Below are 57,671 nucleotides of genomic sequence, written 5' to 3'. Positions count from 1 at the left end.
TCCGCGCAGCCGCCGCGACCTGTGGCGGGTGATCCGGGGGCTGGTCGCCGACGGCGTGACCATCTTCCTCACCACCCAGTATCTGGAGGAGGCCGATCAATTGGCCGACCGCATCGCCGTTCTCGACGGCGGCCGCATCGTCGCCGAGGGCCGGCCCGACGAGTTGAAGCGCCTCGTGCCCGGCGGTCACCTGCGCCTGGGCTTCGCCGACGAGCACGGGCTGGCGGCCGCCGCGCGCGCACTGCCGGTGGCCGAGATCGACGGCGAGGCGCTGGCGCTGCGGGTGCCCTCCGACGGCAGCGTCGGCGATATCCGCACCCTGCTCGACCATTTCGACGATCACGCCGTGGCCATCGACCAGCTCTCCATTCACACTCCCGACCTCGACGACGTCTTCTTCGCACTCACCGGCAATTCCGTGAAAGGCGCTGCGTAATGCGTACTCTCGTGCACTCCGCCCAGGACTCCGCCACCATGGTCGGGCGCAATCTGCGCCATACCCTGCGCAGTCCGGACACCATGATCATGACCATCGCCGTGCCGGTCAGCATTCTGCTGATGTTCGTGTACGTATTCGGCGGCGCGATGAATGTCGGCGGCTCCTATATCGACTACGTCGTGCCCGGAATCATTCTGCTGTGCGCGGGTTTCGGATCGGGCGCGACGGCGGTGGCGGTGGCCACCGATGCCTCCAGCGGTATCGTTGATCGCTTCCGGGCCATGGCCGTCTCGCGCGGTGCGGTGCTGACCGGGCACGTGCTGGAGAGTGTGTTGCGCAATCTGCTCACCAGTTCGGTGGTGGTGCTGGTGGCGGTGGCGATCGGCTTCCGGCCCGCGGCCGACCCGGTGCGCTGGCTCGCGCTGGCGGGCGTGCTGGCGTGCTTCGTGGTGGCGCTGTCGTGGGTGGCGGCCGCGCTCGGCCTGCTGGTGTCCAATCCCGAAGCGGCCAACGGCTTCATGTTCTTCTTCATGTTCCTGCCGTACGTGAGCAGCGCTTTTGTGCCGACCCACACGTTGCCGAGCTGGCTGCGCGGGTTCGCCGCGCATCAGCCGGTCACCTCGGTCACCGAGACTGTGCGGGGTCTGCTGATGGGTACGCCGGTGGGGGATTCCGCGCCGACGGCACTGGCCTGGTGCGCGGGTCTGGCGCTGGCCGGCTACCTGGCCGCTGCGGCGTTGTCGCGCCGCACGGCATCTAGCTGAGATACCTCTACGCTGATATGCGCATCAACGCATGAGATTTCGGCCGAGTCATCCTAAGTCGGGAGCGGTGTGCGAGACCGGGGCACGGAGATGAATGTTGGGTTTCGCACACTTCCTAACAAGCAAACGCTTGGGTTGATAACGTCGATAGTGCAGGAGGACGGTGACGGGCATCTGTCGCAACGCAGCGACGTCCGTACGCTGAACCGGACCGCGCATGCGCGGCCGTCGGAGCTAATCAATGGGGATCTGACCCGGGGGCAATTCAATTCGGCTCGACGTTGTTTCGAAAGCGTCGTGCGATGTCGTTGCGTGCTGCCCGTCCCCGGCAAAGCAATCGACAGGAATGGCGCATGACCGAGAACAAGGTAATCCCCGATCCGAACCACCCGCTGCTGCCGCTCGCGCGGGCCTACACCGACTACTTCACTCCCACCGTCGTCGGTCTGGAGAATCTGCCGGTGTCGGGGCCGGCGTTGGTGATCGGCAATCACTCGTCCATCTACTGGGCCCCGGAGGTGTGGATCACCTTCATGGCCATGCTGGAGCACCGGCCCGACGAGCCCAGCTACGGTGTCGCCCACGACATCCTCTTGCGCGCACCGGTTCTCGGTGAGAGCCTGCGCCAGTTCGGCGTCATCGCGGCCTCGCGCGAATCCGCGGCCAAGGGCCTCAAGGACGGCGGCGCGGTCATGGTGTACCCCGGCGGCGACTGGGAGGCGTGCCGCCCGTGGACCGATCGCGGCAAGATCGACTTCGCCGACCGCAAGGGCTTCATCCGCCTGGCACTGGAACTGGGGGTTCCGGTGATTCCCGCGGTGGCCAACGGCGGCCACGACTCGATCTTCGTGCTCAGCCGCGGCGAACGCACCGCGAAGTTGCTGCAGCTCGATAAACTGGTGCGCGCCAAGGTGTTTCCGTACACCCTGGGCCTGCCGTTCGGTGTGGCCCCGATCCTGCCGCAGATCCCGCTGCCCGCGTCGGTGACGGTGAGCTTCCTGCCCGCCCTGGACTGGTCCACCGAGCCCGGCGACCCGGACGACGCGAAGCTGATCGACGGCTACTACACCCGCACCGTCGAGACCATGCAGACCGAGCTCGACCGGCTGCGCGCCGAGACCCCCAACCCGGTGGTCGCCGGCCTCAAGAAGCACGCGGCCGGCCTGCCCGGACCGCTGAAGGGCCTGGCGGATCTGCTGTGAGCCGACGCTTCCGCTGTAGGGGGACAGCGGTTTTCGCCGGATGAGCCATCGAGGATGTCGTACGCGGGCCGGACCCGCGCACGGCATCCTCGCTCGGTTTCGGGCCCCGAATTCGTTCCGGCGCTGCTGACACGTTCTCGCCCGCCGATGTGGTTAACTCGCGGCAAGCGCCAGGCGGGCGACTGCCGGGCCCGGAGCCGGGCGTCCGGAACGCATCCACCGTCCCCGGACGTTGCCTCAGGGAGCCGAGAGGGTGGAAGACATGGTGCGCCTGGTGCATTCGGTGGCCCCCGCGCTGGCGGCGGTAGGGGCGCTCGCGGTCGCGCTGGTGGCGCCGGCCCTGCTGTCCGCCGCGGTGCCCGCCCGCCTGACCGACGTGCCGGCGGGCACGAGCATCACACTGACCGCCACCGGCATCGGGGCCGTGCACGGCGGCGCGGACCCGGCCAATGCGATCGTGTTCCTGGTGCCCGAGCCGATGCGGCGGCAGGCCACCGGCGACGAATCGGTCGCGGTCCTGAAATCCGGCGACGGCGAACAGCGGGTGTCGGTGTCGGTGACCGACGGCATCACCGATTTCGCCACGGCCGCACCCCGCATGCTGCTGCCCCTGCGCGCGGCGGGTGTCGCCGCGCGCTTCGACGGCGGCGTCGTGGACGCCGGCGAATTCCACGGCCTCACCTGCGAATTGCCCGACACCGCCGGCGGGGTGTGCGCGGTGGCCGCCAGCGGTGACGTCGGCGTCACCATCCTGGTCACCGGTCCTACCCGCGAGGCCGGACTTCACCTGATCGCCGAAGTCCTGAACTCGACCAAGGCGGTGGAGGCGTGAGCGAACCAGCTCCGGGGCAGCACGGCACCAGCATTGCGGCGCCTACCGGACGGGAGGGCCTGAGCTGGTTCCAGCCACGTTCGGCGCTGTTCTGGGTGTATTGCCTGGCGGTCCTGATGGGGCCGTTGCTGTTTCTGATGCAGGCCGCGGGCCAGGTGTGGTTCGCGGGTGCGGCGGCGCTGGCCGCATTGCCGATCACGGCGGTCACGCTGGTGGTGATCGGGCGAATCCTGTTCGCGCTGGACCCTTTCCGGGCGCGCCGGCATCTGGTGGCGCCGATGGTGATGGGCGCGATCTGGGGTGCGACGGTGTGGACCGGGCTGGCGATGTGGGCCAATGACCATCTCAGCCGGGCCGTCACGAATCTGTTCGGGGACCGGTTCGCGGTCAGCTGGAGTGCGGCGATCACCGCGCCCATCGACGAGGAGTACATCAAGGCGATCGGAATCGCGGTGGTGGCCATGCTGTTCCGGGCGCGGCTGACGCGGCCGATGCACGGCCTGCTGCTCGGGGCCTCGGTCGGGCTGGGCGCGCAGATCGCGGAGGACTGCCTGTACAGCACCCAGACCGCGTTGTCGTCGCCGCAGACGCCGGTGGCGGATGTGCTGCTGGTGGCGGTGCTGCGGCTGGTCACCGCGCTCACCTCGCATTGGGCGATGTCGGCGCTGGCGGGTGTCGGCATCGTGGTCGCCTTGATTCGTACCGACCGGTCGTGGCCTTGGCGGCTGGGCGTCTTCGCGCTGTTCTACGCGCTGGCCTTCACCATGCACGTGCTCTTCGACGCTCCGCGCCCGCCCGGTCCCGCCCTGCTGTCGACCTATCTGCCGATTCTGCTCGACTTGGTCATCTTCGCGCTCGCCTACGCCTGGGTGCTGGCGACCGAGCGACGCTGGTTCCGCGCCCTCATCGCCCGCCCGGCCGCGCGCGGCATCGGATCGGAGCTCGGGTTGACCCCGCTGCTCACCTACCACCGCCGGCGCGAGGCCCGGGCCGCCCTGCGGCGTTCGACGGGCTGGACCCGCAAGCAAGCGCTGGCCTACGAGCGCGGTCTGCTGGACCGGATCACCGCTTTGGATACTCCTGGGCTATCGTCGCTGCCGGGTGATGGCGGTCCCAGTTCGGGTGTCCTGCCGGACGGCTCCGTAGTCCGATATCGCTGGTAGATGAATTGTCGCGTGCCGGTTACCAGCGCTGAGATAACTGGACGCTAGCGTAGGTCTCTATGAGTGAGGGTCAGACGCCCCCCGCCGAGCCCGCGCGTCAGCCGGTGGACGAATTGCTGGAGCGCCGTCAGCAAGCGCTGTGCAACTATCTCGACGCGAGCGCCGACATCGCCGGCAGTCGCATTCGCGCGAATCTGGCCGGCTGGCAGCGATGGCTGGGCCGGCTGCCGGGTTCCCCGGTCGCGCGCGCCACCGCCCGCCGCGACGCCCTGGTGCGCGATCTGGCGGTGCACGGCGTCGGCGCCGACGATCACCGCTGGGGCGTGCTGTCGGGCGCGTACGTGCGCAGCCTCGGCGCCCCGCTGTGCCTGGAGGACACCCTCGCCGAGCTGACGCAGCGCTACAGCGCCGAGCATCCGCACTGGACCCGCCGCCTGGAGGCGCTGGCCCGGGCGACCGGGGAGGCTCGTCCGATGGCCGCGGTCGGTGACCGCGCGGTCGTCGCCGACCTCACCGAGGAGCTGCTGGCCATCACCCGCAGCGCCCCCGATGAGGCCGCGCGCCAACGTCTTTCGGACCATCTGCCCGGCGTGCTGCGCCCGGTGCCCTCCGATATCGAGGCCCTGCGCCGCGACGATGCGCTGGCCGAGGTGGTGTTCGACATCTACGCCGACACCATCAAACTCGACAACATCACGGTGAATCCGGAACTGCGCGGCACCGGCCTGGGCACCGCGGTCCTGCAGCATTTGTGCCGCGCCGCCGACGCCCATCACCTCTACATCGTCGGCCAGCTGGTCCCGACCTACCGCGACGACGATTCGGCCGTTCCGAAACTGGCCAATTGGTGCCGCCACCACGGCTTCTCGGTCAACGAGCGGCTCGGCGGCCGGATCGTGCGCACCCCGTCGAGCGTCCCGGGCTCCGCGGCGATGTAGTCCGAGGCCCCGAAACGCCGAGCGCCGCATACCGACCTGCGGTATGCGGCGCTGTCGAGCGGAACGGGATCAGGCGGGCAGGCCCATGCCCGCGGCCAGCATCGGCCACGAGTTGTGCAGCGCGCTCTCCCAGTACGGCCAGTAGTGGGTGCCGACCGGGTCGAACTGGAAGGTGGCGGGGATGTTCAGCGAGTTCAGCTTGTCCTGCAGGTTGTGCGTGCAGGCGTTCACCCCGCCCTCGATGATCATGCCCAGCGCCAGGTTCACGTCACCCTGGATGCCCGGGGCGGACTTGGTGTAGAACTCGACGTCGCGCTGCAGCGGGATGCCGCTGCCGCTGGAGACGTAGAGCTGGGTGCCGCGCAGCTTCTCGGCATTGACGACCGGGTCGTGGGCGGCCCACAGCGGGCTGTCGGCCGGACCGTACATATTGAGGGTGTTGCCGCCGGCCCAGGTCTCCACGGCCAGCTTCACGAACTGCTTGCCCATCGGGTCGGCGATCTGCGCGCAACCGCTGTAGGCGGCCACCGACTTCCACAGGCCCGGCTTGGACTCGGCCAGCTGCAGCACCGAGGTGCCGGAGGTGGACAGGCCCGCGAGCGAGTTCAGTCCGGTGGAGCCGAGGGTGGCGTCCAGCAGCGGCGGCAGCTCCTCGGTGAAGAAGGTCGTCCACTTGTTCAGGCCCAGGTTCGGGTCGGCCTGGATCCAGTCGGCGTAGTAGCTGCCGCGGCCGCCGATGGGCTGGATGACATTGACCTGCTTGTCGGCCAGGAAGCCGAGCGCGTTGGTCTGGGCGGCCCAGCTGGCGGTGCCCTCGCCGGCGTCGAGGCCGTTGAGCATGTACAGGTTGGGCGCGGGCTGGGATTCGTCGACCGGACGCTGCACGTCGACGGTGATGTCCCTGCCCATGGCCGCCGAGTAGACCTTCAGATGCCAGGTGCGGCCTTCCTTGGTCACCGAGGTGACCGACGGCGCCTTGTCCTGGTCGGCCGAACCGGTGCCGCCGGACAGGGAGACCGACAGGGCGGCGGTCAGGACGACCGCGGCGGTGCGCAGGACGGTCCTATTACGTAGTGCAGAGAGCTTCATCGAAGAGCTGATCCCGGTTCTCGGGCCACGCTGGGCCGCATATAGATCGGTGCCGGGTCCCGGATGTCCCGGATTCCCCGCACGCTATGTCTTGTGTCAACCCAAAACTGTTACCTGACAAATCGCCGGAAGGGTAGTCCCCAATCGCCCGGGCAGGTCGTCACGACGGCGTCGGCGCAGCGTGCGACCATCGGAGGGTGACGAGCAAACCCGGCGAGGAACAGCGCCTGCGGGATCTGGCGCGGTTGCGGCGGGTCCGGGACCGCATCGATCGGGAGTACGCGCAGCCGCTGGATGTGGAGGCGCTGGCGCGCGACGCGCATATCTCCGCCGGGCATCTGAGCCGTCAATTCCGGGCCGCCTACGGCGAATCGGTGTACGCGTATCTGATGACGCGGCGTATCGAGCGGGCCATGGCGTTGCTGCGGCGCGGGGATCTGAGCGTCACCGAGATCTGTTTCGCGGTGGGCTGTTCCTCGCTGGGCACCTTCAGTACCCGGTTCACCGAACTGGTCGGGGTGCCGCCGAGTGTCTACAAGCAGCAGATGGCCGACGCGCCCGAGGGCATGCCGTCGTGCGTCGAGAAACAGGTGACCAGACCGATCAGGAATCGAGAAGCCCAGGCAAGCGCCTCGCAATTAGCCTGATCGACATGGACATCACCATTCTCTCGAGCTTCCTCCCGCACACCGACGCGGACGCGGCGCTCGCGTTCTACCGCGACGCGCTCGGCTTCGAGCTGCGCAAGGATGTCGGCTACAACGGTTTGCGCTGGCTCACCGTCGGCCCGCCGGATCAGCCCGGCACCTCCATCGTGCTGCACCCGCCGGCCGTCGACCCGGGCATCACCGAGGAGGAGCGCAAGCTCATCGTCGAGATGATGGCCAAGGGCACCTACGGCAGCATCCTGCTGGCAACCAAGGATGTGGATGCCGTCTTCGAGCAGCTGCAGGCCGGTGACGCCGTCGAGATCGTCCAGGAGCCGACCGACCAGCCCTACGGCGTGCGCGACTGCGCCGTGCGCGACCCCGCGGGCAATATGGTTCGTATCCAACAGGTCTCCTGACCTGACCCGCGCCCTCTGCCCGACCGGTCCGCCCCTGTAGATGGAGACACGCATGGCCTCGCGCAAGTCCACGAACAACGCCCTGCCCGCCGCCGATGCCCACGACCTGATCCGGGTGGTCGGGGCGCGGGTGAACAATCTGAAGGACGTGTCCGTCGACCTCCCCAAGCGGCGGCTCACCGTGTTCACGGGCGTGTCCGGTTCGGGCAAGAGCTCGCTGGTCTTCGACACCATCGCCGCGGAGTCGCAGCGGCTGATCAACGAGACCTACAGCGCCTTCGTGCAGGGCTTCATGCCGACCCAGGCGCGCCCGGACGTGGACGTGCTCGAGGGCCTGACCACCGCGATCAGCGTGGATCAGCAGCGCATGGGCGGTGATCCGCGCTCCACGGTCGGCACCGCCACCGACGCCATGGCCATGCTGCGCATCCTGTTCAGCCGCCTGGGCAAGCCGCATATCGGTTCGCCGCAGGCGTTCTCGTTCAATGTGGCCTCGATCAGCGGCGCGGGCGCGGTCACCGTGGAGAAGGGCGGCAAGCAGGTCAAGGAGCGCCGCAGCTTCCAGGTGATCGGCGGCATGTGCCCGCGCTGTGAGGGGCGCGGTTCGGTCAACGACATCGACCTGACCCAGCTCTACGACGACACCAAGTCGCTGCGCGAGGGCCCGTTCACGATTCCGGGCTACAGCATGGACGGCTGGTTCGGGCGCATCTTCATCGGCAGCGGCTTCTTCGATCCGGACAAGCCGATCAAGAAGTACAACAAGCGCGAACTCGCCGATCTGCTCTACAAGGAACCGACCAAGATCAAGGTCGAAGGCATCAACCTGACCTACGAGGGCCTGATCCCCAAGATCCGGAAGTCGATGCTGTCCAAGGACATCGAGTCCCTGCAGCCCCACATCCGCGCCTTCGTCGAGCGCGCGGTCACCTTCCAGATCTGCCCGGAATGCGACGGCACCCGGCTCAGCGAGCTGGCCCGCTCCTCGAAGATCAACAAGATCAGCATCGCCGACGCGTGCGCCATGCAGGTCAGCGATCTGGCCGACTGGGTGCGCGGGGTACGCGATCCGTCGGTCGCGCCGCTGCTGGAAGCGTTGCAGGCGGTGCTGGACTCGCTGGTCGAGATCGGGCTCGGCTACCTGAGCCTGGACCGCGCCTCGGGCACGCTCTCGGGTGGAGAAGCCCAGCGCGTCAAGATGATCCGCCACCTCGGTTCGGCGCTCACCGACGTCACCTACGTCTTCGACGAGCCGACCGTGGGCCTGCACCCGCACGACATCCAGCGCATGAACGATCTGCTGCTGCGGTTGCGCGACAAGGGCAATACCGTGCTGGTGGTCGAGCACAAGCCGGAGACCATCGCCATCGCCGACCACATCGTCGACATCGGCCCGGCCGCCGGGTCGGGCGGCGGCACCATCTGTTTCGAGGGCACCGTCGAGGGCCTGCGCGCCAGCGGCACCATCACCGGCCGCCACTTCGACGACCGGGCCGCGCTCAAGGATGCGGTGCGCAAGTCCAAGGGGGCGTTGGAGATTCGCGGCGCGACCGCCAACAATCTGCAGAAGGTCGACGTCGACATCCCGCTGGGTGTGCTGGTCGTCATCACCGGTGTCGCGGGCTCGGGCAAGAGCTCGCTGGTGCACGGTTCGATTCCGGCCGGCGAGGGCGTGGTGTCGGTCGATCAGGGCGCGATCAAGGGGTCGCGGCGCAGCAATCCGGCCACCTACACCGGCCTGCTCGAACCGATCCGCAAGGCCTTCGCCAAGGCCAACGGCGTGAAACCGGCGCTGTTCAGCGCGAATTCGGAGGGCGCGTGCCCGACCTGCAACGGCGCCGGCGTGATCTACAGCGACCTGGCCATCATGGCCGGTGTCGCCACCGTGTGCGAGGAGTGCGAGGGCAAGCGTTTCCAGGCCGCGGTGCTCGAGTACAAGCTGGGCGGGCGGGACATCAGCGAGGTGCTGGCCATGCCGGTCGCCGAGGCGCTGGAGTTCTTCGCCGCCGGGGAGGCGAAGATCCCTGCGGCGCACAAGATCCTGGAGCATCTGAAAGAGGTGGGTCTCGGCTACGTGAACATCGGTCAGCCGTTGACCACGTTGTCCGGCGGTGAGCGGCAGCGGTTGAAGCTGGCCACGCACATGGGGGAGAAGGGTGGCGTCTATGTCCTGGACGAGCCGACCACCGGTCTGCACCTGGCCGATGTCGAGAATCTGCTCGGATTGCTGGACCGCCTGGTGGATTCCGGCAAGACGGTCATCGTGATCGAGCACCATCAGGCCGTGATGGCGCACGCCGACTGGATCATCGACCTGGGTCCGGGCGCCGGCCACGACGGCGGCCGGATCGTCTTCGAGGGCACCCCCGCCGACCTGGTGGCCGCGCGCTCCACGCTGACCGGCGAGCACCTGGCCGGGTATATCGGTTCCTGACCGAGGCTCCCGGGAATATCCGCTTCCGATCGCTGTTGACCGTGGCTGCGACGGAAGGGAGTGGTTGTGGTGAACGGGTTTTCGGCCGAAGGTCTGGACAAGGTGGGCGAGGTGCTCGGCGCGTACGCCGAGCGGGGTGAGGTGGCCGGCGCGGTCGCCGCGATCTACCGGCACGGGCGGCTGGTGCGGGTGGAGACCGCCGGTGTCGCGGATCGGGCGACCGGACGGCCCATGCGGCGCGACACCCTGTTCCGCATCGCCTCCATGACCAAGCCGATCACCACGGTGGCCGCGCTGACCCTGGTGGACGAGGGCCGCCTCGGCCTCGACGACCCGGTCGAGCGCTGGCTGCCGGAACTCGCCGACCGCGTCGTCCTGCGTGACCTGGACGGCGCACTCGACGACGTGGTGCCCGCGGAGCGCCCGATCACCGTCGAGGATCTGCTCACCTACCGCTCGGGCCTCGGGTGGGGGCGCTCCAGCCTCGCGCCCCGGTTGTTCGCTCTCACCGCCGATCCCATCGCGAGCGCGATCGGCGTCGCGAACGCCGAACGCCTGACGCCCGACGAATGGTTGCGCGCGGTAGGGGAGCTGCCGCTCATCGCGCAGCCCGGCACGGTGTGGCGGTATCACACCGCCTCCGACATTCTCGGCATCCTGATCAGCCGGGTGACCGGGCAGCCGCTGGAAACCGCACTGCGCGAACGGGTGCTGGAACCGCTGGGCATGACCGACACCGGATTCACCGTGCCCGAATCGAAGCGGGACCGTCTCAGCGTGCTCTACGGACCGGACGGCTCCGAACTCGATCGGCCCGAGACCACGGCGTGGGGCGAGGAACCGCTGTTCCCGTCCGGCGGTGCGGGTCTGGTGTCCACCGTCGACGATTACGCCCGCTTCGCCCGCATGCTGATCGGTGGCGGCGAACTCGACGGCGTCCGGATCCTGCGGCCCGAGACCGCCGCCGCGCTGGCCGCCGACCACCTCACCCCCGAACAGCACGCGGCCGCGCCGTTCAATCCGCCACTGGGCCAGGCCCTCTGGGCCGATCAGGGCTTCGGTTACGGCGTGAAGATGCAGACCACCCCGGGCATTCCCAGCGTCGGCACCTTGTCCTGGCCGGGCGGCCTGGGCACCGCCTGGTACGCGGATCCCGAAAAGGATCTGGTGGCCCTGCTTTTCGTGCAGTCGGCCAATATCATCATCGCCGCCGAGTGGCGCAGCCCGCTCGGCGACGACTTCCTGCACGGTGTGTACGGAGCCCTCGAGGATTGACCACGGGCCGCTAGTACACCGTCCCCATCGCCGAGCGCACCTCGTCCAGGGCGGGGCTTGGAACTGCATGGTCGAATCGCTTCGGCCACTGCCGGATACCCTTCGTGCTGAGCCCGCTCGATGCCTCCTCGAGCAGCGCGGCCACCAGTTCTATATCTCCTGGCTCGGCTCGCCGAATACGCAAATGACCGTCAGACATGGGCGGGATTCCTTCCGAGGCTCGGCGACCGCTGGAATGTTCCGGTCCTCGAGTAGGCCCGGCCTGGGCCGGGGTGAGCGCAACCGGCCATTCTTCGAACGTATTTTCGATTGCATGCGATGGGGCGGGTCACGGCGCCAGCGCGGAGAGGGAAGCTCCGCACTGGCGCTGATCGCCTTCTAGCTGGCCTTTTGCGCCGCTGCTCGCCGGTAGGGGCTGAGCGCGAGCGCCACGTTGACCAGCGACAGTGTCAGTGGGTGGTGGATATACTTTCGGGGGGAAGGTGGACGCGCCTCGTTCGACGCGCCCACCGGGTGTTGCTTCCTCCTAGCTCGGTCGGCAGCCGCTCACACAGCGGCCCCACCTTCGATGGAGAGGAATTGATATGCGCGCCATCCAGATTGAACAGTTCGGCGATCCTGCGCAGGTGCTCCGCGTCGTCGACATCGAGGAGCCGCCGCCACCAGGTCCGCATGAGGTTCTGTTGAGCGTTGAGGTCTCGCCGTTGAACAAACACGACCTATTGGTTGTCACCGGCATGCTGGCGCGACCACCCCTGCCCCACATACCAGGCGCAGAGGGGGTCGCCCGCGTGCTTGCCGCCGGCGCCGAGGTCGATGGACTTCAAGTCGGCGATCTGGTCGTGCTACCCCTGTATGCCGGTGCGTGGCGTGAGCGGCTCGTCGTGCCCGCCGACAGCCTGTTCGCACTCCCCGTCGGCGGCAGCATCGAGCAGTACTCGATGCTGGGCAGCAACCCCCCGACGGCAGGGTTGATGCTCAGTGAGGTCACCCCGATGCAGCCCGGTGACTGGGTGGTTCAGAACGCCGCGAACTCCGGTGTGGGACGGTCATTGATCGCGCTAGCCAAACTTCGTGGACTGAAGACGATCAACCTGGCCCGTGACGACGCAACGTTCGCCGAGCTCACCGCAGCCGGGGCCGACGTGGTCCACGTCGACGACCCCGATGCGGTCGGCGATGTTCGAGCGGTGATCGGCGACGCGCGAGTGGCGCTGGCAGTGGAAGCCGTCGGTGGTCCGGGGGTGGCACGGCTGCTCGAATTGCTGTCCGACGGTGGATGGTTGGTCAGCTACTCCTGGGCCAGGAACGAACCCATGTGGGTCGACACCTCGACACTGGTCGGCAAGCACCTCACCGTCCGCGGATTCTTTATCGGCGACTTCGACTACCACGACAAGGTAGTGCCTGTCATTCGTGAGGCGGCACCGCTGGTGGCCGACGGCGCCCTCGCAGTCCCCGTGGCGGCCATGTACCCCCTCGAGCACATCCAGGGCGCGACGCAACATCTCCTCCGTGGCGGCAAAATCCTGCTGCAAGTCGCGGGGCGATGAATGCGACGAGCACGCGACCTCGGCACGGTGCGTTGACAAGATGTTTACGTGACCAACCGATTTGACACCCGGCATCGCCCGTCTTTCACATCGGGAACGATAGCCGGCGACACCGACACGGCTCGGCTTCCGATCCTCGTTCTTCGGTCTGCCTACTGTTGTTCGACGGGTTCGGCCGGCGGCCGGCGACCGAAGCCCAGCTCCGGATGCTTAGTTGTTGATATTGCGGAAGGCGACCGGACTGCTCGTCCTCGTCGACGGTGTGGCGGCTTCCACAGCCGCGGCCACAGGTTCAGTTCGCTTGCGCGGGTGAGGATTCAGGACCGTCGATATGTTGTCATACGCGAGCTACCCGCCAACCGCGCCGGCGTGATCCGGCCGGTGGCCCAGGGAAACTGCCAGGGGGAAACACAGGTGCGAGTGGACCGGGTGGGGCAGATTCTGGATCAGGTAGCAATCCGTACGAGAGGAGCAACGGCGATGGAGAGTCGATCCAACCGGTCCGAGACCTGCAACCAGCAGCAGGGTCGGCGTGACGACGAGATGGGAGCGGAAGCGTGAAGGACTACGACGTGATCGTCCTCGGCGGCGGCTCTCCCGGCGAGCACTGTGCGGGCGAACTGGCCGACGGCGGACTGCGGGTTGCCGTGGTCGAACGCGATCTGGTCGGCGGCGAATGCTCCTACTGGGCCTGCATCCCGTCCAAGACGTTGTTGCGTCCCGGCGAGGCTGTTCAGCAGGCGCGGGAAGCCCAGGCGCGTGCGGAGATCGACGTGGCGGCTTCGCTGGCCTGGCGAGATTTCATGGTGTCGGACTACTCCGACACGAGTGCCGCGGGCTGGCTGTCGAGCAAGGGCATTGATTTGATCCGCGGCGCGGGGCGGCTTGCCGGACGCGGTGTCGTCGAGGTCGCGGGTGCTCGCTACACAGCCGATCACGTTGTCATCGCGACCGGTTCGGAACCGATCCTGCCGGCGCTTCCCGGGCTGGCCGGATTGCCGGACGTGTGGACCAACCGCGAGGCGACGAGCCTGACTGCCATTCCACGAAGGCTGATCGTCCTCGGTGGCGGGCCCGTCGGCGTCGAAATGGCGCAGGCGATCCGCAGGCTGGGCTCGGAGGTCGTGCTGGTCGGCGGCAGCACCCACCTGTTGCCGCGCGAACCCGCACCGCTCGGTGAGGGTCTCGCCGAGGTGCTGAACCGCGACGGCATCGAGGTGGTGCTCGGTGTGCGCGCCACCGCGGTGCGTCGCGACGGGGCGGACTTCGTGCTCAGCCTCGGCGACGGCACCGAACGGCGCGGTGATCGGCTGCTCGTGGCCACCGGCCGCAAACCCCGCGTCGACGGAATCGGGCTGGAGACAGTCGGAATCACGGCCGAGGCGACCGGCATCCCCGTCGATGGCAGTCTGCGCGCCGCGGACGGCGTGTGGGCGATCGGCGATGTCAACGGGGTGCGCCTGCTGACCCATGTCGGCAAGTACCAGGGCGAGGTCGTCGCGTCCAATCTTCTGGGCGAACCCCGCGAAGCCGACTACCGGGCCATCCCGAACGTCGTATACACCGATCCGCAGGCAGCGTCGGTCGGCGTGGTCCAGGACAGATTCAGCGCGACGGTCCGGCTCGCCGATGTGGCCAAGACCGCCACCTTCACCAGGTCCTACGCCGAGACTCCCTGGTTTCTGACACTGCTGAGCGACGGCGAACGGCTGACCGGCGCCTACGCGCTCGCACCCGAGGCCGGCGAATGGCTGCAACAGGCCACCCTGGCCATCCGGGCACAAGTTCCGCTCCGGGTCCTGCGTGATGTGGTGCAGCCCTTCCCGACCTTCTCCGAGGCGTACGTGGCAGGGCTGAAGGAACTGCGTACCAAAATCATCGAAGCCCGGGTTCCGAGCCTGATCAATCGCCAACCTCGGCGATAGCTGAAGCATCGCCGGGAGCCTGCTGCCAGGCCGTCTGGCTGACGACGGCCGGGGGACCGAGCGTTTGTTTTCGTTCGCGAGATCGTGCGACTATCGAATCCCTTTCCGGCGGAGAATGGTTCGAGGTCGATGGTTGCTCCGGAGCTAGGTCGCTCGACGAGCCTGGTCGGTCGCGCCGCCGAGCTCGAGACATGCGGTGACCTGCTCGAAGCCGTACGCGCCGGGGAAAGCCGCGTATTGGTGCTCAGCGGTGATCCCGGGGTGGGCAAGTCGGCATTGCTCGACCAGCTCACGAGCCGGGCGACCGATTGCCAGGTGTTTCGTGTCGTCGGTGTGCAGTCGGAAATGGAACTGGTCTTCGCGGGCCTGCATCAGCTCTGCGCGCCGATGCTCGACCGCGTGGAGACGCTGCCTGATCCCCAGCGCGACGCGCTCAGGGCCGCGTTCGGGCTCTGCGAAGGGTCCGCACCGAAGCCGTTCCTGATCGGACTCGCGGTGCTCGGACTGCTCGCGGAGACGTCCGCGGAACGACCGGTGCTGTGTGTGGTCGACGACTTCCAGTGGCTGGACCGGGCATCGGCCCAGACGCTGGGTTTCGTCGCCCGCAGGCTCGCCGCCGAATCGGTCGGGTTGATCTTCGGGGCCAGGGACATCACCGTCGAGCTGGTCGGAATCCCGGAGTTGCCGGTCCGCCCATTGCCGTACGAATTCGCGAGCGAGCTGCTGAACTCCGCGCTGACCGGATCGATGGACGTCCGGGTGCGGGACCAGATCGTGACCGAAACCGGCGGCAATCCACTCGCACTGCTGGAATGGGTGCGAAGCGCCGCTCCGCATCGGCTGGCCGGCGGATTCGGTCTGCCGACGGTATCGGCGCTGTCGAGTCGGATCGAAGAGGGCTTCGGCCTGCAGCTGACGGCGATGCCGGTGCAAACGCAGCGGTTGTTGCGGCTGGCGGCGGCCGATCCGTCCGGAGACGCCGCGCTGGTGTGGCGAGCCGCCACCACCATGGGAATCCCGTTCCACGCCGCAACCCCCGCGGTGGAGGCGGGGCTCGCGGAGTTCGGTGCGCGGGTGTGGTTTCGGCATCCGTTGTTGAGGTCGGCGGTCTACCGGTCCGCGTCGGTTCCGGATCGACACGACATCCACGTGGCCCTGGCCGAAGCGACTGATGCCCAGCGGGATCCCGATCGCCGGGCATGGCATCGAGCTCAGGCCGCGTCTGCACCCGATGAGGACGTCGCGGCGGATCTCGAGCGATCGGCCGCTCGCGCGCAGGCCCGCGGCGGACCCGCCGCGGCTGCCGCATTCCTGGAACGGGCCGGGTTGCTCTCGGAGGATGAGGGCAGGCGGGGCGCCCGCCTGCTGTCGGCCGGACAGGCCAATCTGCAAGCCGGCAACTACGACGCGGCCCTGAGGCTGCTGGCGAATGTCGAAGCCGGGCCATTGGATCCGTTGCAGCATGCCACCGCCGATCTGCTGCACGGCCAGGTGGCGTTCGCGTCGGGGATGGGGAGTGACGCGCCGCCGTTGCTGCTCCGTGCGGCGAAACGGCTGCAGCCGTTCGATATCGACCAGGCTCGGGAGATCTACCTGGCGGCATGGATGGCTTCGTTCTTCGCCGGCAACCCGGTGTCCGGGGGTGGTCTGCCCGAGGTGGCGAAAGCTGTTCGGGATCTGCTGCCTCGCTCGGATCGGCCGGGCAAACCCGAGCTGGTGCTGGACGCACTGTCGTCGATGATCGTGGCGGGGCCCGCGGCTGCCGCGCCCGCCATGCGGGTGGCAGTGGAACTTTTCGCTCACGCCGGCAATACGACAGATGAGGTGCTGCGATGGAGTTGGTTCGCGCATCCCGTGGCCATCGCGCTGTGGGATCACGACGCGTGGCGCGCCATCCTCGTGCGCTACGTCGAAAGTATCAGGGCGGCAGGGGCTCTCGACATGATGCCCGTCGCGCTATCGAGCCTAGCCACGGTCACGGCTTGGTCGGGTGACTTTGCGGCGACCAAGGCGATGATGGCCGAATCGGATGCGATCTGTCAGGCCACCGGGGCCTCCGCATCCGCGCTCCCACCGATCCTGCTCGCCTGTTTCCGTGGTGATCGAGTCGCCGCCGAACGGCTCGCGCGACCGGTGATCGACGATGCCGCAGCGACCGGCAACGGCTGCGCGCTGATCTGGGCGCAATGGGTCATGGCGGTGCTGTACAACGGTCTCGGCCAGTACCGGCAAGCGCTGGACGTGGCACGGTCGGCCGTAGGACCCACAGGCCATTACATCTTGGCGCACTGGCCGTTACCGGAGGTTGTCGAGGCCGCCAGCCGCATCGGTGACACCGGCCTCGCGGACGAGGCGCTGCTGCGGCTCGAGGAATCCGTGCGCCCCGGGAGCACGGACACCGGGCTGGGCCTGCTGGCCCGGTCCCGAGCGCTCACGAGTGATGGCGAGGCCGCCGAAGTGCTGTATCGCGAAGCCGTCGACCGGCTCGGCCGAACCTGTCTGCGACCCGAACTCGCTCGCGCACACCTGCTCTACGGGGAATGGCTGCGCCGAGCGGGCCGTCGCGTAGCCGCCCGGGCCGAGCTGCGAATCGCTCACGAGATGCTCGCCGCTATGGATATGGGCGCCTTCGCCGAACGCGCCCGCCGTGAGTTGCTGGCCACCGGTGAGCGGGTCGGCCAAATCGGCACCGAGCACGCCAACCCGCTCACCGCGCAGGAGGCACTCATCGCGCGGCTCGCTCGTGACGGCAGGACCAATCCCGAGATCGGTGCACAGCTGTTCCTCAGTGCGCGCACGGTCGAATGGCATTTGCACAAGGTCTTCGCGAAACTCGGGATCGCCTCCCGCCGTGAGCTCGCCGATGCCCTCGCTGGGGCCGACTGAAGTCGTAATCGAGCTATGGGCCTTCGCCCAAGAGGGCGCGCAGCGCCGAGTTGGCGACCTGCCGCAGTTCGTCGTGGCTGCGCCCGGCTGCGGCCTGGACGGCGATGCCGTCCGAGATGGTGTGAACCAGTGCGGCCAGATCGGCCGGTTCCTGGCGGGACGGCAGGTCGGTGGCCTGCTCCAGCCGCCGACGGAGTGCCGCCTCGCCAGCTTTGCGTACCCCGGCGGTGTCCTGACGGACGGTGTGCGAGTCGGGTCCGCAGGCTTGAACGGCCTTGACGCACAGGCAACCAGGGGGCGTGTCCTGCCCGGCGGTCAGGTCGACGGCCCCGTGGATCAGCCGCTCGACGACCTCGCGGCCGGTGGACGCGTTCAGTGCGTCGGCGGCGTAGGCGCCGGGGCCGTCGAGGTATCGGGCCAAAACCTTGCCGAACAGTTGCTCCTTATTGCCGAAGGCGGCATAAAGGCTGGGCTTGTTGATGCCCATCGCGGCGGTCAGGTCGGCAAGCGTCGTACCCTCATAGCCGTTCTGCCAGAACACCTCCAGCGCGCGGTCGAGTGCGGTGTCTGTGTCGAACGAGCGCGGGCGTCCGCCAGGCATGCCGTCCTCCATGCTCTTTCCTGTGTTTTTTACCTATCGGTACATTACCTCTTGCGGACGAGCGTTGCGCCACTTAGTTTCTTACCGATAGGTACAGAACTAAGGAGTGGCACACATGATCCGAGTCGGAGTTGTCGGAGCGAGCGGGTGGGCGGACAGCTCGCACCTGCCGGCGCTCACTGCTCTCGAGGAGTTCGAGGTGACCGCGGTCGCGACCACCAACCAGGCCAGCGCAGACCGCGTTGCGGCCGCCCACGGCGTACGGCACGCCTTCGCCGACGCGGGCGAACTCATCGCGCACCCTGAAGTCGACTTGGTCGTCGTATCGGTGAAGGCTTCCGGGCATGCGGCCGTGATCAGGGCGGCGCTCACCGCTGGCAAGCACGTCGTGTCCGAGTGGCCGCTGGGCGTCGACGCCGACGAAGCGGGTGAGCTGACCGAGGCTGCCGCCGCTGCCGGCGTCGTTCACGCGGTCGTCCTCCAGGGCCACCACTCGCCGAGCGCTCGCTTCGCTGCGGACCTGCTGGCCGACGGCCGGATCGGCATGCTCGAATCGGTCGCACTGGTCGCGGAGGGCGCTCCATGGGGCGGTAGTCGAATTTGGCCGAACCTGGAATTCGGCCTGGACCCTTCGGCGGGAACCAACATCCTGACCATCATGGCCGGTCACTTCCTGGCCGCCCTCGAACGTGTCGCGGGCTCACTGACCGAAGTCTCCGCACGGCTGCCCCGCACGCACGACCATGTGCTCGTCGCGGGGACTCAGCGGACCGTGCCCAACGCCACGCCCAGCCACGTGCTCCTGCATGGAAAGCTGGCAGGCGGCGCCACCGCCTCTGTCGCCGTGCACGGCGGCAACGGCCCCGCCCGCTACGGCTTCCGCCTCGAGTTCGTCGGCAGCGACGCAACATTGACCGCCACCCCGGCCCAGCCCGGGACATTCATCCACTGGGGCGACTGGGACATCCGTATCGGCGACGAGCCCCTGACCGTGCCCGACACCTACCGCACGGTCCCCGACGGCATCCAGTCCGGCCCACCGGCCAACATCGCAGCCCTCTACCAGGAGGTCGCTCGGGCCATCGCCGAAGCCCGACAATCACATCCCAGCTTCGAGACCGCCCTGCGCCACCACCGACTCCTCGCCGCCATCGAACAGTCCGCGTCCGATGGAATCGTCCGGTACATCTCGTAGCCGGCATACACCGCGACAGGGTTGCCGAGCCCATCTTCAGTGGCCTGGTCAACTGGTGTCGTGCGCAAGGCCGGGACGCCCGCGGGTGCCATCCTCGGCTCGACCCCGGCCGGACTCCGATGCGCCCGTTCGGTCGCGCACCGCGACCGAACGGCTCACGGCGACCCCACCTGGGTGAGTAGTTCGGTCATGGGCATGTCAGTTCAGCCGTTCGATGATCATGGCGTTGGCCAATCCGCCTGCCTGGCACATGGTTTGCAGGCCGTAGCGGCCGCCGGTCTGTTCCAGTACCGACAGCAGGGTGGTGGCGATGCGGGCGCCGCTGGCTCCGAGCGGGTGGCCGATCGCGGTCGCGCCGCCATTGATGTTGACCTTGGCGGGATCGGCGCCGGTCTCGGCCAGCCAGGCCAGCACGACGCTGGCGAACGCCTCGTTCACTTCGAAAGCGTCGATATCGGCGAGTTGCAGGCCGGCGCGCGCCAGCACCTTCGCCGTGGCCGGGATGATGCCGGTCAGCATGTAGAGCGGATCGTCGCCGACGACCGCGAGGCTGTGCAGCCGAGCCCGGGGCCACAGCCCGAGCCGGCGGGCGGTGTCGCTGCTCGCGATGAGAACCGCTGCGGCGCCGTCGTTCACGGGCGAGGAGTTCCCGGCCGTCACGTTCCAGCAGATTTGCGGGAACCGTGCGGCCAGGGCGTCGCTGTGAAACGCGGGCGGCAAGCCTGCCAGGACCTCCACAGTGGTAGTGGGCCGGATGCTCTCGTCGATCAGCAGGTCCGTCGAGGTTCCGTCGGGGCGGGTCAACTGGCCGCTGGTGATTTCATCGTCGAAGCGGCCCTCCTTCCACGCCACCGCCGCACGCCGATGACTCTCGGCTGCGAAGCTGTCGAGGCTTTCACGGCTCAGCCTCCAGCGAGCGGCGATCAGTTCCGCGCTGACACCTTGGGGTACAAGCCCTTCCGGGTATCGCCGCGCGATGCCCATGCCGAACGGATCGCGGCCGACGGTCTGCGACCCGATCGTGATAGTGCTCATCGATTCCACGCCGGAGGCGATGACGAGGTCGTAGTCGCCGCTGCGGACGGCTTGGGCGGCGAAATGGATGGCCTGCTGGCTGCTTCCGCACTGACGGTCGATCGTCACCGCCGCCACGGATTCGGGCAGGCCCGCGGACAGGGCCGCCCAGCGGGTCGTGTTGAGGCTCTGCTCGCCGACCTGGCCCACCGCGCCGCCGATCACATCGTCGATCAGCTCCGGCGCGATCCCGGTGCGGCGCAACAACTCCGCGAGCGCGTGCGCGTGCAGGTCGACCGGATGGACGCCGGCGAGCCCGCCGTTCGCCTTTCCCTTGCCAACGGGTGTTCGAACCGCGTCGATGATGACTGCGTCCATGAGATCCCTCCAAGGCTGTTCGGAACCTGTGACTGTCCGTCACCGGTGTGATCAGCATTGGCGTGGAACACCTGTGGAAGCACCCGGTGCGAGCCCTGGTCCATGCCCTGGCGTGCTGTCGACGGTGACCGACAAGGGATCATCGGCGCCCGGGGCGGAGCCGCGGAACCGAGTAGTCGGTATATGTCGGTAAGGCCCCATCGCAGGCTTCCAAGTCGCCTGTTGGCGGAGTATTCGTCACATCAGTCGGGCGGTAGAAGGTTCAGGATTGGAAACCGGCGGTGGATATTGCGAATCTGCTGTCGAATCTGATCGAGTTCGGCTTCGATGGCTTGATTCGGTTCCCCGCTGGGCCATTGGCTGCGCCGTCGCACCAGGGAGCCCATATGGCGTTCGAGCTCGGCGAGGAACATTCGGGCCTGCGCCTCCTCTGGGTCCGCATCGGTCACCGGAGCCCCGAATCAGCAAACAGTGGAGACCAGCTTCTGTGTCGCCATCCGCTCGACGAGCAGCGGTACGAAGTCGCGCACCGGTCGCCCCTCGAAACCGCGGTATACGTCGGCAACGATTCCGGCGATGACCCTCGCGCCGACTCCGGGAAAATTGTCGGTAAGCCGCCCGGCGAGTTATTTGATCTGTTGATCCTCATTATTTGCTGCCATGGTTCATGGTCGCCCGCACCCCTGCGCACGGTCAAACGCCGTGAATTCGATTGGGGCAGTATGCCACGATCGGTGCTATCCCGGCAGCGTCTATGTTGCACGCGTGCAAAGCAATTCGATGACAGGCCCTCATACGGGCGACTGCGCGCTGGATCCGGTTCGGCGCTCACGGTCCACATATCACCGAATGTGGGGCCGTCAGCGCATGAAGCGCGGGTATGTGAACGCCATGAAAACTGTCGACAAATTCATTGCCGAGAGATTGCTGGTTGACATATTGTCGAAGAACGTCGATCGCGACGCTGCCATTTCCAGTGGAGCGCCGGTTTCCATTCAGCTTCACAACGCTGCGGATCCGACGGTCGGGGACCCGTCAGCGTAGGACCCACCATGAGTCAATTACCCTATTCTGCAATAGAATTCACGTCGCCGCCGATCGCTGCGGGTCAGCCCAGCAAGGTCCTTGTCGTCGAGAGCAACCCGGCGGCCGCGGAGATTGCGGTACTTGTGCTGGCCAACGCCGGCTATGAGGTGATTTCGGCCGGTAACGCGCAGCGTGCTTTGACCCTCGCTCAGCGATGGAATCCGGACTTGGTCCTGCTCGAGCTGGCCCTGCCGGACCGGCCGGGCTCGTATGTGTGCCGGCAGCTGCGGAAGCGGTCACCGATTCCGATCATCGTGACCTCCCTCGACGGCGATCCCGATGCCATCGACGACGCCTACGCGGCCGGTGCCTGCGACTATCTACCCAAACCGCTGAGAAGCGGTCGACTGCTCGACCGCATCCGAGTCGATCTCGCGGCACCGCCGGCGGTTCGAGGCGATTCGGCCGCCTAGAGACCAAGCCCGGTTGCGGCTTCGTCTCGGCCGCTGGCCGTGCAATACCCCGCGGCGGAAACGCCGGGGCAGGTAGACCCAGCGCGACCCTCGGTGTGACTCGCAGTCGTAGCTGGTGCTGTTTGAGTACGGTCGGGGTGTGGAGGGTGAGGGTGCCGCCGCTGTGCACGGTGGAGACGAGGCGGCGTTCGCGGAGTTGTCCCAGCGGTATCGCTGGGAGTTGCGGGTGCACTGCTATCGGATGCTGGGCTCGTTCGACGAGGCCGAAGATCTGGTGCAGGAGACGTTGCTGCGGGCATGGCGCTATCGCGGAAGTTTCCAGGGGCGCTCCACCTTTCGGGCGTGGCTGTATCGGATCGCGACGAACGTGTGCCTGGACTTCCTCGACCGTCGGCCGCGGCCCCCGATGCCGGATAAGGTCGGTGGACCGGCGGAGGTGAGTTGGCTGCAGCCGTTTCCGGATCGGTTGCTGGAGCCGGTGGCCGAGCGGGCGGCCGAGCCGGAGACCGTGCTGGTCGCCCGGGAGACCATCGAATTGGCGTTCTTGGTGGCCATCCAGCGCCTGCCTGCTCGACAGCGTGCGGTGCTGATCCTGCGAGACGTGCTCGGCTGGTCGGCGTCCGAGACCGGTGAGCTGCTGGAGATGAGCGTGGCCGCGGTGAAGAGCGCGTTGCAGCGGGCCCGGCCGGTGCTGCGGGCGCACCTGTCGCAACACCACCTCGGGCAGGCCCCGGCCCCGGTCACGGCCCCGACCGGTCAGGAACGGGAGTTGCTGCGGCGTTTCATGGCCGCCCACGAACGCGCCGATATCGCGGCCTTCGCGGAACTGTTGAGCGAGGATGTGCGACTTTCCATGCCGCCGTTGCCCTACCTTTTCGCCGGCCGGACCGACGTCGCCGCCTTCGCTGAGAACGCGATGGGCCCCGGATCGGCCTTGCACCGGGGGCGGTGGCGGGGCGTGCCGGTCCAGGCGAACCGGCAGCCGGCCATGGCCGGGTACCTGCGCCGACCGGGTGAGCCCGTCTACCGGGCACAGGTGCTCGACGTCCTGCGGGTCGAGGACGGGAAGATCGTCGAGATCACCGCGTTCGGGCCCGAGATGTTCGCCGCGTTCGGCCTGCCCGCCACCCTGCCCTGATTCGGCTCCGATTCCTTTTCCGCGCTGCGCCGGTCTCACAGGGCACGACCGCGACCGGCGCGGTCGATGACCGCAAGGAGACAGGTGTGCACACACTGACACACGAGGAACTGGCGGCACTGCCGCAGGGCGACGTCCGCCTGCTGGACTGCGATATCGCGCAGAATCTGCTGACCTCGACCGAGTTGGCACGCGTGGCGTATGTGGCCGCGGACGCCACCCCACGCGTGTTTGCGATGCTGTTCCACTGGACCGGGCACGAGGTGGTTCTGTCCACATTCGTCCCCGCCGGCAAGATCGCGGCGCTGCGGGCCAGGCCCGAGGCGGCGATCACGATCGATCGGGCCGCAGCCCAGCCACAGGCGCTGCTGCTGCGTGGCCGTGCCCAGGTCACCGAGATGGACGGGATCGTGCCGGAGTACGTGCTGGCCCTGCACCGTTACGGAGGCGCCGAGCAGGCCGCAGCCCAGGTCGCGGCCGTCGATGTCCCCGGAGTACGGATGGCCAGGATCGCGGTGCAGCCGAGCTGGGTGGGAGTCCTGGACTTCCAGACCCGATTCCCCGGCGGCTCCACGGCGGACGAGTTCGCGCGGAGGGGGCAAGCGTGACCGAGTACGTGTTCATCCCGGGCGCCGGGTCCGATTCCTGGTACTGGCACCTGCTCGCCGGCGAGCTGAGCTCCCGCGGCCACCGCGTGGCCACTCCCGACCTGCCCTGCGACGACGATGCGGCCGGGCTGCCCGAGTACGCCGACACCGTGGCCGCAGCCATCGGTGATCACGCCGACACCGTGCTCGTCGCCCACTCCTTCGGAGGGTTCACCGCACCGCTGGTCTGCCAGCGCGTCTCGATCCAACGGTTGGTGCTGTTGGCCGCGATGATCCCGCGGCCGGGCGAGGCCCCCGCCGACTGGTGGACCAATACCGGTTACCAGCAAGCCCGCCGCGAGCAGGACGAGCACGACCGCCGACGCCCCGACGACGAGGATGCCCTGTTCTTCCATGATGTTCCGCCCGCTATGGCGGCCCAGGCGCGTCAGCACAGCCGTCGGCAGTCCATCACCCCGTTCACCGAGCCATGGCCCCTGTCCGCATGGCCGACAACCTCGACGACCGTCCTGCTCTGCCGACACGACCGCTTTCTGCCCGCCACCTTCATGCGCCGTGTCGTCTCCGAACGCCTCGGCGTGGTTCCCGACGAGATCGATGGTGGCCACATGGTCGCCCTTACCCGACCTCGACAGCTCGCCGACCGACTGGAGGCCCATGCCACCACGAGCGCACCACCCCGCTCGAACATCTCGGATGTCGTTTGGGAGTAGGTTCAGCGATGCGGACGACGTAATCCGTCCAGCGTCGAGTCCAGTAGCCGTTCAGCTTGCTCGCGCTGCTCAGGCTCGCCCGAGGCCAGGGTGATTCCAGTGCGGGCGGCGAACGGTCGCACTGACGTCGGGCCGGATGGCACCCGTCCGCATCGCGGTCTCGATCAGTGCGCTCCAGCGACGCGTCGAGTTTCATCACCGGTGTCGCGTTGTTCGTCGACGGCGGCATGGCCCGGGTGTGATCCGCTCCAACTCCAGGCCTGAGCTCCAGGCGAGGAAGCCTAGGTGGTCGTCAGCAGGCCGCCGTCGATCACAAAGTCTGAGCCCGTGATGTTCGCGGCACGCTCGCTGGCGAGAAAGGCTGCGAGGTCAGCGATTTCGTCGGGGCGAGTGAAGCGACCGGTGACGGATGCCGCAGCGGCGGACTGTGCGACGGCGTCGGCATCCCCGCCGGTGGCGTGGGCGATCGCGTGGGCGACACCGGTGTCGCCCAGCCACAGGTCGGTGGCGACGGGTCCGGGGCTGATGGTGTTGACCCGGATGCCGTTGGGACCGAGCTGTTTCGACAGCGACTTCGCGGTATTGGTGAGGGCGGCTTTCGCGGCGCTGTAATCGATCACCGCCGGGTCGGCGAGCGTGGAATTGACCGAACTGATCATGACGATGCTGCCCTGGCCCGCGCCGAGCATGGCGGGCAGCACGGCGCGGGTGGTGCGAATCGCGGCCAGCAGATCCAGTGTGAGGGTGCCCAGCCAGTCGTCGTCGGTGACATCGAGGAACCCGGTCAGGCGGGGCGTGACCTTGCCGACGTTGTTGACCAGAATTCTTGTGTCACCGAGCTTCTCGGCGGCGGCAGCCAAATCGGTCGCGCCCGCCTGGGTGGACAGATCGACCTCGACCGGATGTACCCGGCCGCCGTCGGCGAGTGCGCGCAATTCGTCGCCGGCGTGGCGGGCGCCGGCGACCACGATCGCGCCTTCCTCGACGAGGGTCCGGGTGATGGCCAGGCCGATACCCCGGCTCGCGCCGGTGACGACCGCGAGCACATCGGTGAGTCCGAGATCCATGGCGGCGCTCCTTCGTCCGGTGGGTTGCTTACAGGCCCTGGTCGGCCAGCCAGCTGAGCACGGCGTCGGCGACGTCCTTCCAGCCGCTGTCCACGGTGAGCGAATGGCCACGGCCTTCGAATTGCTTCAGCTCGGTCACCGCGGTGGAGTCGCGGTACTGCTTCAGCGTGGACCGTGTGACCACATCGGGCACCGTGTGGTCCTCGAGACCCGAGATGAGCAGCAGCGGACCCCGATCCGCGTTGCCGGTGTTCACCTTCGCCTGCGAATGCAGCACGAAGTTGGCGGCGGCGGCTTGGAACAGCGGTCGAGCCGGTGAGGGGATGGTCCAGCGCTCGAACAATTCGTCGGATTCCTGCTCGGACACCGCATTTCCGAATCCGAACCGGAATTCCTTGCCGGTCAGGGAGACCGCCTTGTGCAGGTTGGCCGGGTTGCCCAGCGCCGGCAGGCCCGCGCGCAGCTGTGCCAGGGGCAGCGGCAGCACTCCCTTGATCTGCGCGGGATCGATCGCCACTCCGGCGATGCCGCGGCCTTCGCCCAGGAGCTTCTCGGTGATCAAGCCACCGAAGGAATGGCCGACAATGATCGGCGCGGCGGGCAGAGCGTCGATGATCTCGGCGAAATGCGCTGTGGCATCGTCGATTCCGATGTTGGCGACCGCCTCCGGATGCTCGCGCGCCGCGGCGACCGTATCGGGCTCACCCGGCCAGCCGGGCGCGATCGGGGCGTATCCGGCAGCACGGAAGTGATCGACCCAAGGTCCCCAACTGGTGGCGTGCAGCCACAAGCCATGAATGAAGACCACCGGGGTAGCAGACTGCGGCATCTCGAGCCCTCTCTGAGCGAACCTTCGGATCGGCCGTACCAGCGGATCGGCCGCGCATAGGCCGGCGCTCGAGGCCCCATCGAGTCCAACACCGCGCCAGTGCGGATGTCCAAGTCGCATCGGGCCCGGATTGATAACCAAAACGGCATACTTGCAGGCGATCATGCATTCGAGGTTGGGACGAGCGGAGAATGAGGCGGATTGTGGACTTGGACCTGCGCCTACTGCGGTACTTCGTGACCGTCGCCGACGAGCTGCACTTCGGGCGTGCCGCGGCCAAGCTCTACATCAGCCAACCGGCCCTGTCGAAGCAGATCCGCAAACTCGAGGATCAGCTCGGACGTCGATTGCTGGAACGAGACAGCCGCCATGTGACGCTGACCGACCACGGGCACCGTGTGCTCGCCGACGCCCGGGAGATGATCGCCCTGGCCACGCGCATCGGCGATCACTCCTCGGAGTCCGGAACGGTGCGCATCGCCCACGTCTTCGAGCTGCAGACCAGCCGGATCATCGCGGACGCCTTCGCCGCGGCCTACCCCGACGTCCCGCTCGTCGAACGCTCGCTCGACAGCCTGCGGCAATTGGACGCCCTGCTGGACAACCGGCTCGACGTCGCGATATTGCGGGTCACGGCCGCGATGGCGGCCCGGAATCCGACCGGTTGGCGATTTCACCGCCTGCGTCTCGAGCCGATGTTTCTGGTCGGCCGCCCGGGTGATCCGCCGAAGGCCTCGGTATCGCTGTTCGAACGCCCCGTGGAGGTCTTCGCCGACGCTCCCGCGTCCGGGCTGTACAACGCGCACGGAGACTACCTCACGACCTTCGAACGCCATGCCGGGATGTCGATGCGATGGCTGGGTAACCCCGGTACCTTCGGGCACTGCGTTGCTGCCGTGCGGCGTGCCACCGATTCGGGCTATATCCTCGAATTCGAAAGCTACGCAGTACGATACGGTGCCGCCGGCATACCGATTCACCGCCCTGCCGAACTGCAGCCGTACTACCCCTGGTGTATCGCCTGGCGCGACGAACCACACAACGCAGCCGTCGCGAACTTCCTCGGAATCGCCGAACACACTGCCCGACAGCGCAACTGGCACCTCCCGCCCCACCATCCTGTGCAGCCCTGGATCCCACCCGACGACCCGACCGATTCCTCCCAAGCCGCGGCCGCAACCACCGCGCCGCGGCCGCGGCAGTGAGCCTCAGCTGATCCTGACGTTGTCCAGGTCGATCGAGACCAGAACCGGATCCTCGATGCGGTGCCCGGTCGCGTCGCGGCCGTAGACGAGCCGGCTGGTGGGTACGACGATGCCGTCGACCGTCTGAAAGTCGCTCGAGTAGTGGGCGGCAGGCGAATTCGCCGAGATCTCGACGGCGTAGTCGCGCCTGCGGATCAGGCCTTCGGCATCGATGTAGAGCACCTGGTCCGCGCTGTGAGTGGCGATGGTGTCCGGATACTGCACACCCAGTCGCCGCCAGGTCTCGCCCTGCTCGTGCCAGTCGCCCAGCTGTTCGGTGTACACGCCGGGCAGGGTGAGCGAATAGGGCTCGGACAGGTACGTCCACATCGCGTATCCCGAGAAATAAGCCAATTGCAATGTCGACCACGGGGTTTCCAGCACGTGCCCGGCGAACGAGTTGCGAGGCGCGGTCAATTCCTCGACCGTCCGGGGGGTCGGGTCGTCGGTTTCGATCGCCACGCGGTCGGGGCTGAACGACATCCGCAACTCGGGTGTCGGCGCCGGTCGGAGCCGGCTGCGCTGCTCGTGCAGCCGGATCTCGACGGTCGAATCGTTGATGATTCCATCGACGCCCTTGAGCGCCCACAACACCCCACCGACACGCTGATGCACCGTGATGGCGTCGATCCGCCGCCAGCGCTCGACACCGCCGTACGCGCCGATCACATCGTCGAGTAGATCCATGGCCACCGCTCCTTGTCTCGCCCCGCGGGAACTTCCCGCGGTATGAACCACGGTCCGTCACAGGGGGCGTGCTTCGCGCCCGTGTTCAACCCTGGCCCTGGTACTGGGCGGCCGGCCAGGGAGTGGGCCAGTGACCACGCAGGGGCGAGCGTGTGGCGGCGCTACCAGCATGAATTCATGGCAGGCCTGGATTCAGGGTCTGTGTCAGCCAACGGTTTGCGAAACCCGTTCGCGACCGAAACGAGGAGTTCGGAATGAGTTCGTTCAATCCTCGTCGACGCGTCGCGCCACCCATTCCCGGATCGCGGCGATGATCTGCTCGGGCGCGTCCTCCTGGATGTAGTGGCCCGCACCCTCCAGGATGACGGTGCGATGGTTGGGAAAGGTGCGCTCCCAGCGGCGACGTTCGGCGTCGCGGAATGCCACATCCTTCGTCGGCCACACCAGCAAGGCAGGCCTGTCGCCCAGGGCAGGCAGCCCCTGCTCGATCTCGGCGAGAAACGGTCGGCTGCCCAGGATTTCGCGAGGGAACACGTGCATCGGATGCCTCGACTCGGGCGTCGGGAACGGCCCACGGTAGGCGTCCATCACCGGCGTCGACAGCTTGCGGCGCCGGACTCCGAGCGGAATGAGCCTCTCGACGAAGAAGTTTCGCCGCAGTATCAGGTAGCGGCCGATCGGACCGCCCAGCGTCCGCGAGAACACCTGTGTTCCCGGATCCGACTTCGGCCAAGCCCAGGTATTGCCGATCACGAATGCGGAGAACCGATCCGGATGCCGCGTCGCGACCGCGAACCCGATCGGTCCGCCCCAATCCTGCACCATGAGCGTGACGCCCGACAGGTCCAGTTCGATGACGAATCGCTCGACGACCGCCGCATGCTCGGCCGGCGTGAAGCCGTACCCGGGGCCCGGACGTGAGAGGCCGAATCCGGGGTAGTCCACAGCGATGCAGCGAAATTGGCCGCGGAGATGGGTGATCAACTCGCGGTAGAGAAACGACCAGGTGGGGTTGCCGTGCAGCAGTAGCAGGGGCGGCCCGACGCCTTCGTCGACGTAATGGACGCGAGCCCCGACCAGGTCGAGATAGCGGTGCTCGAAGGGGTATGAGTCTCGGGGCACCCAGGACGGAACTTCCGGGATGTCGTCGGACATGTCGACCTCCTTGGGCTCGAATCGGCACACTGGCCAATCGGTCAGCGCGTATGGGTCTTTCGAGGATTTGCGTCAACGTGGCCGGTCCAGGTCATGGGCAAAGTGGCCACGGAGACCTCGGCGATCTGGTGTAGGCGGCCGATGGGGGAATGGAGGGACCAGAACTGCTCGATCGCAACGTCGAGCAGGTTCGATTCGTCGAACTGCCTCGGCCGTCCCATGGGCGCCACCGTACCAATCTACGTGCGGCGATGCGCACAAGCCTCATTCTGGAGGTGTGACTCCAGAATGCTTGATGACATGTCCTCATTCGCGGGTGCTCAGCGCAGGCGCATCGGGCGTATGGACCATCGCCACGATCGTGCATGAGGTCCACCATGGGTTCGATGGTCGGCCGGTGCGGGAGTATGTGCCGTTGCTGGTCGAGCGGGTCGCCGCACGACAGCTCGTGTCGGCTATCCGCTGAAACCACCACTGCGGCGCCATCGATCCGGCGTGTCGTAGTCGCTGATCTAAATCTGAACGGTTGGCAAACTCTGGATTGACGGTCCATGGTTCAATGGCTGCCCCCGGGTGCCGCTCCCGCCGATGTGTGCAACCCCCGTCGATACGAGAACAATGTCCGAGGACCCCGAACTTGCCCAGGCCCGCGCCTTCGTACGTGAGCTCACGCAGCATGCGCAGACGCTCCTACGCCACCGCGAAGCCCTTCTCAACGAGGGTTCCACGTCGCGGCACGACGCGGAGCTAGCTGATGTGCGCCACGAGATCGCTCGGCTTCACAAGCGCTTTCCCGCCTTGCGTGTCGGGGTGACGGGCTCACCTGTCTGACCCACGTCCAACCTGTGGCCTCGCCGCCGGTCGGCAGCGCACCACATGCACCGGATCGCACATCGATTTAGCATTGCCATGGGGCAGCTCAGGGGTGCTCGCCCACAGCTGCCCTTGGCCACGCCGATTTGAGCAAGTAGTCGTCGTCGCTGATGCCGCCGGAACCCCCTCTACCGGTGGCATCCCCAATCGGCCTGGTACGGAACATGATTGCCGTGCCAGTGAGCCGCGGCCATGCCGCCGAGCAGCGCTCCTGTCTGCCGCCGAGAGCAATTCCAGGAACTGCGGTCACCGTCATGCTCGGCTCGAGTTCGTGGCCGAAAATGAGGTATTCGTGGCGCGCACAGCGGGGCGCGACTCTCCTGGCACCACGCACACTGATTCGGCGCCGATCATTCCGAAGCGTTGTCGCCCAACCAGTTCCAGTTGTCTCAACAGGACGTTGGGCTGCATCGAGTACTCGATCACGAGGAGTCCCACATGCCTATCGTCACCACACCGGACGGCGTCGACATCTACTACAAGGACTGGGGCAGCGGGCAGCCCATCGTCTTCAGTCACGGCTGGCCCTTGTCCTCGGACGACTGGGACGCGCAGCTGATGTTCTTCGTGTCCCACGGTTTTCGAGTGGTTGCTCACGACCGGCGTGGCCATGGCCGTTCCGCTCAGGTCGCCGAGGGGCACGATATGGACCACTACGCCGATGACCTGGCTGCCGTCGTCAACCATCTCGATTTGTCGGACGCGGTTCATGTCGGCCATTCCACCGGTGGCGGGGAGGTCGTGCGCTACCTGACCCGGCACGGACAGGATCGGGCGGCCAAGGCTGTTCTGATCAGTGCGGTGCCGCCGATCATGGTGAGGACCGCGGACAATCCGGGTGGATTGGACAAGTCGGTCTTCGACGGCATTCAGGAGCAGGTCGCCACCCGCCGGTCGGACTTCTTCCGCTCGTTCGCCGAAGGACCGTTCTATGGCTACAACCGGCCCGGAGCGAACCCCTCCGAAGGAGTGATCGCCAACTGGTGGCGGCAGGGTATGGCCGGTGGCGCCAAGGCGCACTACGACGGCGTTGTCGCCTTCTCCCAGACCGACTTCACCGACGACCTCGCGAAGATCACCATCCCCACCCTTGTCATGCACGGGGAAGACGACCAGGTGGTCCCCATCGAAAACACCGGCATCCGCTCGGCCGAACTGCTGCCCAACAGCACGCTGAAAACCTATCCGGGCTTCCCGCACGGCATGCCGACCACGGAGGCCGCAACCATCAACGCCGACCTGCTCGCGTTCATTCGATCCTGAACAGCGCCTACGCCTCGAATCCTGAGGCGGTACAGACCTTCCGAACCCATCGACGAGGACCAATGCCGAAAACACGCCCCGAGCCCATCCGTGACCCGGAAATCGATCACCTGCTCACACCGCAGAACTGCGCGATCGTCCTCATCGACTTCCAACCGGGCCAGTACGCCACGGTCGGATCAACGACGGCCGAGGAGATCGACCTCGGCGCGGTAACCCTCGCCAAGCTCGCACACGCCTACGCCATCCCGACAATCGTCACGACCGTCGCGGTGGACATGGGCGTCAACGAGCCGACCAACCCTGCGCTACTCGACGAACTCCCCGGTATCACCGAGATCGACCGTACCGGGGTAAACGCCTGGGAGGACGCCGACTTCCGGGCAGCAGTCGAGGGCACCGGCCGGCGAAAGATCATCATGGCCGGACTGTGGACCGAAGTGTGCCTGGCGTTTCCGACACTCGACATGCTGCGCGAAGGCTATGAGGTCTACCCCGTCGTCGACGCTGTCGGTGGCGTATCGGTAGTGACGCACGACGTGGCGATCACTCGCATGGTGCAGGCGGGTGCCCAGCCGATCACCTCGCTGGCCCTCGGCTGCGAGCTGATGCGCAACTGGGCACGCTCCGACTCGGACCTGTATCGAGTGATCATCAACGACTACTTCCGACGCAAACGGGTTATCGGAACCAACAGCGAGAATCCACTGCATCGCGTGGTCGGATAGTTCACTGCCCACCTGGTTCGGATCGTCGGCCGGCGCTGCTGTGGCGGATATCCTCGGAATCGAGGCAAGATCGGAAGCGGCGACGACGGCTCGCTCGTTCGGACCCCGAAGACACTGTCGAAGGAGATCGTGATGGCGGAAGCGTTTGTGCTCGGTGGTGTTCGGACCCCCTTCGCCCGATACGGTGGTTCGCTGTCGCACCTGCGAGCCGACGACCTGCTGGGGATGACCATGAAGGGCGCGTGCGAGCGCGTCGGCGTGGGTCTGGATCAGATCGAGGACATTGTCGCGGGCTGCGTCAATCCGGCCCACGAAGGGATGGGTGACGTCGCGCGGTGGGCGGCGCTGGCGGCGGGATTCCCCGACACGGTGGCCGGGGCGACGATCAACCGGTTCTGCGGGTCGTCGCTGAGTGCAACCATCAATGTCGCGCATGCGATCAAAGCGGGGGACCTGGGCGTCGGAATCGCCTGCGGCGTCGAGTCGATGTCGCGCTCGGGCTGGGCGTACATGAAGAGCGACTCGCCGTTCGGGCCCCGCGGCCCGGTCATCCTGCTCGACACCATGTGGGCGGGCGCGGGCGGTCCGGCCAATCCGGCGCTGCTGGCGCGCAATGCTTACATCGGGATGATCGAGACAGCACAGAACGTCGCCGACCGCTACGGGCTGACCCGGGAGGAAATCGACGCGTTCGCGCTCCGGACGCAGCGAAATGCCAAGGCGGCCAGGGATTCCGGGCGGCTGGCCAAGGAGATCATGCCGGTGGAGATCGCCGCGACGAGGAAGACTCCCGCCCGCCTGTTCGAGCACGACGAATTCATCCGCGACGACACCACCGCCGAAAGGCTGGCGGCGCTGCCCCCGCAGCCGGGGACGACGCAAATGACCGCGGGGAACTCGACACCCCTGACGGACGGGGCCAGCGCACTGGTGCTGGCGTCGGGCGAACGAGCGGCCGAACTCGGAGTGGAACCGCTGGCGCGGGTGGTGTCCTCGGCGGTGTACGGAATCGATCCGCTCTACATGGGTCTGGCTCCGGCATGGGCGCTGCCACTGGCGATCCAACGCGCGGGCCTGACACCCGAGCAGATCGACGTCTGGGAAGTACACGAGGCATTCAGCGCCCAAGCCTTGGGCGTGCTCCGTGAATTGCCCAACCAGCTCGACGGTTTCGTCATCCCCGACGAGAAGCTGACACCGAACGGCGGCGCCGTGGCGATCGGTCATCCGTTCGGCGCCACCGGCGCCCGCTACGTCCTGACCTTGGCCACCGAACTGCGGGAACGCAATGCGCGCTACGGCGCGATCGGAGTCTGCATCGGATCCGGTCAAGGCGTCGCGATCGTCCTCGAAAACCCCTCCGCCGCCTGAGAAATCTCACCGAAGGAACGACGTACGGAGTTCCCCGGAGGTCAGCAGACGAATCGACGCCTGCCTTCGGAGACGCGTCCGCCCCGCCCGCAGATACGGGCGGGGCGAAACATGCTGGGGCGGTTATCGACCGGTGTGCTTGGCGGCGTCGAGGATGAGGTCGGTCACGGCGTTGGTCTGGGAGAACATGGGGACGTGCGAGCTGTCGACTTCCACGGTCTTGCTGTGTGCGCGATCGGCCTCGAACCGCTCGAGGTCGGCGCCCAGCGCCAGGTCCTGGCGGGCGATCAGTGACCAGGACGGGATGGTGTGCCAGGCCGCGGCGGTCGGGACCGAGGAGAACACCGCGGCATCGGTCGGCCGCTGCGAGGCCGCGATCACGCGGGTGAGGTCGGCCGGGATGTCGGCGGCGAACACATCGTGGAACTTGTCGGGGTTGACCGTGAGCTGGGTGCCGGTGCTGCCATCGGCATTGGTGTAGTTCGCCGGAACCAGCGTGGGACCGAGCTGGGACGTAGTGGATTTCGCCGCCAGCGCGCTGATCTGCTCGCCGACGTCGGGAATCAGCGCGGTGATGAACACCAGCGCCTTCACCTTCGGATTGCCTTCCGCGGCCTGCGAGATGACGGCTCCACCGTAGGAGTGCCCGACCAGCACGATCGGCCCCTCGATGGGAGCGATAGTGGAACTCAGCCGCGCGGCGTCCTGGGCCAGGCCCTCGAGCGGATTGGCGGTCGCGATGACCGGGTACCCGGCCCGCTGCAGCGAGTCGGTGACCTTCTGCCAGCTCGACGCATCGGCGAAAGCGCCGTGCACCAACACGATCGTCGGTTTCGGCTTACCCGGACCGTCCGGGGAGTCGAGGCGTCCGCCCGCGGGCTGGACGACGGACGGGCCGGCGGCCTCGGAGACAGGTCCCGAAGCCCAGATCGGTGTCGCGGTGAAAGTGGCGACCAGCGCGGCCATGAAGCCGATTGCGTAGCGGGGGTTGCTGAACATTGTGGTTCTCCAGTTCGAAGCCGAAGCCAGGGCCCGGTGCGGCCGTGACTCGATCAGCGTCGCGCTGCCGGGTCCCTGCTCGCGCCCGGGAAAGCCCCTGGGTGCCACCCTGGCCAGAGCCTCCGACCAGTCGGTGCCAGGGGGTGCCGGGCATCCCCGAATCAGGGCGCGCGGTGCACTGGGCGGTGCCGGAAATGCTGTCGCGCAGGGTGATTCACCCGCTACACGGAAGGGATAGATGGACGGATGAGGCCTGTTGTGGGTCGAATCTGGCCGGCCCCGGGCAGTCTCATCCGTCGGTGGCTGTCGATCAGTCGGAATTATCGGGTTCGCTGAGCAAGAGCGTTCGTGAGTTCGCGGCGGGAACCGATGTCGAGCTTCGTGAACACCTTGCGCAGATGCCATTCGACGGTGCGTGCACTGAGGAACAATTGAGCACCGATTTCGGGGTTTGTGCGGCCGTCGCATGCGAGTCTGGCGATCAGCGCCTCCTGATCGGTGAGCGCATCTGTCTGATCGACCCGGCGGCGGCGAACACGTTTGCCAGTGGCCAGCAGTTCACGCCGAGCGCGCTCGGCGAATGCTGCGGTTCCTATGTCGGCGAACATGTCGTGTGCTGTGCGTAGCTGCTCGCGTGCATCCTCACTCAACCCTTCGCGATGCAGCCATTCACCGAAAAGCAGATGTGCGCGTGCCAGTTCGGGGCGAAGTTCGGTACGTGCGAGCCGGGCGATCGCCTCCTGGAAGAACTGCGCGGCCTCCTCGCCTGTTGAAATCAGCGCCCGGGAGCGGGCCACCAGTCCGAGGCCCTCCTCGGTGCCACCCGGCATCGCGACCTGCTCCAGCTGCGACACGGCCGACTCCGCGAGCTCGATGCGGCCGGTTCGTACGGCCGCCTCGACCAGTTCGGGCAACGCCCAGTTGGCGATGAAGATGTCCGGTGAGGTATCCCGAGCGCGCGTCGCCTGTTCGACGGCTTCTTCATGATTGCCAAGTCCGTTGTGCAGGACGGCCATAGCCCAACCACAGAAGGTCATCGCGCCTCCGTTTCCGGTAACGGTCGCTACCTCGAGCGTCGCGCGGACGAGGGCTTCGGAGCCGGCCCGGTCCCCGCGCAGGCAGGCCAGGATGATCGGAGCGAAGGACCATGCACTCGCGTCGGTCGCCTGGCATACCGCCTCCAGCTCGGCGACGATGGCAGCCGTTTCGGCGAAGTCGCCGGTCCACGCGGTAACTGCCCCAAGGGTTGACAGTACGACCGGCAGCAGGTCGGCGGCGGCGGCACAGCGGATGACTTCCGCGTTGCGTAACAGAATCCGCCGCCACGCAGCGTGATCCCAGAGGGCGACGGCGGCGGCGTGTGCGAGCCAGCTCCAACGCAGCACGTCCTCGGGTGATTCGGTGGTGCTGTCGAAGGCATCGACCACGGCGCGCAGCGCGGGTGCCGCGGGCGCCGGTCCGGCGGTGATGGCCAATGACAGCGCGTGCAGGATCTGCTCGGGCTTGCCGGGGCTCGTCGACCGTGGCAAACGTTGTGCGGCCCTGGACACTTCGGCCAGATCGCCGTCGGAGGCGAGTCCGCCCGCGAAGACGGCCGCGATCCAGGCGGCCAGAAACGTCTCGCGGGCCTGGTCCAGATCAAGGGCCGACAATCGAATCGCCGCGCGCAGCAGTCGCGCCGGCGCGTCGTTGCCCGAGCCCGAGGCGAAGGCGATCTGTCCGCGCAGCAGATCCGCGCGCGCACGCTGGGGCGGGTCGAGCGGATCGACTTCCATGGTCGCGAGTAGTCCGAGCGCCGAATCATAGGATCCTGCTTGCAGATTCGCCTGCGCGGCCGCGAGTAGTCGTTCGATGCGCTGCCGGGGATCCGAGGACAGCAACCCCGCCCGCTCCAGGAACGCCGCCGCGGCTGCTGGGCCGCCGCGCGCTTGGGCGCGGGCTGCTGACCGCTCCAGATCTGCGGCGGCGTCGTCGTCCGGACCGACGCTCGCTCGGGCCCGGTGCCAGGCCCGCCGATCAGGGTCCAGGGTCGGATCAGTCGCTTCCGACAGCGCCCGATGGATGCGCTGCCGATCCGACTCGCTCGCCGCTCGGTAGGCGACAGACCGAAGCAGCGGATGCCGGAACCAGACTCGCGTGCTGAATTCCGCTACTCCCGCTTCCACCGCAGGGGTCGCGGCCGACAGTCCGAGACCCAGCGCCGACGCCGCTTTCCACACCAGCGCGGCGTCGCCCGATGGGTCGGCGGCGGCGAGTTGCAGCAGGCGGCGAGTGTCACCGGGCATCGCGGCGAGTTGCCTGCGAAATCCGTCTTCGATCCGGCTCGACACGGTGACCGCCTCGGGCAGTCCGAACCCACCGGCGAGGCGGTTCCAGGTCGTTCCACGTGCCCACTCCAACAGCGCCAAGGGATTACCGCCGGTCTCGGTCACGATCTGATCCCTCACACGCGCATCCATGGACCCCGACATCGCGGCGTTGAGCAGCGTGTGCGCGTCCCGGTCCGACAACCCGGTCACGGGCAGTTCCGGAATGCCGGCCAATTCCATTGCTGCGACCCGGGTTCCGAAGACCAGACCGACACGCTCCGCGGCCAGTCGCCTGGCCACGAATCCGAGGACCTGGGCGGAGGCTCGGTCGACCCAGTGGTGGTCGTCGACGATGCACAGCAACGGCTGATCCTCAGCCGCCTCCGACAGCAGACCGAGTAGCGCCAGCCCCACCATGAACGGCTTCGGTGCCGGCCCCTCGCTCAGCCCGAATGCGGTGCGCAGCGCTTCTTCCTGGGGTGCGGGCAGCTTGTCCACTCGATCGAGCAGCGGGCCGCACAGCTGATGCAAAGCCGCGAAGACCAGTTCCATTTCCGATTGCATGCCGATCACACGCAGAACCCGGAGACCGGTCGCCCGGCCGGTGAGATTGTCGAGCAGGGCCGACTTACCCACACCGGCGTCACCTCTGAGCACGAGTACCTGGCTCTCCCCGGCGCGCACGGCATCGAGCAGTCGAGTAAATGCCTCGCGTTCGCTGTCGCGACCGACAAGACCGCCGGCGCGGCCCAGCCACCTGGAACTCATTGCGAGAACACCCCTTCGAACTGTGCAGCCCGATGTCGGACCACGTCACAGCCTGTACGGGAAGCCCTGAAAATCGCGCCCGTGTTGTCCCCGGTGGACACCCGGGTCTTCGCGATTCCGCGCCCGCCGACGGCAACGATGCGGAATGCGGAGCCGGGGTCAGGTGGCGCGCGCGACCTCGCGGTCGGGCAGCGCGTCGCGCAACTCGCGTCGAGAGCTGATCCCGAGCTTGCCGAACACCTTGCGCAGATGCCATTCCACGGTGCGGGCACTGATGTACAGCTCGCTGCCGATTTCCTGGTTGGTGCGACCGTCGCGCGCCATACGGGCGATCTGGCCTTCCTGCGGGGTCAGCTCGTTGCGCGTGTCGGCGGTCCGCTTCCGGACCTTCTCCCCGGTGGCGAGCAGCTCATGTCGGGCGCGTTCGGCGAAGCCATCGGCTCCCATCGCGACGAACTCCTCGAAGGCGGCCTTCAAATGGCCGCGAGCGTCACTGCGGCGGCGTTCCCGGCGCAGCCACTCGCCGAACAGCAGCCGCGACCGTGCGAGCTCGAACCGCAGGCGCGTGCGGCCGAGACGTTCGACCGCCTCGGCGTAGGAACGCTCGGCCGAGTCGCCGACACCGACCAGCGCCCGCGAGCGCGCCAGCAGCCCTGCCGCCCAATCCGATTCGGGAACCGCCGCATAGACGGTCAACCTGTCCAGCGCTCTCATCGCGGCTTCGGTCGCCCCGCTGCGAACGGCAGCCTCCACCAGATCCGGCAGCGCCTGCGCTGTGAAGGGGCCGAGGTTTCCCTCGGCCGCCCGGACCGCGGCGTCGAACGCCAGGTCGTAGTGGCCGAGACCGAGGTGGAGCAGGGCGGTCGCGCGATCGGCGATCTGCAGGCCGAGTCCTTCGCCGCGAGCCGTCGCCTCCGCGGCAACGGTCGCGATCAGCGGCGCAGCCTGGGCAGCGTTTCCTTGATAGGCCAGCAGGAACAGGTCGCCGTACGACGCTCTCTGCGTTCCGGTCACCTCCTTGACCAGTTGCTCCTCGAGACCGAGGTCGCGCGCGTGCTCGACGTCGCCGCGCCACAACGCGACCACTCGATGTGCGTTGAGCGCGTTGGCCAGTGGCGCGAGCGCTCCGGCTCCGCGCGCCAACGCCACGTGCCGGCTACTGGCCGCGTCCCACGCTTCGAAGTCCCACAGGGACAGTGCTGCATTCGCGACCAGAATGCCGCGACGCAAGAAGACGTCAGGGGCGACGTCGGCGTCGAGGAAGGACGTCACTGCCGCTCGAAGGGCAGGTGCCGCAGTGACCGTTCCGTCCGTTATCAAGGTGGCCAATCCCAGTCCCAGCGAATCGCCGGGGCTCGGGGAACCCGACGACGGCGCCGAGCTGGCGGCTCGCGAGACCAGCGTCAGGTCACCGTCCGGATGTGCCAAGCCCCCCGCGACGAGTGCCGCGCCCCAGGCGTCCAGGTACGTGTCGCGGGCCAACCTCGGGTCGAGGGATTCCAGCCGTCGAGCTGCCTGCACGAGTGCAACGGGAGCGTCGCTGCCCGATCTCGCCGCGCGTCCGGTGAGCCCGCGCATGAGATCCGCGCGGGCGCGTTGCAGGTCATCAACCGCAGTTGCTTCGGCTGCGGCGGCCAGACCGAGCGCTTTGTCGTAGTGGCCCGCGTCGAGGTGGGCTTGGGCTGCTTCCAGGGTTCGTTCGGTGCGCTTCCGCGCGTCGGCCGTGAGCTCCGCGGCTCGCTGGAGGAACGACGCGGCGGCCGCGACTCCTCCGCGTGCCCTGGCACGGCCTGCGGCGTTGTGCAGCGCGGCCGCGACCTCCTCGTCGGTTCCGATGGTCGCAGCAGCAAGGTGCCAGAGCCTGCGTTCGGGCTCGGCCTCGGCATCGAGAGCATCGGCCAGCGCCGCGTTCACCGCGCGACGCTCCTCTGGCGTACCGGCCGTGTAAGCGGCGCTGCGGATCAGCGGGTGGCTGAACCGCACTTGTTCCCCGACCTCGAAAAGCTGCTCCTCCTCGGCGGGCGCGGCAGCATCCGGCCCCAGGCCCAGCGACTGGGCGGCCCGCCATAGCGCAGTCGCATCCCCGGTTGGTTCCACGGCAGCGAGCAGCAGCAGCCTGCGGGTCGGATCGGGCAGCTCTCGGATCCGCCGCACGTAGAGGTCGTGGAGATTTCCGGCCCCGATCGCGGGGAACGCGAACCCGCCCATCAGCTCGGCCTTCCCACGCTGCGCCAGTTCCAGCAGAGCCAAGGGGTTCCCGTGTGTCTCGGCGACAATCCGGTCGCGGACCCGGCGGTCGAGCTGTCCTGGGAGCGTCGCTGCGAGGAGTGCGACCGCATCGTCGTGGCCGAGACCGGAGACGGCATGCACCGGGATGCCTGCGAGTAGTTGCTCGCCCGTCGGCTCGCGGACCGCGAACACCATGAGCACCGACTCCGCTGCCAGCCGCCTGGCCACGAAGCCGAGGACTTGGACCGACGCGTCGTCGAGCCATTGGGCGTCGTCGACCAGGCACACGACCGGCTGGTTGGTCGCCGCTTCCGAGAGCAGACCGAGGACCGCGAGCCCGACGACGAACTTGTCAGGTGCATCTCCCGCCACATGTCCGAAAACCACCCGCAGGGCATGGGCCTGCGGATCGGGGAGAGCGGGGATCAGGTCGAACATCGGCAGACACAGCTGGTGCAGGGCCGCGAACGGGAGCTCGAGCTCCGACTCGACGCCGGTCACCTGGACGATGCGGCAACCGGTCGCCTGATCGGAGAGGTAATTCAGCAGTGTCGTCTTGCCGATTCCTGCTTCGCCTCGCAGCACCAGCGCACTGCTCTCACCAGCGCGAGCACGGTGCAGCGCGTTGTCGAGAAGGTGGCGTTCCTCCGTGCGACCGCGAAAGGCGGTGGTCCGTGCGGCCATTCCGCCACACTAGCCACCGCCATCGCGTTGTGCCGCACCGCTTCTAGTCGGCCGAACCGGTGAGGAACTCGTCGACCAGCGTCGCGAACTGGCCGGGGTACTGGAAGAGGAACCCGTGGGCCGCGTCGCTGAAGATGCGCAACCGCGCGTTCGGCAGGTGGTCGACGAGGAGCTGCGAGTTCACCGTCGGGATCATCAGATCGTTGTCCCCGTTGGCCACGAGCGTCGGCTGGGTGATCCCGGCGAGACGCGCCAGGCGGCTCGGGTCCGGGATTCCCCACTCGACGACCGCGTCGTACTGGGCTCGCGCGACCTCGGGTCCGGTCGGCCGGTCGGCGTTCTCGGTGCGGCTGAAAATGCGCTGCACATAATCGATTCCGAGTGCACGGCTGCTCTCGGTGACCCCGAAGAAGATGTGCAGCAGGTCCTCGAGGCCGTTGTCGGCCTGGTTCGCCGTGCGCTCGATGTCGAAGGTCCAGCCGTGCATCTGGCGGCCGCCGCGCGGCCCGGTGCCGGCCAGTACCAGCCGGCGCACGACGCGCGGGCGCAGCAGCGCGATCTCCTGGGCGACCATGCCGCCGAGCGAGAACCCGAGCAGGTCGACTTCGCCGAAGTCGAGTGCGTCCAGGAACGCGATCGCATCGCGCGCCATCTCGGTCACCGTCACCGGGACCGTACCGGTGGACAGGCCGACCCCGGTGTTGTCGAGCAGGACGACCTCGCGGTGCTCGGCGAGGCCGTCGACCAGGATCGGGTCCCAGTTGTCGAGATTGCCCCGGAAGTGCTGGAGGAACACCAGCGGCGGCTGGTCGGCCGCGGCGTTGCCGAAGCGGCGGTAGGCGTAGGTGACGCCGTTCGCGGCGTCGATGGTCTGGATCCGGGCGGTCATCTGCGACTGCCCGGCGATCTGGGTGGAGGTCATCTGCTTCTTCCTCTGCTTCAGGCCCGGGCTGCGGGGACGATGAGGACCTTGCCGTTGCGCTCGGTCTGCTGGGCGTGCTGGATCGCCTTGGCGAACTCGTCGAGCGGGTAGGTCGCGGTGACCTCCGCGCCGATCACTCCTTCGGCCACCAAGCTTGCGAGTTCGGCGTACATCCGCTGGACCTTCTCGCGTGGTGCGTTCTGCAGCCAGCCGACGATGTAGACCGACCGCAACGCGATACCGCGGTAGATCAGGTCCCCGAGCGGGATCGCGGGGGTCTGGCCCGTCGCCGACGCGAACGCCACGACCGTTCCTCCGTCTGCCACCGCCGTCACCAGTCGGGCCACCTGGTCCGGGTCACCGGTGCCCTCGAAGAGCACCCGAAGGCGTGCGCCCGCAAGCGCTTCGCCCATCCGGAACGAAAGATCCTCGCCGTCGACCAGGACGATGTCGGCCCCCAACGCCTTCACCTCGTCGACGACCGCCTCACGGCGGACGACGGCGAGTGTGTTGAGTCCGGCGCGCTTCGCCAGCGGGATCAGGTAGTGGGCGACGGCGGAGTTGGCCAAGTCCAGACCGACCCAGTCACCAGGCCGCAGGTCGACGTACTCGTGCAGCAGCACGTGGGCCGTGGCCGGGTTGACGGCGAGCATCGCGAGTTGCTGCGGGTCCACATCCTCGGGGACAGGCACCACGTTTGTTGCCGGCACGACCGTCTCGGTGGCCCACGTGCCGAACCGGAATGTCGGGATCATGATCACGCGCCGCCCGATCAGGGCCGGGTCCACGCCTGCCCCGGCCGCGACGACCCGGCCCACGCCTTCGGCGCCCATCGCCGCGGGCACGTTGGGGTAGACCCCGAACCAGCCCATGGCGAACAGTGCGTCGGCTCCGTTGACGGGCGCGGCTTCGATCTCGACCACGACTTCGCCGTCACCTGCCGTGACGTTCTCTTCGGATACGAGGGCGATGTTGTTCCCGAGATCGGTGCCCACCGCGGTCAGGATCACCTTGTCGACGGTCATGCCCGCACTTCCTTGCGAGCCTCGATCGCGGATACCGAGTTGCGGAACGCCTTGGTCAGCACGCTCCTGCCGACGGTGGCGAGCACAGCGCCGAGGAACCAGCCGCGAAGGTTCTTGCCCTCGCGCACCACGACGTAGTCGACATCGGTGGTGCCGTCGGCACGCCGGGACAGGTCGTAGGTGTGCCCCGACGCGCGGCCCCACACATTAGAGGCCGTGGTGGTCAGCACCACGTGCTGCGGGTTGCTCCAGTCGTAATCGAGCCGCTCCCAGACCCCGTCGGATCCTTCGGTGACGTCGGCATGGTCGTCATCGCGGGTGTGCACGAAGAGGTATGTGCCATCGCTGTTGCCGAACAACGTCGAACGGTCCGGACCGAAGTCGGTGAGAGCCGCCACGAATTCCTCTGGCGTCACACGCGTGTTCGCGTGCATGCGGATGGTGGTCATCGTTCTTTCTCCTTGCTGGATATCTCGGGTGATCTCGTTGTGGTCTGTTACTCGGGCAGCTGCTCGCCGTGGTGCTCGGCGACCATGTAGGCCGCGTACCACTCGGGCCAGGCCGCGTCGTACCGGCCGCCGTTGCGGGCCTCGTGTTCGCCGTGGGCGGCAGCGGCGCGCTTCAGTGCGTCGACCAGGTCGCCGGTGGTGGCGTACGAGGTCTCGGTGGTGTCGATGCGACCCGGGATACGGGTGGTGACCTCTTGGAGCAGGAAGGCATTGCCGTCCGGGTCCGTGAAGGTCGCGAAGGACCCGTAGCTCGCCCGCTCGTCCGCCGGCCCCGCTACGCGCCCGTCACCGGACATGGGCTGGAACTGCGCCCCCGGAGCACCGGGGTGGAAGACCTCGCTGATCTCCGCGCCATCGGCCACGAGCGCCTCGCGTGCCTGTTGGACGTCGGAGACCACCAGGTACAGGCCTTGCGCCGTGCCGGGCTCCGCGGTGGTGATGTTGGTGCCGAACTGGATCGACGTGGGCGAGCCCGGCGGGGTGAACTGCACGACCCGGAAGCCGTTGTCGAATTCGAAGTCGGCGTCCAGGCGCCAGCCCAGACCTTCGTAGAACTTCTTCGACCGGTCCACGTCGGCGACCGGGATGACTACCGCTTCGAGCTTCAGCGCGGGAACCCCTGTGGTGTTCATTGCCTGCACTCCTTGTTCTGTTGCCAGCGGTTGCTTACAACTCCAAGAGTGCGATCGGACCGGCTGCGTCGAACCAGTGCCGAACCCTGGTCGGTACCCGGGCACAGCCCCCGGGTGCTGCCTGCGGCCCGCCGTGCCAGGTCAGATTGATGGCGCATTCAGCGGTTTTGAAATACGGCACCGATCAGCGAGTGCTCGGCCGGGTGTCGGTCCAGTCGGTCATGAGGGAGCGCGACCCGTCGGTGTTGTCCTGTTGACTGCACCAAGCGGGGGTCCCTCGCTCGAGGCACAAATCAGCCGCCGGTCTCAGGCCGACGTCCCGCTCTGGAAACCCCGGGCGTCCAGGCTCGGTGGTGCGCCGAATTGACGCCGATACTCGCGACTGAACTGGGAAGGGCTGGTATAGCCGACCTTGCGTCCCACACCCGTGACGTCACTGGGATCGGCAATCAATAGCAGCCGAGCCTCGTTCAGGCGAATGCGTTTCTGGAACTGCACGGGGCTCATCGCGGTGACGGTCTGGAAGCTGCGATGGAATGCGGATACGCTCATCGCCGCTCGGTTCGCGAGATCCTCCACCCGGAATGGCAACTGATAATGCCTCCTGATCCAGTGAATCGCGGCGGCGATATGATTGAGATTGCTTTCGGGCGTGCCGAATTGGCGGATCATCGCGCCCTGTTCGCCGGTGATGAGCCGCCACAGGATCTCCCGTTTGATCAGCGGTGCGAGGACGGCGATATCGCCGGGCCGGTCGAGCAATCGCAGCAGGCGCAGGACCGCGTCGATCAATTCGATCTCGGCCTCGCTCACCGCCAGTCCCGGTGGTGTCAGCGTGCTTATGTCGGGCAGAGCGGCCGGAGCGAGCAGGAGCATTCGCACGATCTCGGCCGGGTCCAGCGTCAGGCCCACGCCGAGCCCGGGGCGACCGGGTGCGGCCTCGATGAAATGCGCTACCACCGGAAGATCCAACGATGCGACGAGATACTCACCGGCCCGGTGTTCGTACATGCGCTCGCCGAGCGCGAACCGTTTGGTGCCCTGCCCTACGAGAGCGAAGACCCTGCCGTAGGTCACCGGCCGGGGCGGTTGGGGCGCTAAGGCTTTGAAAATCTTGACTTCGTCGATCGCGGTGGTCAGGTCCGAACGAGCATGGCGATCCATCAGTTCGCACAGTTCGTCGAGCAGCGATTCCCGGTCAAGCCGAGGCGATCCGGCGACAGTGGATGGGGCGGGTGCCGTGGCGAAGTGGCCCGCCCGCGCGCCCGTTTCCTGCGGCGACCAGCTCTCCGACGATGGAAAGGGCTGTTTCGGCAAGGGTGATCCCTCCTAGATCCAGGCCCACCGGCCCGGTAAGTCGTTCCAACCCAACGGTTCCGGCGAGCCGCCGGATGCGCTGCGCATGTGTTGCCCGGCTGCCGAGCGCTGCCACGAAGCTCGCCTCGCCCGCGAGCGCCGCTCGCAACGCGCCATCGTCTATACGCGGGTCGTGGCTCACCGCGATGAGCGCATCGTAACGACGCAGCGGGTTGGCGGTCAGCCATTCACCCGGCCATCCGCGAATCAGTCTCGCCGAGTGGCAGAACGCACCCGATTCCAGATGTGCCGGTCGCGGGTCCACGATCACCACGCGGAATTGCAGGGATTCCGCGAATGTGGCCACCAGCGCCGCGAGATCGGTGGCCCCGGCCAGCACGAGCGTGCGGCGGCGGGTCACCGCCTCGGTGTGCGCCGGACCCGAGGCGGTCAGCGCGCCGGAATCGGTTGCGGCACTCCAGCTATATGGCGGCCGCAACTCGACTCGAATCGTGAGATCCGTATCCTGCTCCAACGCGGTGGTGATCGCGGCGTGCACCGGATCGGATGGTGCGGGGGTGATCAATACTCGAAGCTCGCCGGCGCAGGCCGGTCCCGCTTCCCACGGCAGCAACTCGTCGCCCGGAATCAACGACAGCATGCGCCCGAGGCCACCGGCGAGCACTTCGCGGGCCGCCTCGAGCACGACGCCCTCGACGCAGCCGCCCGATATCGAGCCGCACCAGGTGCCGTCGGCGGCCACGGCCATCGCGGCTCCTAGCGGCCGGGCGCCTGGACCGTCCCGATCGACGAGCCGTGCCAACACGACGGGCCTGCCGTGACGACGGTGCGCGTCGACGAAGGGCCAGACCTCTCGCAGCATGCACGGGTGCCAGGCCTGCCCCGCGTTCATCCGGCCGGGGTTTCGAGAAGTCGATCGAGACGCAGCGGCAGCGTGCGCTGTCGCACACCGGTCGCATGCCATACCGCATTGGCGATGGCGGCGGCGGTGCCGACATTGCCGATCTCCCCGGCCCCCTTGACGCCCCAGGGGATTCCGGGCTCATAATCCGGGACGAAGTCGGCCTCGATATCGGGGACGTCAGCGTGAGCGGCGATGTGATAGCCCGCGAAATCCGCGTTGACCAGTCGGCCGGTCACCCGATCGCGAACGCCCTCCTCGTGCAGAGCCATCGACAGCCCGCCGATCATCCCGCCGATCACCTGACTGCGCGCCAGCAGCGGATTGATGACCTGCCCGATGGCGAACATCCCCAGCAGTCGTCGCACTCGCGCCTCCCCGCTCGCCGTATCCACCGCGACCTCGGCGAAAACCGCACTGTAGGCGTGGCGTTCGCGCGCGGCCAGATCGCCGAGCAGGGTCGCGGTATCGACGGTCACCGTCGCGGGGAGCGCGGCGGCGGGCAGCCTCGCACGCAGTCGTGTCGCGGCCTCCGTGATCGCCCATGTCCATGAGGTCGTGCCCCGGGACCCACCCGCGCTCCAGGCCGCACCGAGATCGCTATCGGCGATGCGCAACGCCCGGATCCGGCCGATATCGACCCCGAGGGCGTCGGCCGCGACGGCGGTGAGCGCGGTGCGCGCGCCGGTGCCGATATCCGCCGCGCCGATCGCCACGGTGAATGTCCCGTCCGATTCGGCGGTCATCGACGCCGATGACGGGAAGGCTCCGACGCTGAAACTCGTTGTGGCCACCCCGGTTCCGATCAGCAGGGCGCCGTCGGGCCTGCGCCTGGGCCGATGATCGCGCATTTCCCAGCCGAAACGGCGCGCCCCCTCCCGCAGGCAGGCGCTCGACTCGCGGCTGCTGAACGGCAACCCGGATACCGGGCCGACGGCGGGCTCATTGCGCAATCGAAGCTCGACCGGGTCGATGCCCAGACGCTCGGCGATCTCGTCGACGGCGGATTCGAGTGCGAAGGAACCGGGAGCCGCACCGGGGGCCCGCATCGAGTACGGCGGCACCGTATCAACGGGTATGACGGTCAGCCCGGTGTGAATGGCACGGGCGGCATACAGGGTCTTGGTGAGTTCGGTGCAGCCCTCGATGTACTCGACGAGCGGGGAGACCGCGAACGCGGCCTCGTGATGCAGGGCGCGGAAGCGGCCGTCCGCGTCCGCGCCGATCCGTACACGCTGATCGGTGGGTGGACGCATGGTCGTGATCAGGAAAACATCGTTGCGGGTCAGGGTGATTCGGACGGGCCTGCTGGTCACGGTGGCGGCCATGACCGCCAGTATCAGTTGCGGACCGCACAACCCTTTGGAACCGAATCCGCCGCCGACATGCTCGGCGCGGATGTGCACACGCGCCGGGTCGAGTTCGAACAACGCAGACAGTGCGCCCGCGATGATCCACGGCCCCTGATCGGTATCGACCGCGTGCAGATCCGAGCCGTCCCACCATGCGGTGGCGGAGTGCGGTTCCATTGCGCTGCAATACTCTTCGGGCGTGCGATACCGCTCGTCGACCACGATCGAGGCCGCCTCGAACTCGGTCGCGAGATCACCGAGCGCGGCTTCGGGACCGAACAGGTCCAGCGCCGGGCGGGCGGCGGGATGATCTGGGCGGAACGCGGTGTCGTGCGTGAACTCCTCGTAGTCGATCCGCAGCATCGTCGCCGCGTGACGCGCCTGTTCCCAGGTGCCGGCGACGACCACCGCGACCGGCCAACCCGCATAGGGGATCTCGGCGGACTGGAGCAATTGCAGATTCCCGTCCGGGCCGAAGTACGAGCCTGCCTCGGGGTTCAGACGCGTGGCGTTCGTATGGTCGATGACCGCCAGGACTCCGGGCATAGCCCGCACCGTGGCGGCGCCGATGTCGCGTATGCGGCCGCGTGTGATCGGTGCCGTCACGAGGTATCCGAACGCAAGATCCTTCACGGGGTCATCGGCGGCGTACCGGACCGCACCGGTGACCTTGCCCGGACCCTCGAGGCGGGCGCGGGCGACGCCGATAGCGCCGGCGTGACCGGGCTCCGGCGCCGGTGGCAGTGTATTCATGGCGATCCTTCCGCTGGAGTGAGTCAAAGCCGTTCGGAGGCAGCCAGTTCGGTCAGTACGGTGGTGATGAGATTGCGCGCCAGGGTCACCTTGTAGGCGTTGTCACGCAGCGGCCGGGCCGCTGACAACTCCGCGTCGGCGGCGGCTCGGAACAGTTCCGCGTCCGCGGCGGCATCGCGCACCATGTCCTCCGCGACTCGGGCCCTCCACGGCTGGGAAGCGACGCCGCCGAGTGCGATCCGGACGTCGAGGATCCGTCCCTCGAGCACTTCCAGTGCCGCCGCGACGGATACGGTGGCGAAGGCATAGGAAGCGCGTTCCCGGACCTTGCGGTAGCGCGATCGGAGCGTCGGGGTGACCGATGGGAGAGCGATACCGGTAATCAGGGCATGGCCCGGCAACGCGGTCTCCTTGTGCGGCGAATCGCCGACCGGCAGATAGAAGCGCGAAAGTGGTAGTGCCCCAGCACCTTCCATCGTCTGGTACCGCACGTGCGCGTCGAAGGCGGCAAGTGCGACGGCCATATCGGAGGGATGGGTGGCCACGCAACTGGGCGACCAGTCGAGGATCGCGTGGTTGTGATGCTCCCCGGCCAGGGCGCCGCAACCACTCCCGGGCGCGCGTCGGTTGCAGGGTTCACTCGGATCGGCGAAATATCCACACCGCGTGCGTTGCAGCAGGTTTCCGGCCGCAGTCGCCATATTCCGCAGCTGCCCGGACGCACCCGTCAGAATCGCCTGCGACAGCGCGGGGTAACGACGGCGGATGTCGGGGTGCGCGGCAATATCGCTATTGGTGGTCGTGGCCCCGAGCAGCATTCCGCCGCCGGAGATTTCGGAGATCCCACCGAGTGGCAGGAATCGCACGTCGATGAGCCGTTCCGGCGCCTCCACGCCATTCTTCATCAGGTCCACCAGATTGGTTCCTCCGCCCAGAAAGCGGGTGTCGCCCCCCGCGGCGGCCAGGCGCAACGCCTCGTCGACGTCGGTCGCACGCCGATACGCGAACTCCTTCACGATGAAATCCCTTTCCGCGCGGCCATTTCCAGCGTGGCTCGGACGATCGACGGATACGCGCCGCACCGGCACAGGTTGCCGCTCAGCCGTTCCCGGACCTCGGCGGCGTCGAGTTCGGGTGTCGGCGCATCCGGCGAGACGTCGGCGGTCACCGCACTGGGCCAGCCCTCGGCATGTTCGGAGAGCATCGCGAGCGCCGAACAGATCTGTCCCGGCGTGCAGAAGCCGCACTGATAGCCGTCGAGGCGAACGAATGCCTCCTGAAGCGGAGCCAGGGCATCACCCTCGGCGATGCCTTCGATCGTGACGATCTCCGCGTCCTGTGCCGCGACCGCCAGGGTCAGGCAGGACACGATCCGGCGACCGTTCAGCATTACCGTGCAGGCTCCGCACTGGCCGTGGTCGCAGCCCTTCTTCGGACCGGTGCAGCCGAGGTCCTCGCGTACCGCGTCCAGTAGCGTGCGGCGATTGTCGACCTCCAGCGATGTCGTCTTACCGTTGACGAAAAGCGTTATCTCGCTGTGCATATCGTCGACCATGGCATGACCTTCCCACCCTCGCGATGGACCGGATGCCCATCGCCTTTTCCATGTAACCAGCCTCGGAATCGAGTGCGGTAACACAGAAGTCGCGGTCACTTGCACGATCCTGCCGAACTCGTTGACTTCCCCGAATGCGCACGGATGAATGACGGCAACAATCGGGATACACAGCGAGGAGTGCTGCCGTGAGTCGACGATTCGGGACGCCGCACGCGGTGCGGGGTAGCCATCCCGCCGCCGTGCCGCGGGCGGTGGCAAGTGTGGAGGGTGATCGGGTCACCGCCGTCGAGCTCTTCTTCGATCTCGCGTACGTCTTCGGTTTCACCCAGGTCAGCCGGTTGATGGCAGATGCGCACACCGCGATGGGCATACTGCGGGGCCTGACCGTGCTGGCCCTGCTGTGGTGGTCGTGGACTGCGTACAGCTGGCTGGCCAACCAACTGCACGCCGACGAAGGCTTCGTCCGCGGCGCCATGTTCACGGGCATGACGGCGGTGTTCGTCATGGCAGTCATGGTGCCGGAGGCCTATGCCGATCGGACGGGCGGACTATCCGGGCCGCTGATCTTCGTGGCCGCCTACCTGGTAGCCCGGCTGACCCACCTGACCGTCTACATGTTCACCTCCGTCGGCGGTCCCGCCGCCCGGCGGGAAGTCGTGCAGACCGTATGCCTTTCGATCGTCCCCTCGGCCGCACTGCTCATCGGTGGTGCGCTCCTCGGATCGCCATGGCAGGTGTGGTGTGTACTGACGGCTGTGACCGTCGAACCGGTGATCGCGAACCTCACCACCTGGGGCGTGCGCAGCCGGATCAGTTCGGCGACGCATTTCGTGGAACGACATCGGCTCGTGGTGATCTTGGCTTTGGGCGAATCCACCGTGGCAATCGGGATGGGGGCCGGGCCGATCGATATCCCACCGCTGGCCGGGGTGCTGTTGGCGATGGCCATCGCCATCGCGCTGTGGCGGGCCTATTTCGGCGAGGTCGCCACAGCCGCGGAGCACGCGCTGTGCGAGCTCGATGATCGGGAGCGGTCCCGTGCGGCCCACCACGGCTACACCTATCTACACCTCCCGATCGTCGCCGGAATCGTGTTGTCGGCCTTGGGGATCGAAACGGCCATGGCGCATATCTCGGGCACCGGGGCATACGGGTTGTTCGGCGCGGTCGCGCTCGCGGGCGGGGCGGGGCTCTATCTGATCGGAACCGCGTTGTTCGCGCGCCGGGTCGTGGGTGCGGCGATGCGCCCGCGCCTCCTCGCCGCGCTGATCATGCTCACGGCCATCCCCGCGCTGAGCCCAATGCCACCGCTGGCGGCGCTCGCCACCACGGCCGCACTCCTTTTCGGCGTCCTCTCCCTCGATCGTCTATCACCGATATCCGCACCTGAGGCCGGTCGGCGATCGGCGACCCACGTCGCATGAGCGAGGTCGTACTCATCGGGCGCGAGACCGAGCTGGCCGCGCTGACCGACTTCCTCGCCGGGCTGCGCGGCGGCGGCGCGGCCGTAATGCTCAGGGGCGAGCCCGGTGTCGGAAAGTCCGTCCTGCTGGACGCGGCGGCACGATGCGCCGCGGCCGACGGAATGACGGTCCTGCGCGCTTCCGGATCAGAGTTCGAGGCCGATGTCAGTTATGCAGCGCTGAACCAACTGCTGATGCCGTTGTACGCACGACTGCCTGTCCTGGCCCCCGGCCCCGCCGAGGCACTCGCTGTCGCACTGGGTTTCGGGGCGGGGCCCGCACCGGACGTACTGCTGGTGTGCACCGCGGCACTGCTGCTCTTGAACGCGGTCGCCACCGAGCAGCCGGTGGCGCTGCTGGTCGACGATATCCAGTGGATCGACCGGGCCAGTGCGGTGGTGCTCGGCTTCATCGGGCGACGGGTCACGGGAACCAGTGTCGGGCTGCTGGTTTCGGTCCGTTCCGGCGCGGAGGGATTTCCACAGCGCGGCGATATGCCAGAGCTGGTGATCGAATCGCTGGCCGCGGCGGCCGCCGAAGCGCTGCTCGACACGACGTTCCCGCGACTGCGCCCGCCGCACCGGCGGCGGCTGCTCGACCTCGCACAGGGCAATCCGCTCGCGCTGCTGGAACTGCCGTGCACACTCACCGAGACCGTCCACACCAGCATCTCTCGAGACGAGCTGATACCGCTCAACGAGAGATTGCAGGCGCTGTTCACCGCCCGCATCTCCGCGCTGCCCGAGCGCACCCGCCGACTGCTGCTGCTTGCCGCGTTCGAAGGCGCGGGCGAATTGCGCGTGCTCCGCACGATTCTCGACACCGGCGACGGTCTCATCGGCCTGGCCGCAGCAGAGCGGGCGCAACTGGTGCACATCGACGATGCCAACGCGCGAATGCTGTTCCGGCACCCGCTGATTCGATCCGCGATCGTCGCGATGTCGACCCACGAGGAGCGCAGGGGCGCGCATATTCAGCTCGCGCGGGCCGTATCCGAGGACCAAGAACGCCGCGCCTGGCATCTCGCACACGCCGCGGACGGTCCGGATGAAACCGTCGCCCGGCTCCTCGAAACGGCCGCGCATCGAACCATGTTGCGCGGGGACGCCTTCGCGGCCGTGGTGTCCCTCATCCGAGCGGCCGAGCTGAGTCCCGCGAACGCCGATCGTGGTCGGCGACTCGCCGAAGCCGCCTATATCGGAGCGGAGGCCGGCGGCACCGGCGATACCGCCCGCAGCTTGCTGACCGACGCCCACCAGGCGGCCCCGGACTCCTCCGGTTCGCTCCACGCGGCCAATGCCGCGGCGTTCCTCATGCTGAACGGCGATGGTGATGTGACCACCGCGCACCGATTACTGGTGGGCGCGATCGAAACCGGTGATCACCGATACCGAGCTGACGACCCGGCGCTGATCGAAGCCATGCACACACTGTTGCTGCTGTGCTGGTACGGCTCCGCACCGCACTACTGGGAGCCGTATTTTCGCGCACTGGACCGGCTCGATCCGGAGCCGCCGGCGATCTTGGCCCTGCTCAGCAAGACCTTTCCGGATCCCGTCAGAACCGGCGGGGCCGTGTCGGAGCTGGTCGCGACCGTGCTTGCGGCGCTGCCCGAGGAAACCGATCCCACCAGGATCATGCGGATCGGGACGGCGTCGGTGTACCTGGACCGGTTGGCCGATTCACGCCAGCCGTCCTGGCGCATCGTCCATCAGGGCCGCGATGGCGGCCCACCTCGCCGACATATCGGTGCGCTGATGCATCTGTGTCTCGACGACTATCTGACCGGTCGATGGGATGAGGCCGAGCATCTCGCAAACGAGGGCCAAAGAGTCTGCGACAGTGGCGGTTTCCCATTCTTCGCCTGGTACTTTCGATACCATCGCGCGCTGATGGCGGCCGGTCGCGGCCGGTTCGCGGAAGCCGATGAACTGGCCGACGAGATCACCCATTGGGCCCGCCCGCGCGGTGTGGCAGCGGCGAATTTGTTCGCCCGGCATCCACGAGTGCTGGCCGCGCTGGGCCGCGGTGATTTCGAGGCCGGCTACCAGCACGCGGTCGCGATGAGTCCGCCGGGTGTGCTTGCTTCGCATGTGCCGCACTGCACCTGGGTCATGTTCGATCTGGTCGAAGCCGCCATGCGCACCGGTCGCGTCGCGGAGGCGCACGCCCACGTGCGGGCGATGCGTGCGGCCGAGGTGGCGGCGCTGTCGCCGCGCATGGCGCTGCTCGTCGCCGGCGCCGAGGTTCTCATCAGCGACGACCGGGAGGTCCTGACCCAGCTCGAGACGGTGCTCGACGCGCCTGATGCCGAACGGTGGCAGTTCGAAACCTCCCGGATTCGGCTCATAGTGGGGGAGAAGCTGCGCCGGAACGGCGCCGCCGCGAGCGCGCGTCCGCATTTGATCGCCGCGCGGGACGGGTTCGCCGCCATGAATGCCGTGCCATGGCTGGAGCGAGCACGAAATGAACTGCGCGCCACTGGATATCGTCAAGGTGAACGGGTATCGCCAGGTATCGTCCCCGAGGCGCTGACCCCCCAGGAGGCGGTTATCGCGCAGCTGGCTGCGCGTGGACTGACCAACAAACAGATCGGTGAACAGCTATACCTGTCGCATCGAACCGTGGGCGCTCACCTGTATCGAATCTATCCGAAACTCGGGGTGAGCTCACGCGCCGGACTCGCGGACGCGCTGTCACGGCACCTCGACGCGGCCGCCCACGGAAGTGCGGACGATCGACCCGGCTGACCATTGAGCCGCCAATCGGTCAAGAGTCATTGCCGGACTAGGTCATCGGGCGTGATCGCCGCCCGGTACGGCAGTCGAATGACAGATGTGTTCGTACCCCGTCGCACCGGACAGTTGATCCATCACATCCACTGATCCGGGAGTATCCGCGATGACGACAGTTCACCGATCCGGCTTCCTATCCGAATTCCTGCGTGCCCCAGGGACAGTCGCGGCGATCACGCCCAGCGGACCGTCGCTCGCGGATGCGGTCACCATCCCCATTCCGCGAGACGGCGACCCGGTCGTACTCGAACTCGGCCCCGGCACAGGGGCTTTCACCTTGGCGGTCCAGCAGCGGCTGGCCGGGCGCGGCCATCACCTCGCCATCGAGATCAACGAGCGGTTCGCCGCGGCGCTCGCCGCCGATTTCCCACGCGTGCGGGTAGCCACGGCCGATGCGTGCGAACTACAGAATGTCCTGACCGCCGGCGGTTTCGAACAGGCCGATGTCATTGTCAGCGGCCTGCCCTGGGCGGCGTTCGCACCTGGTCGGCAGGACGATCTGCTCGCTGCCATCGTCGGCGGCCTGACGCCGGGCGGAGTGTTCTGCACCTTCGCCTACACCTCCACTCGCTGGATGCCACCGGCCCGACGGCTGCGACAACGGCTTGCCGACCATTTCGACGAGGTGCTGGCGTGTCGCACCGTATGGGCCAATGTGCCACCGGCCTTCGTGTACTACTGCCGCCGACCGCGCCCGCGCCGACTGACCGATCGCGAGGCCACGGTAGGGACCGGCGACCGTCACGCGACGGTGGTCACGCGGTGAGCGCCCCGCACATCCTCGCTCGGCGGGCGGCCGAAGAGGCGGCGATATTCGCGACTGAATTGCGAGGGGCTGTCGTAGCCGACGCGGTGGGCGATGGCGGTTACATCGTTCGGGTTCGTGGTGAGCAGCAGCCGCGCCTGTTCGAGCCGGATTCGCTTCTGGAACTGGATGGGGCTCTGGGTCGTGACCGCCTGGAAGTTTCGGTAGAACGCGGACGGGCTCATGCCGGACAGGCGGGCCAGATCCGCTACCTGGAACGGTTCGCTGTAATTGTCGCGTATCCAGCGTACCGCCCGGGCGATGTGGTGCAGGCCGCTGTCGGCGAGGCCGAGTTGGCGGACCACCGCGCCTTGGTCACCGGTTATCAAGCGCCACAGGATCTCCCGCTTGATCAGCGGGCCCAGGGCGACCCGGTCACGTGGGTGGTCCAGGAGCCGGAGCAGGCGGATCGAGGCGTCGAGCAGTTCGGGGCCGAGTGTGCCGACCGCGATCCCCGGCGCAGCTGCCGATCGGGTGCGAGTCGGTTCGGCGGGTCCGGCATCGAGCAGCAGGTCGGCGATGGCCGACGAGTCCAGTTCGAGCGCGAAACCCAGTGCGGGACTATCGGATCGGACGTCGACGAAGTGGCCGGTCACCGGTAGGTCGATCGATGCGACCAGGTAGCCGCCGGGGCGATATTCGTGCACGCGGTCGCCGACCGCGAGACGTTTGCGGCCGCGCGCGAGCACCGCCAGCACCGTGCCGGTCATCTCCAGAGTGGGCGGGCCGGAACGCGTGATCGAGGCGATGTGCAGGCCGTCGATCGCGGTCGTCTGATCGGGGCGGGCGTGCCGGGCCAGCAGCGCGTCGAGTTCGTCGAAACTCATCTGCCGATTGCAGCACACCGCTCCAACAAAGCTCCGCTGAACGAGAGGATCAGGCAAGTGATCGAGAGTTCTCTTGTATTAACTCCGCAGTTGAAGCGGTGGAATTAAGTCAACGGATGAACCGGAAGAGCAACTCGACCGGGAGTATCACACTACCAACGAAGGATTTCGACATGAGCGTCGACTACGGATTCAACGCGACCCTGACCGCTCGGCCCGGCAAGGCCGACGAACTCGTCGAGCTGCTGTTGTCCGGACTGACCGAGGGCAATCCGGGCGCGAGTGAGCACTGCCTGGTCTACCTGGTCTGCCGATCGGCCACCGATCCGAACACGATCCACGTCACCGAGGGCTGGAGCAGCGAACAGGACCACCACCGGATCTTCGCCGGTGCCGCCGCCCAAGCGATCGTCGCTCAGGTCAAGGAGCTCGTCGCGAGCGAGGGGCCCTACACCGACTATGTCCCGGTCGGCGGCAAAGCCCTGCTCTGACAACCGAGTCCGCTCGAACACCGGTAAAGGAACAACTATGTCACCGCTTGCCCGCCCCGCCCTCGACCCTGAACTCGCCGCCCTTCTGGGGGTCATGCCGCTCATTCCGGAGATCACGCCGGAGATCCTCACTCAACTCCGGCGATTGCCGTCGACTCCGATCGAGGAGCTGCTCGGCACTCGGGCGGTCGACCGGCGTGAGGTGGTGGTAGCCGCCACCGACGGCGCCGATATCGCACTGACCATTCTGTCCCCGGTCGATGCGCGCGCCGCGGCGCCGTGCGTCTATTGGATGCACGGCGGCGGAATGATCATGGGCGACAGGTACTCCCAGCTCGACATCCCCTTGGAATGGCTCGATGCCACCGGTGCGATCGTGGTCACCGTCGACTACCGGCTCGCTCCCGAACACCCGGGCACCATCCCGGTCGAGGATTGCTACCGCGGGCTGTGCTGGATCGCCGAGCACAGCGATGAACTCGGCATCGACCCCGCCCGCATTGTCGTGGCGGGCACCAGCGCGGGCGGCGGCCTCGCCGCCGGTATCACCCTCATGGCGCGCGACCTGGGCGGACCGGCTATCCTCGCCCAGATCCTGAGCTGCCCGATGCTCGACCACGGCAACGCCAGCACCTCCAGTCGTCAATATTCGGGCGAGCCCGCAGTGTGGACCCGCGAAACCAATGCCTTCGCCTGGAATGCTGTGCTGGCCGAACTCCCGACCGACCGGATCCCCGCCTACGTCTCGCCCAGCAGCGCGGACGATCTGTCCGGACTGCCGCCCACCTACATCGATGCAGGCTCCGCCGAGGTCTTCCGCGACGAGGACGTCGACTACGCGACGCGCATCTGGGCGGCGGGAGGTCAGGCCGAACTGCATGTGTGGGCAGGCGGCTGCCACGGCTTCGACTCGTTGTTCCCGCACGCCGAACTCGCCGTCGCCGCCCGCCGAACCCGCACCGATTGGCTCGCTAGAATCCTGAATCCCACTGGGGCACAAGCATAAGCTGCGTTTCTGGTGACAACTACAACCTGCAATCGGTGACAACCATGGTCTGCACATGTGGGTGATGGCCCAGGTCGGCACAAGGCGATGGTGACAACTAAGACCTGTCGTCACACAAGCGGGGGTGGCGGTGGTGGTCACGGACGGGCCGGGTTCTCGCCCTTGCGGTAGCGCAGCGGCGGGGTGCCGTAGTGGCGGTGGAAGGCGCGGCTGAAGGCCGCCTCCGAGTCGTAGCCGACCTGGTGGGCTACCGTCGCGATGGGGATCGTGCTGGTGCGCAACAGGGTTGCGGCGCGGGCCAGGCGCTGGCCGGTCAGGTAGGCGGCGGGGGGCTGGCCCAGCCGGCGGGTGAATCGGTCGGTGAAGGTGGTGCGTGACATCGACGCCAGCGCGGCCA

The 57,671-nt window shown here is 67.5% G+C and carries 50 protein-coding genes (2 of these 50 only partly in view); 29 read left to right on the top strand and 21 right to left on the bottom strand.

The genetic code is table 11. The features are described 5' to 3' along the window. From ACYVKL_RS02655 to ACYVKL_RS02630, 6 genes are all read left to right on the top strand, one after another. Positions 1 to 436: the 3' portion of an ATP-binding cassette domain-containing protein gene (locus ACYVKL_RS02655; protein ID WP_379173588.1), read on the top strand. Its footprint begins 515 nt before the window's first position; only the last 436 of its 951 coding nucleotides appear in the window; its start codon lies beyond the left edge, outside the window; the stop codon is at positions 434 to 436. Then, a complete protein-coding gene (locus tag ACYVKL_RS02650; RefSeq protein WP_379173586.1) occupies positions 436 to 1,203 on the top strand; it encodes an ABC transporter permease in 768 nt (255 codons plus the stop codon). The genes ACYVKL_RS02655 and ACYVKL_RS02650 overlap by 1 nt, the downstream gene beginning before the upstream one ends. A gap of 353 nt (positions 1,204 to 1,556) precedes the next feature. Beyond that, complete coding sequence (locus ACYVKL_RS02645) at positions 1,557 to 2,405, top strand: lysophospholipid acyltransferase family protein (RefSeq protein ID WP_379173584.1); 849 nt, start codon at positions 1,557 to 1,559, stop codon at positions 2,403 to 2,405. 253 nt (positions 2,406 to 2,658) lie between these two features. Next, complete coding sequence (locus ACYVKL_RS02640; RefSeq protein ID WP_379173582.1) at positions 2,659 to 3,237, top strand: hypothetical protein; 579 nt, start codon at positions 2,659 to 2,661, stop codon at positions 3,235 to 3,237. Then, positions 3,234 to 4,400 carry a PrsW family glutamic-type intramembrane protease gene (locus ACYVKL_RS02635; RefSeq protein WP_379173580.1) on the top strand — a complete coding sequence of 389 codons (1,167 nt, stop codon included), beginning with the start codon at positions 3,234 to 3,236 and terminating at the stop codon, positions 4,398 to 4,400. The genes ACYVKL_RS02640 and ACYVKL_RS02635 overlap by 4 nt, the downstream gene beginning before the upstream one ends. A 59-nt stretch (positions 4,401 to 4,459) precedes the next feature. Continuing rightward, positions 4,460 to 5,338, top strand: a complete 879-nt coding sequence (locus ACYVKL_RS02630) for a GNAT family N-acetyltransferase (RefSeq protein ID WP_379173578.1) — start codon at positions 4,460 to 4,462, stop codon at positions 5,336 to 5,338. Between the two features lie 69 nt (positions 5,339 to 5,407). Here ACYVKL_RS02630 and ACYVKL_RS02625 read toward each other — a convergent pair whose 3' ends face one another. Then, the gene (locus ACYVKL_RS02625; protein WP_379173576.1) at positions 5,408 to 6,427 is read right to left on the bottom strand and encodes an alpha/beta hydrolase; all 1,020 of its coding nucleotides are present in this window, start codon (positions 6,425 to 6,427) and stop codon (positions 5,408 to 5,410) included. Between the two features lie 197 nt (positions 6,428 to 6,624). Between ACYVKL_RS02625 and ACYVKL_RS02620 the strand changes: the two genes are divergently transcribed. From ACYVKL_RS02620 to ACYVKL_RS02590, 7 genes are all read left to right on the top strand, one after another. Continuing rightward, entirely contained in the window at positions 6,625 to 7,074 is a 450-nt protein-coding gene (locus ACYVKL_RS02620; protein WP_379173574.1) for a helix-turn-helix transcriptional regulator, read from the top strand. A gap of 5 nt (positions 7,075 to 7,079) precedes the next feature. Further along, positions 7,080 to 7,493, top strand: a complete 414-nt coding sequence (locus tag ACYVKL_RS02615; RefSeq protein ID WP_357201692.1) for a VOC family protein — start codon at positions 7,080 to 7,082, stop codon at positions 7,491 to 7,493. Positions 7,494 to 7,545: 52 nt separating this feature from the next. Further along, positions 7,546 to 9,927, top strand: coding sequence for an ATP-binding cassette domain-containing protein (locus tag ACYVKL_RS02610; protein ID WP_379173571.1), 2,382 nt, complete (start codon positions 7,546 to 7,548; stop codon positions 9,925 to 9,927). 69 nt (positions 9,928 to 9,996) lie between these two features. Beyond that, positions 9,997 to 11,202: a serine hydrolase domain-containing protein gene (locus tag ACYVKL_RS02605; RefSeq protein WP_379173570.1), complete on the top strand. Its 1,206-nt coding sequence runs from the start codon at positions 9,997 to 9,999 to the stop codon at positions 11,200 to 11,202. Between the two features lie 584 nt (positions 11,203 to 11,786). Beyond that, a complete protein-coding gene (locus ACYVKL_RS02600; protein WP_379173568.1) occupies positions 11,787 to 12,755 on the top strand; it encodes a zinc-dependent alcohol dehydrogenase family protein in 969 nt (322 codons plus the stop codon). A 557-nt stretch (positions 12,756 to 13,312) separates the two neighbouring features. Beyond that, positions 13,313 to 14,680, top strand: coding sequence for a dihydrolipoyl dehydrogenase family protein (locus ACYVKL_RS02595; RefSeq protein ID WP_379173566.1), 1,368 nt, complete (start codon positions 13,313 to 13,315; stop codon positions 14,678 to 14,680). A 129-nt stretch (positions 14,681 to 14,809) separates the two neighbouring features. Continuing rightward, positions 14,810 to 17,566 carry an ATP-binding protein gene (locus ACYVKL_RS02590; protein ID WP_379173564.1) on the top strand — a complete coding sequence of 919 codons (2,757 nt, stop codon included), beginning with the start codon at positions 14,810 to 14,812 and terminating at the stop codon, positions 17,564 to 17,566. 13 nt (positions 17,567 to 17,579) lie between these two features. On the opposite strand, the gene ACYVKL_RS02585 is transcribed toward ACYVKL_RS02590, so the two are convergent. Continuing rightward, positions 17,580 to 18,179: a TetR/AcrR family transcriptional regulator gene (locus tag ACYVKL_RS02585; RefSeq protein WP_379173562.1), complete on the bottom strand. Its 600-nt coding sequence runs from the start codon at positions 18,177 to 18,179 to the stop codon at positions 17,580 to 17,582. Between the two features lie 103 nt (positions 18,180 to 18,282). On the opposite strand from ACYVKL_RS02585, the gene ACYVKL_RS02580 reads away from it, so the two are divergent. Next, positions 18,283 to 19,362 (top strand): Gfo/Idh/MocA family protein, encoded by a 1,080-nt coding sequence (locus tag ACYVKL_RS02580; RefSeq protein WP_379173560.1) that lies wholly within the window; start codon positions 18,283 to 18,285, stop codon positions 19,360 to 19,362. Between the two features lie 198 nt (positions 19,363 to 19,560). Here the strand turns inward: ACYVKL_RS02580 and ACYVKL_RS02575 are convergent, their stop codons facing one another. Further along, positions 19,561 to 20,754 (bottom strand): thiolase family protein, encoded by a 1,194-nt coding sequence (locus tag ACYVKL_RS02575; protein WP_379173558.1) that lies wholly within the window; start codon positions 20,752 to 20,754, stop codon positions 19,561 to 19,563. 281 nt (positions 20,755 to 21,035) lie between these two features. Between ACYVKL_RS02575 and ACYVKL_RS02570 the strand changes: the two genes are divergently transcribed. From ACYVKL_RS02570 to ACYVKL_RS02550, 5 genes are all read left to right on the top strand, one after another. Further along, positions 21,036 to 21,689 carry a hypothetical protein gene (locus ACYVKL_RS02570; protein ID WP_460770928.1) on the top strand — a complete coding sequence of 218 codons (654 nt, stop codon included), beginning with the start codon at positions 21,036 to 21,038 and terminating at the stop codon, positions 21,687 to 21,689. A gap of 117 nt (positions 21,690 to 21,806) precedes the next feature. After that, positions 21,807 to 22,253, top strand: a complete 447-nt coding sequence (locus tag ACYVKL_RS02565; RefSeq protein ID WP_379173555.1) for a response regulator transcription factor — start codon at positions 21,807 to 21,809, stop codon at positions 22,251 to 22,253. Positions 22,254 to 22,392: 139 nt separating this feature from the next. Then, positions 22,393 to 23,391, top strand: a complete 999-nt coding sequence (locus tag ACYVKL_RS02560) for an RNA polymerase subunit sigma-70 (protein WP_379173553.1) — start codon at positions 22,393 to 22,395, stop codon at positions 23,389 to 23,391. An 86-nt stretch (positions 23,392 to 23,477) separates the two neighbouring features. Beyond that, positions 23,478 to 23,999: a pyridoxamine 5'-phosphate oxidase family protein gene (locus tag ACYVKL_RS02555; RefSeq protein WP_379173550.1), complete on the top strand. Its 522-nt coding sequence runs from the start codon at positions 23,478 to 23,480 to the stop codon at positions 23,997 to 23,999. Continuing rightward, positions 23,996 to 24,712, top strand: coding sequence for an alpha/beta hydrolase (locus tag ACYVKL_RS02550; RefSeq protein WP_379173548.1), 717 nt, complete (start codon positions 23,996 to 23,998; stop codon positions 24,710 to 24,712). The genes ACYVKL_RS02555 and ACYVKL_RS02550 overlap by 4 nt, the downstream gene beginning before the upstream one ends. A 281-nt stretch (positions 24,713 to 24,993) precedes the next feature. Here the strand turns inward: ACYVKL_RS02550 and ACYVKL_RS02545 are convergent, their stop codons facing one another. Together ACYVKL_RS02545 and ACYVKL_RS02540 are read right to left on the bottom strand one after the other, a co-directional pair. Next, on the bottom strand, positions 24,994 to 25,779 hold the full coding sequence (locus ACYVKL_RS02545; protein ID WP_379173546.1) for an SDR family oxidoreductase: 786 nt from the start codon (positions 25,777 to 25,779) through the stop codon (positions 24,994 to 24,996). Positions 25,780 to 25,807: 28 nt separating this feature from the next. Further along, positions 25,808 to 26,587 carry an alpha/beta hydrolase gene (locus ACYVKL_RS02540; RefSeq protein ID WP_379173543.1) on the bottom strand — a complete coding sequence of 260 codons (780 nt, stop codon included), beginning with the start codon at positions 26,585 to 26,587 and terminating at the stop codon, positions 25,808 to 25,810. 212 nt (positions 26,588 to 26,799) lie between these two features. Between ACYVKL_RS02540 and ACYVKL_RS02535 the strand changes: the two genes are divergently transcribed. Further along, complete coding sequence (locus tag ACYVKL_RS02535) at positions 26,800 to 27,813, top strand: LysR family transcriptional regulator (RefSeq protein ID WP_379173541.1); 1,014 nt, start codon at positions 26,800 to 26,802, stop codon at positions 27,811 to 27,813. Positions 27,814 to 27,816: 3 nt separating this feature from the next. Here ACYVKL_RS02535 and ACYVKL_RS02530 read toward each other — a convergent pair whose 3' ends face one another. Further along, a complete protein-coding gene (locus ACYVKL_RS02530) occupies positions 27,817 to 28,539 on the bottom strand; it encodes a hypothetical protein (protein ID WP_379173539.1) in 723 nt (240 codons plus the stop codon). Between the two features lie 264 nt (positions 28,540 to 28,803). After that, a complete protein-coding gene (locus ACYVKL_RS02525; protein ID WP_379173537.1) occupies positions 28,804 to 29,694 on the bottom strand; it encodes an alpha/beta fold hydrolase in 891 nt (296 codons plus the stop codon). Here ACYVKL_RS02525 and ACYVKL_RS02520 point away from each other — a divergent pair. The 4 genes from ACYVKL_RS02520 (at position 29,681) to ACYVKL_RS02505 (ending at position 33,929) form a co-directional block, all read left to right on the top strand. After that, positions 29,681 to 30,160: a three-helix bundle dimerization domain-containing protein gene (locus tag ACYVKL_RS02520; protein WP_379173535.1), complete on the top strand. Its 480-nt coding sequence runs from the start codon at positions 29,681 to 29,683 to the stop codon at positions 30,158 to 30,160. The genes ACYVKL_RS02525 and ACYVKL_RS02520 overlap by 14 nt on opposite strands. Before the next feature lie 845 nt (positions 30,161 to 31,005). Continuing rightward, positions 31,006 to 31,830 carry an alpha/beta fold hydrolase gene (locus ACYVKL_RS02515; protein WP_379173533.1) on the top strand — a complete coding sequence of 275 codons (825 nt, stop codon included), beginning with the start codon at positions 31,006 to 31,008 and terminating at the stop codon, positions 31,828 to 31,830. A gap of 62 nt (positions 31,831 to 31,892) precedes the next feature. Then, entirely contained in the window at positions 31,893 to 32,558 is a 666-nt protein-coding gene (locus ACYVKL_RS02510; protein ID WP_379173531.1) for an isochorismatase family protein, read from the top strand. A gap of 132 nt (positions 32,559 to 32,690) precedes the next feature. After that, entirely contained in the window at positions 32,691 to 33,929 is a 1,239-nt protein-coding gene (locus tag ACYVKL_RS02505; protein WP_379173529.1) for a thiolase family protein, read from the top strand. Positions 33,930 to 34,052: 123 nt separating this feature from the next. Here the strand turns inward: ACYVKL_RS02505 and ACYVKL_RS02500 are convergent, their stop codons facing one another. The 12 genes from ACYVKL_RS02500 to ACYVKL_RS02445 form a co-directional block, all read right to left on the bottom strand. Then, positions 34,053 to 34,928: an alpha/beta fold hydrolase gene (locus ACYVKL_RS02500; protein ID WP_379173527.1), complete on the bottom strand. Its 876-nt coding sequence runs from the start codon at positions 34,926 to 34,928 to the stop codon at positions 34,053 to 34,055. Between the two features lie 320 nt (positions 34,929 to 35,248). Further along, on the bottom strand, positions 35,249 to 38,005 hold the full coding sequence (locus tag ACYVKL_RS02495; protein WP_379173525.1) for an ATP-binding protein: 2,757 nt from the start codon (positions 38,003 to 38,005) through the stop codon (positions 35,249 to 35,251). Between the two features lie 159 nt (positions 38,006 to 38,164). Further along, complete coding sequence (locus ACYVKL_RS02490) at positions 38,165 to 40,918, bottom strand: helix-turn-helix transcriptional regulator (RefSeq protein WP_379173523.1); 2,754 nt, start codon at positions 40,916 to 40,918, stop codon at positions 38,165 to 38,167. Between the two features lie 43 nt (positions 40,919 to 40,961). Then, on the bottom strand, positions 40,962 to 41,840 hold the full coding sequence (locus ACYVKL_RS02485; RefSeq protein WP_379173521.1) for an alpha/beta fold hydrolase: 879 nt from the start codon (positions 41,838 to 41,840) through the stop codon (positions 40,962 to 40,964). Between the two features lie 17 nt (positions 41,841 to 41,857). After that, positions 41,858 to 42,865, bottom strand: a complete 1,008-nt coding sequence (locus ACYVKL_RS02480) for a zinc-dependent alcohol dehydrogenase family protein (RefSeq protein WP_379173519.1) — start codon at positions 42,863 to 42,865, stop codon at positions 41,858 to 41,860. Continuing rightward, a complete protein-coding gene (locus tag ACYVKL_RS02475; RefSeq protein WP_379173517.1) occupies positions 42,862 to 43,314 on the bottom strand; it encodes a hypothetical protein in 453 nt (150 codons plus the stop codon). The genes ACYVKL_RS02480 and ACYVKL_RS02475 overlap by 4 nt, the downstream gene beginning before the upstream one ends. 47 nt (positions 43,315 to 43,361) lie before the next feature. Continuing rightward, complete coding sequence (locus ACYVKL_RS02470) at positions 43,362 to 44,006, bottom strand: VOC family protein (RefSeq protein ID WP_379173515.1); 645 nt, start codon at positions 44,004 to 44,006, stop codon at positions 43,362 to 43,364. A gap of 306 nt (positions 44,007 to 44,312) precedes the next feature. Beyond that, positions 44,313 to 45,323 carry an AraC family transcriptional regulator gene (locus tag ACYVKL_RS02465; RefSeq protein WP_379173513.1) on the bottom strand — a complete coding sequence of 337 codons (1,011 nt, stop codon included), beginning with the start codon at positions 45,321 to 45,323 and terminating at the stop codon, positions 44,313 to 44,315. Continuing rightward, positions 45,205 to 46,185 carry an XdhC family protein gene (locus ACYVKL_RS02460; protein WP_379173630.1) on the bottom strand — a complete coding sequence of 327 codons (981 nt, stop codon included), beginning with the start codon at positions 46,183 to 46,185 and terminating at the stop codon, positions 45,205 to 45,207. Before ACYVKL_RS02460 ends, ACYVKL_RS02465 begins: the two co-directional genes overlap by 119 nt. A gap of 26 nt (positions 46,186 to 46,211) precedes the next feature. Beyond that, positions 46,212 to 48,329 carry a xanthine dehydrogenase family protein molybdopterin-binding subunit gene (locus ACYVKL_RS02455; protein WP_379173511.1) on the bottom strand — a complete coding sequence of 706 codons (2,118 nt, stop codon included), beginning with the start codon at positions 48,327 to 48,329 and terminating at the stop codon, positions 46,212 to 46,214. Positions 48,330 to 48,352: 23 nt separating this feature from the next. Then, on the bottom strand, positions 48,353 to 49,345 hold the full coding sequence (locus tag ACYVKL_RS02450; RefSeq protein ID WP_379173509.1) for an FAD binding domain-containing protein: 993 nt from the start codon (positions 49,343 to 49,345) through the stop codon (positions 48,353 to 48,355). Further along, positions 49,342 to 49,884: a 2Fe-2S iron-sulfur cluster-binding protein gene (locus ACYVKL_RS02445; protein WP_379173507.1), complete on the bottom strand. Its 543-nt coding sequence runs from the start codon at positions 49,882 to 49,884 to the stop codon at positions 49,342 to 49,344. Before ACYVKL_RS02445 ends, ACYVKL_RS02450 begins: the two co-directional genes overlap by 4 nt. Before the next feature lie 188 nt (positions 49,885 to 50,072). Here ACYVKL_RS02445 and ACYVKL_RS02440 point away from each other — a divergent pair, with 188 nt between their 5' ends. The 3 genes from ACYVKL_RS02440 (at position 50,073) to ACYVKL_RS02430 (ending at position 54,911) form a co-directional block, all read left to right on the top strand. Then, positions 50,073 to 51,311 carry a low temperature requirement protein A gene (locus tag ACYVKL_RS02440; RefSeq protein WP_379173505.1) on the top strand — a complete coding sequence of 413 codons (1,239 nt, stop codon included), beginning with the start codon at positions 50,073 to 50,075 and terminating at the stop codon, positions 51,309 to 51,311. Further along, complete coding sequence (locus ACYVKL_RS02435) at positions 51,308 to 54,100, top strand: AAA family ATPase (RefSeq protein ID WP_379173503.1); 2,793 nt, start codon at positions 51,308 to 51,310, stop codon at positions 54,098 to 54,100. Before ACYVKL_RS02440 ends, ACYVKL_RS02435 begins: the two co-directional genes overlap by 4 nt. A gap of 151 nt (positions 54,101 to 54,251) precedes the next feature. Then, on the top strand, positions 54,252 to 54,911 hold the full coding sequence (locus ACYVKL_RS02430; protein WP_379173501.1) for a class I SAM-dependent methyltransferase: 660 nt from the start codon (positions 54,252 to 54,254) through the stop codon (positions 54,909 to 54,911). On the opposite strand, the gene ACYVKL_RS02425 is transcribed toward ACYVKL_RS02430, so the two are convergent. Continuing rightward, the gene (locus ACYVKL_RS02425; protein ID WP_379173499.1) at positions 54,887 to 55,777 is read right to left on the bottom strand and encodes an AraC family transcriptional regulator; all 891 of its coding nucleotides are present in this window, start codon (positions 55,775 to 55,777) and stop codon (positions 54,887 to 54,889) included. The two genes, ACYVKL_RS02430 and ACYVKL_RS02425, sit on opposite strands and share 25 nt — an antisense overlap. 173 nt (positions 55,778 to 55,950) lie before the next feature. On the opposite strand from ACYVKL_RS02425, the gene ACYVKL_RS02420 reads away from it, so the two are divergent. Both ACYVKL_RS02420 and ACYVKL_RS02415 read left to right on the top strand, forming a co-directional pair. Then, positions 55,951 to 56,268, top strand: a complete 318-nt coding sequence (locus ACYVKL_RS02420) for a putative quinol monooxygenase (protein ID WP_379173497.1) — start codon at positions 55,951 to 55,953, stop codon at positions 56,266 to 56,268. Between the two features lie 37 nt (positions 56,269 to 56,305). Then, positions 56,306 to 57,274, top strand: coding sequence for an alpha/beta hydrolase (locus ACYVKL_RS02415; protein WP_213554755.1), 969 nt, complete (start codon positions 56,306 to 56,308; stop codon positions 57,272 to 57,274). A 137-nt stretch (positions 57,275 to 57,411) separates the two neighbouring features. On the opposite strand, the gene ACYVKL_RS02410 is transcribed toward ACYVKL_RS02415, so the two are convergent. Then, on the bottom strand, positions 57,412 to 57,671 hold the 3' portion of the coding sequence (locus ACYVKL_RS02410) for an AraC family transcriptional regulator (protein WP_379173495.1). It continues 649 nt past the right edge of the window; only the last 260 of its 909 coding nucleotides appear in the window; the start codon falls outside the window, past its right edge; its stop codon occupies positions 57,412 to 57,414.

This window comes from Nocardia tengchongensis (assembly GCF_054781395.1).
This window is presented reverse-complemented; position numbering and strand designations above follow the sequence as displayed.

Bases quoted from the DNA above. Each gene is read 5' to 3' on its own strand.
- ACYVKL_RS02650 (WP_379173586.1), top strand. From the start codon at position 436: ATGCGTACTCTCGTGCACTCCGCCCAGGACTCCGCCACCATGGTCGGG.
- ACYVKL_RS02645 (WP_379173584.1), top strand. From the start codon at position 1,557: ATGACCGAGAACAAGGTAATCCCCGATCCGAACCACCCGCTGCTGCCG.
- ACYVKL_RS02630 (WP_379173578.1), top strand. From the start codon at position 4,460: ATGAGTGAGGGTCAGACGCCCCCCGCCGAGCCCGCGCGTCAGCCGGTG.
- ACYVKL_RS02625 (WP_379173576.1), bottom strand. From the start codon at position 6,427: ATGAAGCTCTCTGCACTACGTAATAGGACCGTCCTGCGCACCGCCGCG.
- ACYVKL_RS02615 (WP_357201692.1), top strand. From the start codon at position 7,080: ATGGACATCACCATTCTCTCGAGCTTCCTCCCGCACACCGACGCGGAC.
- ACYVKL_RS02610 (WP_379173571.1), top strand. From the start codon at position 7,546: ATGGCCTCGCGCAAGTCCACGAACAACGCCCTGCCCGCCGCCGATGCC.
- ACYVKL_RS02600 (WP_379173568.1), top strand. From the start codon at position 11,787: ATGCGCGCCATCCAGATTGAACAGTTCGGCGATCCTGCGCAGGTGCTC.
- ACYVKL_RS02590 (WP_379173564.1), top strand. From the start codon at position 14,810: ATGGTTGCTCCGGAGCTAGGTCGCTCGACGAGCCTGGTCGGTCGCGCC.
- ACYVKL_RS02585 (WP_379173562.1), bottom strand. From the start codon at position 18,179: ATGGAGGACGGCATGCCTGGCGGACGCCCGCGCTCGTTCGACACAGAC.
- ACYVKL_RS02580 (WP_379173560.1), top strand. From the start codon at position 18,283: ATGATCCGAGTCGGAGTTGTCGGAGCGAGCGGGTGGGCGGACAGCTCG.
- ACYVKL_RS02575 (WP_379173558.1), bottom strand. From the start codon at position 20,754: ATGGACGCAGTCATCATCGACGCGGTTCGAACACCCGTTGGCAAGGGA.
- ACYVKL_RS02565 (WP_379173555.1), top strand. From the start codon at position 21,807: ATGAGTCAATTACCCTATTCTGCAATAGAATTCACGTCGCCGCCGATC.
- ACYVKL_RS02545 (WP_379173546.1), bottom strand. From the start codon at position 25,779: ATGGATCTCGGACTCACCGATGTGCTCGCGGTCGTCACCGGCGCGAGC.
- ACYVKL_RS02535 (WP_379173541.1), top strand. From the start codon at position 26,800: ATGAGGCGGATTGTGGACTTGGACCTGCGCCTACTGCGGTACTTCGTG.
- ACYVKL_RS02530 (WP_379173539.1), bottom strand. From the start codon at position 28,539: ATGGATCTACTCGACGATGTGATCGGCGCGTACGGCGGTGTCGAGCGC.
- ACYVKL_RS02520 (WP_379173535.1), top strand. From the start codon at position 29,681: ATGTCGTCGGACATGTCGACCTCCTTGGGCTCGAATCGGCACACTGGC.
- ACYVKL_RS02525 (WP_379173537.1), bottom strand. From the start codon at position 29,694: ATGTCCGACGACATCCCGGAAGTTCCGTCCTGGGTGCCCCGAGACTCA.
- ACYVKL_RS02515 (WP_379173533.1), top strand. From the start codon at position 31,006: ATGCCTATCGTCACCACACCGGACGGCGTCGACATCTACTACAAGGAC.
- ACYVKL_RS02510 (WP_379173531.1), top strand. From the start codon at position 31,893: ATGCCGAAAACACGCCCCGAGCCCATCCGTGACCCGGAAATCGATCAC.
- ACYVKL_RS02505 (WP_379173529.1), top strand. From the start codon at position 32,691: ATGGCGGAAGCGTTTGTGCTCGGTGGTGTTCGGACCCCCTTCGCCCGA.
- ACYVKL_RS02500 (WP_379173527.1), bottom strand. From the start codon at position 34,928: ATGTTCAGCAACCCCCGCTACGCAATCGGCTTCATGGCCGCGCTGGTC.
- ACYVKL_RS02495 (WP_379173525.1), bottom strand. From the start codon at position 38,005: ATGAGTTCCAGGTGGCTGGGCCGCGCCGGCGGTCTTGTCGGTCGCGAC.
- ACYVKL_RS02490 (WP_379173523.1), bottom strand. From the start codon at position 40,918: ATGGCCGCACGGACCACCGCCTTTCGCGGTCGCACGGAGGAACGCCAC.
- ACYVKL_RS02485 (WP_379173521.1), bottom strand. From the start codon at position 41,840: ATGACCTCCACCCAGATCGCCGGGCAGTCGCAGATGACCGCCCGGATC.
- ACYVKL_RS02480 (WP_379173519.1), bottom strand. From the start codon at position 42,865: ATGACCGTCGACAAGGTGATCCTGACCGCGGTGGGCACCGATCTCGGG.
- ACYVKL_RS02475 (WP_379173517.1), bottom strand. From the start codon at position 43,314: ATGACCACCATCCGCATGCACGCGAACACGCGTGTGACGCCAGAGGAA.
- ACYVKL_RS02470 (WP_379173515.1), bottom strand. From the start codon at position 44,006: ATGAACACCACAGGGGTTCCCGCGCTGAAGCTCGAAGCGGTAGTCATC.
- ACYVKL_RS02460 (WP_379173630.1), bottom strand. From the start codon at position 46,185: ATGCTGCGAGAGGTCTGGCCCTTCGTCGACGCGCACCGTCGTCACGGC.
- ACYVKL_RS02455 (WP_379173511.1), bottom strand. From the start codon at position 48,329: ATGAATACACTGCCACCGGCGCCGGAGCCCGGTCACGCCGGCGCTATC.
- ACYVKL_RS02445 (WP_379173507.1), bottom strand. From the start codon at position 49,884: ATGGTCGACGATATGCACAGCGAGATAACGCTTTTCGTCAACGGTAAG.
- ACYVKL_RS02435 (WP_379173503.1), top strand. From the start codon at position 51,308: ATGAGCGAGGTCGTACTCATCGGGCGCGAGACCGAGCTGGCCGCGCTG.
- ACYVKL_RS02430 (WP_379173501.1), top strand. From the start codon at position 54,252: ATGACGACAGTTCACCGATCCGGCTTCCTATCCGAATTCCTGCGTGCC.
- ACYVKL_RS02425 (WP_379173499.1), bottom strand. From the start codon at position 55,777: ATGAGTTTCGACGAACTCGACGCGCTGCTGGCCCGGCACGCCCGCCCC.
- ACYVKL_RS02420 (WP_379173497.1), top strand. From the start codon at position 55,951: ATGAGCGTCGACTACGGATTCAACGCGACCCTGACCGCTCGGCCCGGC.
- ACYVKL_RS02415 (WP_213554755.1), top strand. From the start codon at position 56,306: ATGTCACCGCTTGCCCGCCCCGCCCTCGACCCTGAACTCGCCGCCCTT.